Annotated in this window: 56 protein-coding genes and 4 tRNA genes (2 of these 60 cut by a window edge); 46 read left to right on the top strand and 14 right to left on the bottom strand. The window is 74.1% G+C overall.

Annotated features, from left to right (window positions below; translation table 11 throughout):
• The 4 genes from CRP29_RS16540 to CRP29_RS16525 all read right to left on the bottom strand — a co-directional run.
• Positions 1 to 42 (bottom strand) — tRNA-Val (locus CRP29_RS16540); it reaches 30 nt to the left of the window's first position.
• Between the two features lie 55 nt (positions 43 to 97).
• Positions 98 to 168, bottom strand: a tRNA-Cys gene (locus CRP29_RS16535).
• A 41-nt stretch (positions 169 to 209) separates the two neighbouring features.
• A tRNA-Gly gene (locus CRP29_RS16530) sits at positions 210 to 281 on the bottom strand.
• A gap of 95 nt (positions 282 to 376) precedes the next feature.
• The gene (locus tag CRP29_RS16525) at positions 377 to 841 is read right to left on the bottom strand and encodes an SsgA family sporulation/cell division regulator (protein ID WP_097196169.1); all 465 of its coding nucleotides are present in this window, start codon (positions 839 to 841) and stop codon (positions 377 to 379) included.
• 264 nt (positions 842 to 1,105) lie between these two features.
• Between CRP29_RS16525 and CRP29_RS16520 the strand changes: the two genes are divergently transcribed.
• A complete protein-coding gene (locus CRP29_RS16520; RefSeq protein WP_245852902.1) occupies positions 1,106 to 1,576 on the top strand; it encodes a TIGR02611 family protein in 471 nt (156 codons plus the stop codon).
• A 41-nt stretch (positions 1,577 to 1,617) separates the two neighbouring features.
• Positions 1,618 to 1,689: transfer RNA gene (locus CRP29_RS16515), tRNA-Val, on the top strand.
• A gap of 70 nt (positions 1,690 to 1,759) precedes the next feature.
• Here the strand turns inward: CRP29_RS16515 and CRP29_RS16510 are convergent.
• From CRP29_RS16510 to CRP29_RS16500, 3 genes are all read right to left on the bottom strand, one after another.
• Positions 1,760 to 2,317 carry a dihydrofolate reductase family protein gene (locus CRP29_RS16510; protein WP_097196168.1) on the bottom strand — a complete coding sequence of 186 codons (558 nt, stop codon included), beginning with the start codon at positions 2,315 to 2,317 and terminating at the stop codon, positions 1,760 to 1,762.
• 82 nt (positions 2,318 to 2,399) lie between these two features.
• Positions 2,400 to 3,806 (bottom strand): multicopper oxidase family protein, encoded by a 1,407-nt coding sequence (locus tag CRP29_RS16505; RefSeq protein WP_097196167.1) that lies wholly within the window; start codon positions 3,804 to 3,806, stop codon positions 2,400 to 2,402.
• A complete protein-coding gene (locus CRP29_RS16500) occupies positions 3,803 to 4,636 on the bottom strand; it encodes a hypothetical protein (protein WP_141437155.1) in 834 nt (277 codons plus the stop codon). Before CRP29_RS16500 ends, CRP29_RS16505 begins: the two co-directional genes overlap by 4 nt.
• Before the next feature lie 212 nt (positions 4,637 to 4,848).
• Between CRP29_RS16500 and CRP29_RS16490 the strand changes: the two genes are divergently transcribed.
• The 19 genes from CRP29_RS16490 (at position 4,849) to CRP29_RS16400 (ending at position 24,186) form a co-directional block, all read left to right on the top strand.
• Positions 4,849 to 5,403, top strand: a complete 555-nt coding sequence (locus CRP29_RS16490; RefSeq protein WP_097196164.1) for an MOSC N-terminal beta barrel domain-containing protein — start codon at positions 4,849 to 4,851, stop codon at positions 5,401 to 5,403.
• 10 nt (positions 5,404 to 5,413) lie between these two features.
• A complete protein-coding gene (locus CRP29_RS16485) occupies positions 5,414 to 6,547 on the top strand; it encodes a CapA family protein (RefSeq protein WP_245852900.1) in 1,134 nt (377 codons plus the stop codon).
• 85 nt (positions 6,548 to 6,632) lie between these two features.
• Positions 6,633 to 8,714: a threonine--tRNA ligase gene (gene thrS, locus CRP29_RS16480; RefSeq protein ID WP_097196162.1), complete on the top strand. Its 2,082-nt coding sequence runs from the start codon at positions 6,633 to 6,635 to the stop codon at positions 8,712 to 8,714.
• The gene (locus CRP29_RS16475) at positions 8,711 to 9,259 is read left to right on the top strand and encodes an HIT family protein (protein WP_097196161.1); all 549 of its coding nucleotides are present in this window, start codon (positions 8,711 to 8,713) and stop codon (positions 9,257 to 9,259) included. Before thrS ends, CRP29_RS16475 begins: the two co-directional genes overlap by 4 nt.
• On the top strand, positions 9,259 to 9,891 hold the full coding sequence (gene pgsA, locus CRP29_RS16470; RefSeq protein ID WP_097196450.1) for a phosphatidylinositol phosphate synthase: 633 nt from the start codon (positions 9,259 to 9,261) through the stop codon (positions 9,889 to 9,891). The genes CRP29_RS16475 and pgsA overlap by 1 nt, the downstream gene beginning before the upstream one ends.
• Complete coding sequence (locus tag CRP29_RS16465; RefSeq protein ID WP_217991628.1) at positions 9,888 to 10,856, top strand: phosphatidylinositol mannoside acyltransferase; 969 nt, start codon at positions 9,888 to 9,890, stop codon at positions 10,854 to 10,856. The genes pgsA and CRP29_RS16465 overlap by 4 nt, the downstream gene beginning before the upstream one ends.
• Positions 10,856 to 12,076: a glycosyltransferase family 4 protein gene (locus tag CRP29_RS16460; RefSeq protein ID WP_097196160.1), complete on the top strand. Its 1,221-nt coding sequence runs from the start codon at positions 10,856 to 10,858 to the stop codon at positions 12,074 to 12,076. The genes CRP29_RS16465 and CRP29_RS16460 overlap by 1 nt, the downstream gene beginning before the upstream one ends.
• 10 nt (positions 12,077 to 12,086) lie before the next feature.
• Complete coding sequence (locus CRP29_RS16455) at positions 12,087 to 12,641, top strand: LemA family protein (protein ID WP_097196159.1); 555 nt, start codon at positions 12,087 to 12,089, stop codon at positions 12,639 to 12,641.
• A gap of 43 nt (positions 12,642 to 12,684) precedes the next feature.
• The gene (gene pdxS, locus CRP29_RS16450; protein ID WP_281256814.1) at positions 12,685 to 13,581 is read left to right on the top strand and encodes a pyridoxal 5'-phosphate synthase lyase subunit PdxS; all 897 of its coding nucleotides are present in this window, start codon (positions 12,685 to 12,687) and stop codon (positions 13,579 to 13,581) included.
• On the top strand, positions 13,578 to 14,240 hold the full coding sequence (gene pdxT, locus CRP29_RS16445) for a pyridoxal 5'-phosphate synthase glutaminase subunit PdxT (RefSeq protein ID WP_097196157.1): 663 nt from the start codon (positions 13,578 to 13,580) through the stop codon (positions 14,238 to 14,240). Before pdxS ends, pdxT begins: the two co-directional genes overlap by 4 nt.
• Positions 14,237 to 14,992, top strand: a complete 756-nt coding sequence (locus CRP29_RS16440; protein ID WP_097196156.1) for a YebC/PmpR family DNA-binding transcriptional regulator — start codon at positions 14,237 to 14,239, stop codon at positions 14,990 to 14,992. The genes pdxT and CRP29_RS16440 overlap by 4 nt, the downstream gene beginning before the upstream one ends.
• A gap of 172 nt (positions 14,993 to 15,164) precedes the next feature.
• Positions 15,165 to 15,734, top strand: coding sequence for a crossover junction endodeoxyribonuclease RuvC (gene ruvC, locus CRP29_RS16435; protein WP_097196155.1), 570 nt, complete (start codon positions 15,165 to 15,167; stop codon positions 15,732 to 15,734).
• A complete protein-coding gene (ruvA, locus tag CRP29_RS16430; RefSeq protein ID WP_097196154.1) occupies positions 15,731 to 16,369 on the top strand; it encodes a Holliday junction branch migration protein RuvA in 639 nt (212 codons plus the stop codon). Before ruvC ends, ruvA begins: the two co-directional genes overlap by 4 nt.
• A complete protein-coding gene (gene ruvB, locus CRP29_RS16425; RefSeq protein WP_097196153.1) occupies positions 16,366 to 17,490 on the top strand; it encodes a Holliday junction branch migration DNA helicase RuvB in 1,125 nt (374 codons plus the stop codon). Before ruvA ends, ruvB begins: the two co-directional genes overlap by 4 nt.
• Before the next feature lie 164 nt (positions 17,491 to 17,654).
• Complete coding sequence (gene yajC, locus CRP29_RS16420) at positions 17,655 to 17,978, top strand: preprotein translocase subunit YajC (RefSeq protein ID WP_097196152.1); 324 nt, start codon at positions 17,655 to 17,657, stop codon at positions 17,976 to 17,978.
• A gap of 13 nt (positions 17,979 to 17,991) precedes the next feature.
• Positions 17,992 to 19,668, top strand: coding sequence for a protein translocase subunit SecD (secD, locus tag CRP29_RS16415; RefSeq protein WP_097196151.1), 1,677 nt, complete (start codon positions 17,992 to 17,994; stop codon positions 19,666 to 19,668).
• Positions 19,665 to 21,032, top strand: a complete 1,368-nt coding sequence (gene secF / locus CRP29_RS16410; protein ID WP_245852897.1) for a protein translocase subunit SecF — start codon at positions 19,665 to 19,667, stop codon at positions 21,030 to 21,032. The genes secD and secF overlap by 4 nt, the downstream gene beginning before the upstream one ends.
• Positions 21,029 to 21,628 (top strand): adenine phosphoribosyltransferase, encoded by a 600-nt coding sequence (locus tag CRP29_RS16405; protein WP_097196150.1) that lies wholly within the window; start codon positions 21,029 to 21,031, stop codon positions 21,626 to 21,628. Before secF ends, CRP29_RS16405 begins: the two co-directional genes overlap by 4 nt.
• A 230-nt stretch (positions 21,629 to 21,858) precedes the next feature.
• Positions 21,859 to 24,186 carry a RelA/SpoT family protein gene (locus tag CRP29_RS16400; protein WP_281256813.1) on the top strand — a complete coding sequence of 776 codons (2,328 nt, stop codon included), beginning with the start codon at positions 21,859 to 21,861 and terminating at the stop codon, positions 24,184 to 24,186.
• 118 nt (positions 24,187 to 24,304) lie between these two features.
• Here CRP29_RS16400 and CRP29_RS16395 read toward each other — a convergent pair whose 3' ends face one another.
• A complete protein-coding gene (locus CRP29_RS16395) occupies positions 24,305 to 25,081 on the bottom strand; it encodes a peptidylprolyl isomerase (RefSeq protein ID WP_097196148.1) in 777 nt (258 codons plus the stop codon).
• Between the two features lie 168 nt (positions 25,082 to 25,249).
• On the opposite strand from CRP29_RS16395, the gene CRP29_RS16390 reads away from it, so the two are divergent.
• From CRP29_RS16390 to CRP29_RS16355, 8 genes are all read left to right on the top strand, one after another.
• Positions 25,250 to 25,933, top strand: a complete 684-nt coding sequence (locus CRP29_RS16390; protein ID WP_097196147.1) for an MBL fold metallo-hydrolase — start codon at positions 25,250 to 25,252, stop codon at positions 25,931 to 25,933.
• On the top strand, positions 25,933 to 27,198 hold the full coding sequence (gene hisS, locus CRP29_RS16385; RefSeq protein ID WP_097196146.1) for a histidine--tRNA ligase: 1,266 nt from the start codon (positions 25,933 to 25,935) through the stop codon (positions 27,196 to 27,198). Before CRP29_RS16390 ends, hisS begins: the two co-directional genes overlap by 1 nt.
• Before the next feature lie 2 nt (positions 27,199 to 27,200).
• Positions 27,201 to 28,181 carry an aldo/keto reductase gene (locus CRP29_RS16380; RefSeq protein ID WP_097196145.1) on the top strand — a complete coding sequence of 327 codons (981 nt, stop codon included), beginning with the start codon at positions 27,201 to 27,203 and terminating at the stop codon, positions 28,179 to 28,181.
• A gap of 56 nt (positions 28,182 to 28,237) precedes the next feature.
• A complete protein-coding gene (aspS, locus tag CRP29_RS16375; RefSeq protein WP_097196144.1) occupies positions 28,238 to 29,983 on the top strand; it encodes an aspartate--tRNA ligase in 1,746 nt (581 codons plus the stop codon).
• Complete coding sequence (locus CRP29_RS16370; protein WP_097196143.1) at positions 29,980 to 31,068, top strand: pyridoxal-phosphate-dependent aminotransferase family protein; 1,089 nt, start codon at positions 29,980 to 29,982, stop codon at positions 31,066 to 31,068. The genes aspS and CRP29_RS16370 overlap by 4 nt, the downstream gene beginning before the upstream one ends.
• A 69-nt stretch (positions 31,069 to 31,137) precedes the next feature.
• Positions 31,138 to 32,466: an adenylate/guanylate cyclase domain-containing protein gene (locus CRP29_RS16365; protein WP_245852896.1), complete on the top strand. Its 1,329-nt coding sequence runs from the start codon at positions 31,138 to 31,140 to the stop codon at positions 32,464 to 32,466.
• A gap of 116 nt (positions 32,467 to 32,582) precedes the next feature.
• Entirely contained in the window at positions 32,583 to 34,223 is a 1,641-nt protein-coding gene (locus CRP29_RS16360) for an FAD-dependent oxidoreductase (protein ID WP_097196141.1), read from the top strand.
• A complete protein-coding gene (locus CRP29_RS16355; protein WP_097196140.1) occupies positions 34,220 to 35,629 on the top strand; it encodes an ATP-binding protein in 1,410 nt (469 codons plus the stop codon). The genes CRP29_RS16360 and CRP29_RS16355 overlap by 4 nt, the downstream gene beginning before the upstream one ends.
• Here the strand turns inward: CRP29_RS16355 and CRP29_RS16350 are convergent.
• From CRP29_RS16350 to CRP29_RS16340, 3 genes are read right to left on the bottom strand one after another with little or no spacing between them, the layout of a single operon-like run.
• Positions 35,586 to 36,026 (bottom strand): CBS domain-containing protein, encoded by a 441-nt coding sequence (locus CRP29_RS16350; RefSeq protein WP_097196139.1) that lies wholly within the window; start codon positions 36,024 to 36,026, stop codon positions 35,586 to 35,588. The genes CRP29_RS16355 and CRP29_RS16350 overlap by 44 nt on opposite strands.
• 22 nt (positions 36,027 to 36,048) lie before the next feature.
• Positions 36,049 to 37,533, bottom strand: a complete 1,485-nt coding sequence (locus tag CRP29_RS16345; RefSeq protein WP_097196138.1) for an adenylate/guanylate cyclase domain-containing protein — start codon at positions 37,531 to 37,533, stop codon at positions 36,049 to 36,051.
• Between the two features lie 59 nt (positions 37,534 to 37,592).
• Positions 37,593 to 38,450 (bottom strand): aldo/keto reductase, encoded by an 858-nt coding sequence (locus CRP29_RS16340; protein ID WP_097196447.1) that lies wholly within the window; start codon positions 38,448 to 38,450, stop codon positions 37,593 to 37,595.
• A gap of 36 nt (positions 38,451 to 38,486) precedes the next feature.
• Here CRP29_RS16340 and CRP29_RS16335 point away from each other — a divergent pair, with 36 nt between their 5' ends.
• The 15 genes from CRP29_RS16335 (at position 38,487) to nusB (ending at position 52,615) form a co-directional block, all read left to right on the top strand.
• The gene (locus tag CRP29_RS16335) at positions 38,487 to 39,824 is read left to right on the top strand and encodes a replication-associated recombination protein A (protein WP_097196137.1); all 1,338 of its coding nucleotides are present in this window, start codon (positions 38,487 to 38,489) and stop codon (positions 39,822 to 39,824) included.
• Between the two features lie 140 nt (positions 39,825 to 39,964).
• Entirely contained in the window at positions 39,965 to 40,390 is a 426-nt protein-coding gene (locus tag CRP29_RS16330; protein ID WP_097196136.1) for a DUF948 domain-containing protein, read from the top strand.
• The gene (locus CRP29_RS16325) at positions 40,390 to 40,671 is read left to right on the top strand and encodes a hypothetical protein (RefSeq protein ID WP_091986104.1); all 282 of its coding nucleotides are present in this window, start codon (positions 40,390 to 40,392) and stop codon (positions 40,669 to 40,671) included. Before CRP29_RS16330 ends, CRP29_RS16325 begins: the two co-directional genes overlap by 1 nt.
• A gap of 60 nt (positions 40,672 to 40,731) precedes the next feature.
• A complete protein-coding gene (alaS, locus tag CRP29_RS16320) occupies positions 40,732 to 43,416 on the top strand; it encodes an alanine--tRNA ligase (protein WP_097196135.1) in 2,685 nt (894 codons plus the stop codon).
• Between the two features lie 5 nt (positions 43,417 to 43,421).
• Positions 43,422 to 44,105, top strand: a complete 684-nt coding sequence (gene ruvX / locus CRP29_RS16315) for a Holliday junction resolvase RuvX (protein WP_097196446.1) — start codon at positions 43,422 to 43,424, stop codon at positions 44,103 to 44,105.
• Positions 44,102 to 45,760: an endolytic transglycosylase MltG gene (mltG, locus tag CRP29_RS16310; RefSeq protein ID WP_097196134.1), complete on the top strand. Its 1,659-nt coding sequence runs from the start codon at positions 44,102 to 44,104 to the stop codon at positions 45,758 to 45,760. The genes ruvX and mltG overlap by 4 nt, the downstream gene beginning before the upstream one ends.
• Entirely contained in the window at positions 45,753 to 46,571 is an 819-nt protein-coding gene (locus CRP29_RS16305; RefSeq protein WP_097196133.1) for a shikimate dehydrogenase, read from the top strand. Before mltG ends, CRP29_RS16305 begins: the two co-directional genes overlap by 8 nt.
• Before the next feature lie 10 nt (positions 46,572 to 46,581).
• Positions 46,582 to 47,244: a prepilin peptidase gene (locus tag CRP29_RS16300; protein WP_097196132.1), complete on the top strand. Its 663-nt coding sequence runs from the start codon at positions 46,582 to 46,584 to the stop codon at positions 47,242 to 47,244.
• 49 nt (positions 47,245 to 47,293) lie between these two features.
• Positions 47,294 to 48,487, top strand: a complete 1,194-nt coding sequence (gene aroC, locus CRP29_RS16295) for a chorismate synthase (RefSeq protein ID WP_097196131.1) — start codon at positions 47,294 to 47,296, stop codon at positions 48,485 to 48,487.
• A complete protein-coding gene (locus CRP29_RS16290; protein ID WP_097196130.1) occupies positions 48,484 to 49,014 on the top strand; it encodes a shikimate kinase in 531 nt (176 codons plus the stop codon). Before aroC ends, CRP29_RS16290 begins: the two co-directional genes overlap by 4 nt.
• A complete protein-coding gene (gene aroB / locus CRP29_RS16285; protein ID WP_097196129.1) occupies positions 49,011 to 50,069 on the top strand; it encodes a 3-dehydroquinate synthase in 1,059 nt (352 codons plus the stop codon). Before CRP29_RS16290 ends, aroB begins: the two co-directional genes overlap by 4 nt.
• On the top strand, positions 50,066 to 50,500 hold the full coding sequence (gene aroQ, locus CRP29_RS16280) for a type II 3-dehydroquinate dehydratase (protein ID WP_097196128.1): 435 nt from the start codon (positions 50,066 to 50,068) through the stop codon (positions 50,498 to 50,500). The genes aroB and aroQ overlap by 4 nt, the downstream gene beginning before the upstream one ends.
• Positions 50,497 to 51,627 carry a M24 family metallopeptidase gene (locus tag CRP29_RS16275; protein ID WP_245852894.1) on the top strand — a complete coding sequence of 377 codons (1,131 nt, stop codon included), beginning with the start codon at positions 50,497 to 50,499 and terminating at the stop codon, positions 51,625 to 51,627. Before aroQ ends, CRP29_RS16275 begins: the two co-directional genes overlap by 4 nt.
• Positions 51,628 to 52,188 (top strand): elongation factor P, encoded by a 561-nt coding sequence (efp, locus tag CRP29_RS16270; RefSeq protein ID WP_097196127.1) that lies wholly within the window; start codon positions 51,628 to 51,630, stop codon positions 52,186 to 52,188.
• Positions 52,189 to 52,204: 16 nt separating this feature from the next.
• Positions 52,205 to 52,615: a transcription antitermination factor NusB gene (gene nusB / locus CRP29_RS16265; RefSeq protein WP_097196126.1), complete on the top strand. Its 411-nt coding sequence runs from the start codon at positions 52,205 to 52,207 to the stop codon at positions 52,613 to 52,615.
• A 111-nt stretch (positions 52,616 to 52,726) separates the two neighbouring features.
• Here the strand turns inward: nusB and CRP29_RS16260 are convergent, their stop codons facing one another.
• Together CRP29_RS16260 and CRP29_RS16255 are read right to left on the bottom strand one after the other, a co-directional pair.
• Positions 52,727 to 53,773, bottom strand: a complete 1,047-nt coding sequence (locus CRP29_RS16260; RefSeq protein ID WP_097196125.1) for an ABC transporter permease subunit — start codon at positions 53,771 to 53,773, stop codon at positions 52,727 to 52,729.
• The gene (locus tag CRP29_RS16255) at positions 53,770 to 54,705 is read right to left on the bottom strand and encodes an ABC transporter ATP-binding protein (protein ID WP_097196124.1); all 936 of its coding nucleotides are present in this window, start codon (positions 54,703 to 54,705) and stop codon (positions 53,770 to 53,772) included. Before CRP29_RS16255 ends, CRP29_RS16260 begins: the two co-directional genes overlap by 4 nt.
• A 122-nt stretch (positions 54,706 to 54,827) precedes the next feature.
• On the opposite strand from CRP29_RS16255, the gene CRP29_RS16250 reads away from it, so the two are divergent.
• The gene (locus CRP29_RS16250; protein ID WP_097196123.1) at positions 54,828 to 55,364 is read left to right on the top strand and encodes a GNAT family N-acetyltransferase; all 537 of its coding nucleotides are present in this window, start codon (positions 54,828 to 54,830) and stop codon (positions 55,362 to 55,364) included.
• A 79-nt stretch (positions 55,365 to 55,443) separates the two neighbouring features.
• Here the strand turns inward: CRP29_RS16250 and bldD are convergent, their stop codons facing one another.
• The gene (gene bldD, locus CRP29_RS16245) at positions 55,444 to 55,998 is read right to left on the bottom strand and encodes a transcriptional regulator BldD (protein WP_091769645.1); all 555 of its coding nucleotides are present in this window, start codon (positions 55,996 to 55,998) and stop codon (positions 55,444 to 55,446) included.
• A gap of 225 nt (positions 55,999 to 56,223) precedes the next feature.
• Here bldD and pyrR point away from each other — a divergent pair, with 225 nt between their 5' ends.
• A protein-coding gene (pyrR, locus tag CRP29_RS16240; RefSeq protein WP_097196122.1) for a bifunctional pyr operon transcriptional regulator/uracil phosphoribosyltransferase PyrR crosses the window boundary here: on the top strand, positions 56,224 to 56,301 show its 5' portion. Its footprint extends 543 nt past the window's final position; 78 of the gene's 621 nt are visible here — the first part of the coding sequence; its start codon is at positions 56,224 to 56,226; its stop codon lies beyond the right edge, outside the window.

The following is a 56,301-nucleotide window of genomic DNA, read 5'->3' as shown; positions in this document are numbered from 1 at the left end:
CTTCCGTGTCAGGGAAGCGCGCTACCGCTGCGCCAATCGCCCGGTCCGGTCGTGCGACCGGTCCCTCCTCCGCGCTCGTGCTCCGCGGAGGAGAACGAGGTGGAGACGGGATTTGAACCCGTGTAGACGGCTTTGCAGGCCGTTGCCTCGCCTCTCGGCCACTCCACCGCACGCGGGCGCTGATCTCGCGATCAGCGCCCGAGGTTCCGAGCGGATGACGGGATTCGAACCCGCGACCCTCACCTTGGCAAGGTGATGCTCTACCACTGAGCCACATCCGCGTTGCAGGAAGAACGTTACCTGACGGATTTTCGGCGTCCAACGAGGGGGTCCCCCCGATGTGTCGCCCGACGTCCGGCGGTGACGTTTCTGCAGGTCAGTGCCCTGACGGGTCCGCTCCGCCGTTGGACAGGAGCACGTGCAGCTCGTCGTCGAGGTGGAGCAGCTCGCTCTCCGACCCCGACGGGACGAGTGCCTCGGTCTGCCGCAGGAAGCCGGCGACGACGGCTCGGGACAGCTCGAACAGCGCCTCGCCCGACGGGGCGCGCAGGTGCAGGAAGAGCACGTCGCTGGCCGAGTGCGCGGGCCAGACGCGCACGTCGCCCTCACCCGACGGGCGGTCGAGGCCGACCTGGAGCAGCTCGCGGCTGACCAGCCAGGCGATGCCCTCGTCGGTGTCGACGGCGCCGCTGTCGTCGCCGATGTCACCGAAGGCGATCCGGACGGCGAAGGGGTCCGTCGCGTCGTAGCAGAGCAGCGCCGGCACCTCGGTCCACGATTGCGGACCGATCAGCTGCAGCGTGATGGGGGACGTGTGACCGGGGTTCCAGCGGCTGGTCATGTCAGGTCAACGACGTTCCGCTGGGGGAGTGACGCAGTGAGTCACTCCTGTCACACCTGTCGCACCGGCCACGCTTGTCGGTCATGGAGGGGTGTGTGTCCGCCGAGGACCGTTCGGAAACGGGTTTGTGGCAGTCGGGGCCGATGAGGTTGCCGAGGAGCTTTCGTGCCCCGGGTCCGACGTAGGCTGCGGAGATCGCGCGCGGGACAGTGCGCGACGGCGCACCCGGATCGTGGAGGTGACCCGCTGAGCGGACAGGAGACCGTGGCTCCGCCGGACCGGCACCCGCAGCGCGAGACCGGGAGCGAGCGGCGGGCCCGGTACGACACGGACGACGTCAACAGCCTGCGCGAGCGCGTCGCGGACGCGAAGTGGCGGCGGCGGCTGGCCGCCCGCCGCAGCACCAACCATGCCTACCGGGTCGCCGTCGGCGTGGTGGGCGGGCTGATCGTCAGCGTCGGCCTGGTCACCATCCCGCTGCCCGGGCCCGGCTGGCTCGTCGTGATCGCCGGCCTGTTCGTCCTGGCGAGCGAGTTCACCTGGGCCGAGCGGCTGCTGGAGTTCACCAAGGCGCAGGTGAGCCGCTGGACCGACTGGGTCACGAGGCAGCCGGTCTGGGTGCGCGGGCTCCTGGCGCTGGCGACGGCGGCCTGCGTCTACGGCGCCCTCGTGCTTGCGCTGCACCTCACGGGGGTTCCGAGTTGGGTGCCGGGGTGGGTTCCGCTCTGGCGGTGAGCGTCTGGCAGAATGACGGAGCGGTCGCGAGCGACCGTGCCGGGCGATTGGCTCAGTGGTAGAGCGCTTCGTTCACACCGAAGAGGTCACTGGTTCGAACCCAGTATCGCCCACCGGCACGCAGGGCCAGGTTCCCCGGAGACGGGCAGCCTGGTCCTTCGTCGTGTGCGGGCCCTGGCTCTCTCAGCGCGTCCGGTAGTGCGCGTGGATCAGCCCGCCGGCGAAGGCGCGCGTTCCGACCAGGTCGAGGTCCAGGCGCACGCCGTCGGGGAAGAAGCGCGTGCCGCCGCCGACCACGCTCGTGGTGATGAACAGGTGGTACTCGTCCACCAGGCCGGCGGCGATCGCCTGCGCAGCCAGGGTCGGGCCGTCGACGGAGAGGTCCTGCTCGGATTCGTCCTTCAGCCTGCGCACCGCGCCGGGATCGAAGGTCCGCTCGATCCGGGTCCTCTCGCTCGACACGGACTCCAGCGTCGTGGAGTAGACGACCTTCTCGGCCGCCTGCCAGTCGCGCGCGTACTGCACGATGTGCGGCGGTGCCTCGGGTTCGGCGTGCGCGGTCTCCCAGAAGACCATCGTCTCGTACATGCGCCGGCCGTAGAGGTACGTGCCGAGGTCGCGGAAGAGGTCCCCGATGTAGGTGTGCACCTCCTCGTCCTCGGCTCCGGCGCCGAGGTCGCCGTCGGCCGGCACCGCGTACCCGTCCAGCGAGGTCACCATCCCGTACACGAGCTTGGCCATGCGTCTCCTCCGGATCCGGGCGGGTGCTCCGCCCCGTCCCGTGTCCTGACCGACGCGCAGGTCCGATCTCATCGCCGTCGCGTCAGCGGTAGCGCACCACCCGCACCATGCCGTCCTCCATGTGGTGGTGGTTGTGGCAGTGGAACAGCCAGTCGCCCGGGTTCGTGGCGAGGAAGTCGAAGCTCAGGACGCCGCCGCGCGCGGCCACCGTCGCGGTGTCCTTGACCGGACCGCGGCCGGTGGGCGTCAGCACCTGGAAGTGGTGGCCGTGCAGGTGCATCGGGTGCCACTTCGCGCTGGTGTTGCGCATCGTGATGCGGACCCACTCGCCCTCGGCCACGGGCAACGGATCAGCGTCGGGGTAGCTCTGCCCGCCGATCTGGGTCCCGGAGAGCTCCAGGTCGTACACCCGGTCGGGCGAGCCTGCGGGCAGCGTCAGCGGCTCCCGGGCCAGCAGGTCGGCGTAGGCCACCAGCCGGCCGTCCAGTTCACCGGGCCGCTGTGCGACGGCGGGCGGCGACGACGCCGGGCTGCCGCCGTACCGGAGGACGGCCCGGCCCCAGCCCCCGCGGCCCTCCGCCTGGACGCCGACCTGCCAGGCGCCGCCGCGCTGCGCGGACTCGACCAGGACGTCGTACCGCTCGCCCATGCCCAGCCGCAGGGCGTCGACCGGAATCGGCTCGACCGGCATCCCGTCGGTGTGCGTGACCGTCAACCGGTGCCCGGCGATCGCGAACCGGAAGCCGGTGTCGGCCGCGATGTTCATGACGCGCAGCCGCAACCGGTCGCCCGGCCGGGTCTCGAGCACCGGTGGGTCCTCCGGCGGCCGTCCGTTGACCAGCAGCAGGGGATAGGACCGCCCGCCGAAGGAGACCGCGTCGCCGCCGTCGTCCTCGGCGGCGGACCCGTGCCCGGCGTCCGCGCCGTGCCCGCCGTGGGCGTCCATGCCGTCCCGCCAGTCGTCGAGCATCAGCGTGTACTCGCGGTCGTAGGAGAGCTCCTCCGACCGCGGCTCGACGACGAGCGGTCCGTACAGCCCGCGGTCGAGCTGCATCCCGACGTGCGCGTGGTACATGAACGAGCCGGCGGTCGGCGTCTCGAACTCGTAGGTGAAGCGCTCGCCCGGAGCGACCGGGTCCTGGGTCAGCCCGGGGACGCCGTCCATCCGGTTCGGTGGCGCCAGGCCGTGCCAGTGGATCGTCGTGTCGTCCGGGAGCTCGTTGTCCAGCTCCACCCGCAGGCGGTCGCCGGCCCGGAGCCGGATCTCCGGGCCGGGCAGCGTGCCGTACCCCCACGTCGGGATCTCGGAGCCGGCCAGGTCCACCCGCATCGGCGCGGCCGTCAGCCGCAGGCCCCCCGGGGTCGAGGTCGAGGGGCCTGCGGCCGTCGGCTGCCGCGCCGAGCAGCCGGTGACGAGCGCGAAGCCGGCCGCTGCGGTGAGGCCGAGGAACTGGCGCCGGGTGGCCGGCGCGTGCGGACCTCCCGTCACTCGGCCGTGAACTCCGCGAACATGCCCATCGTGAAGTGGGGTGCGCCCATGCCCGGCATCTCCATGCTCGTCGTCCCCTCGGGGATGAAGCAGGCCGCGCCGTACCGGCCCTCGTCCATGCGCATGAAGGTGGTCTCCGACTGGCCGGGCTCCACCACGGTGACGCCCTTCAGCTCCAGCTTCGAGAAGACCTCCTCCTCGGGGAGGGTGAGCAGCTCCTCGATCGGCTCGGTGACGTCGTCGTTGATCCGGGCGATGCCGATCTCGTGCAGCTCCGTGCCCTCGTTCGTCAGGGTCACCGCCACGACGCCGGCGGGCACGGACTCGGGCAGTCCCTCGTACTCGTAGTCCACGCCGGTGGCCTCGACCTGCTCGTAGCCGCACTCGGCGAGCATGTACTCGTCGATGTTGTCGTCGGCCTCCTGGAACTCCGGGCCCTCCATCGCGGAGGGGTCGCCGCTCTCGAGGGCCTCGCGGACGATGCCTGCGGCAGTCGTGACGTCCTCGGAGATCTCCTCGGGCGCGGTCTCCTCCACGTCGGCGAGCAGGGGCTCCACCGTGGCGCCGAACTCCTCCAGCGCGGCCTGCTGCTCCTCGGGCGGTGCCGTGTCGTCCACCTGGGGGCCCATCGAGAACGCGCCCTCGAGGTCGACCGATGCCTCGCAGAACTCGGCGGGGTCGGCGCTCTCCTCGGAGGCGCTGGTCTCCGCGGCCGCAGAGCCGCCGTCGTCCCCGCCGTCGTCGTCCGAACCGCAGGCAGCCAGGGCGGCGGCCATCAGCAGGGCGGCACCCCCCGAGGACCAGCGACTCAGCCGTGTCCGTCCCGTCATGTCTGAACCTCGCCTTCGACCTGGGCGGACGACGCCCTGCCGGCCGCCATGACCGGAGAGGTTCCTGGTCGGCGCTGTCCGCAGGGTGCTGCGCGTCACTCCCGCGGACCCGCCCCGCCCGCGCGTCCGCGAGCCGGGACCGTTCGTGCAGGCCCGTGCACATCCCGTGCACGACGGTGGGACCGGACGCTCCCGGCGCCTAGATTCGGCTCGTGACGACGACGACGACGGCCGGCCGCGTGGCGCGCCTGTGGATCTACCCGGTGAAGTCGCTCGGGAGCACCGCCCGCGACCGGGTGCGCCTCGACGTCGCCGGACCCGAGGGGGACCGGGTCTGGTCGGTGGTCGACGCGGCGACCGGCGAGACGGTGCGCGGCAAGCACGCTCCCGGGCTCGCCGCGGTGCAGCCGACGGGCCATCCCGACGCCGACGCGCGCGCCGTGTCCGACGTGCTCGGCCGGGAGGTCCGGTTGCGCGCCGCTCAGGGGTCGGCGGCCGACGTCGCGGCGGTGCACCTGGTCTCGCGGCAGGCGATCGAGCGGGCCGCGGCCGGCGACGTCCCCGAGGGGTGCTCGGCGGACGACCCGCGCGCCAACGTGCTGCTCGACCTGGCCGACGGCGGCGACGAGCGCACCTGGGTGGGGCGCACGCTGCGCATCGGCGACGCGGAGCTGGCCGTCACCCGGACGCCGAAGCACTGCCTGGGTGTCTACGCCGAGGTGCGACAGCCGGGCGAGATCGCGGTGGGGGACGCCGTTCTGCTCTAGCGTCCGGTTCGTGCTCCGCCGCCGATCCGCCGCCCTCGCAGCCATGGTGCTGCTGCTCGCGGCCGGCTGCTCCGAGGCGCCGGCCGACCCGTCCTCGGCCGACGTGCCGTCGACCGCGCCGACCGCGCCGACCGAACCGTCCGCGCCCCCGGCGCCCGACAGCGTCACGCTGCTCGCCACCGGCGACGTGCTGGTCCACCAGGACGGGGCGCTCACCGACGGAGCGCGGCAACCGGACGGCAGCTACGACTTCACCGGGGTGTTCGCGCCGGTCGCCGGGCTGATCGGCGGGGCCGATCTGGCGATCTGCCACCTCGAGACGCCCGTCGCCGCCGCGGGCGGGCCGTACCGCGGCTATCCGAGCTTCGCGGTGCAGCCGGAGATCGTCGACGCCCTCGACGCAGCCGGGTACGACCTGTGCTCGACCGCGTCCAACCACTCGCTCGACGACGGGTTCGACGGCCTCACCCGCACTCTCGACGCCCTCGACGCGGCCGGGATCGCGCACGCCGGTACCCACCGCAGCGCATCGGCGAGCCGGGAGCCGACGATCGTCGACGTCGGAGGCGTGCGGATCGGGCACGTCGCCGCGACGTACGGCCTCAACGGGGTGCCGCTGCCACGAGGGCGCGAGTGGGCGGTCGACGTCGCCGCCGTGCCGGATCTCGGCGGGGTGCTGGCCGCGGCGGCCCGGGCACGCGCCGCGGGGGCCGACGTCGTCGTCGCGAGCCTGCACTGCTGCCGGGAGTACGACAACGACCCGACCGAGGCCCAGGTGGCCGCCGTCCGGACGCTGCTGGCGTCCCCGGACGTGGACCTGGTGCTCGGTCACCACGCGCACGTCGTGCAGCCCGTCGAGCGGATCGGCGGCGAGTGGGTCGCCTACGGCCTGGGCAACCATCTCGCCGAGCACTCGACCCAGGGGTACCCGACGGAGGACTCGGTGGCCGCCCGGTTCACCTTCTCCCGCGGCGCGGACGGGCGGTTCACCGTCTCGAAGGCCGAGGCGGTGCCGCTGCGGATCGAGATCGGCGACGACGGCGTGCGCATCGTGCCGGCCGACCCGGAGAGCTTCACGCGGATCGCGGGTGTCCTGGACCGCAGGGGTGCGGTGGACGCCGGACTGGAAGTCGTCCCGGGCTGAGCCCGGTCGCGCACTAGGCTCCCTCCCGGTATCCGTTGCACCCCGATCTGCCTCGTCCCACCCTTCCCACCCTTGGAGAGCTCTCGTGTCGACCCCGCCCTCGCCTCCCGCCACCGCGACCGTGCGGGTGCCGGCCGGGACGACGGCGATGCAGGCGCTCAAGGACGCCGGCGTCCCGCTCAAGGGCCCCGACGGCGCCGTCGTCGTCCGGGACGTGGCCGGCGGTGACCTCAAGGACCTGACCTGGGCCCCGGACGCCGACGCCGACGTCGAACCGGTCCCGGCCGCCAGCGCGGACGGCCGAGCGGTCATCCGGCACTCCGCGGCGCACGTGCTGGCACAGGCCGTGCAGGAGCTCTTCCCGGGCACCCGGTTGGGCATCGGCCCGCCGGTGGAGAACGGCTTCTACTACGACTTCGACCCCGAGCGGCCCTTCACCCCCGAGGACCTCACCGCCCTCGAGAAGAAGATGACCGAGATCGTGCGGGCCGGCCAGAACTTCTCCCGGCGGGAGATCAGCGACGCCGACGCGCAGGCCGAGCTCGCGCACGAGCCCTACAAGCTCGAGCTGATCGGGCTCAAGGGCGGCGCCGGGGAGGCTCCCGCCGAGGTCGACGGCGCCTCCGTCGAGGTCGGCGGCGCGCAGCTGACCATGTACGACAACCTGGACCCGCGTTCGGGCGAGCGGGTCTGGACCGACCTGTGCCGCGGGCCGCACCTGCCGCGCACCAGCACCATCCCGGCGTTCAGCCTGACCCGGAGCGCGGCGGCGTACTGGCGCGGCAGCGAGGAGAACAAGCAGCTCCAGCGGATCTACGGCACCGCGTGGGAGAGCAAGGACGCGCACAAGGCCTACCTCGAGCAGGTCGCCGAGGCCGAGCGCCGCGACCACCGCCGCCTGGGCGCCGAGCTGGACCTGTTCAGCTTCCCCGACCAGGTGGGGTCGGGGCTGGCGGTGTTCCACCCCAAGGGCGGCATCATCCGGCGGGAGCTGGAGAAGTACAGCCAGCGGCGGCACGAGGAGGCCGGCTACTCCTTCGTCAACACCCCGCACATCACCAAGGGGCACCTGTTCGAGACCTCCGGGCACCTGGACTGGTACGCCGAGGGCATGTACCCGGCGATGCACCTGGACGAGGAGCGCGACGCCGACGGCAACGTCAAGCGGCAGGGGCAGGACTACTACCTCAAGCCGATGAACTGCCCGATGCACAACCTGGTCTTCGACTCGCGCGGCCGCTCGTACCGGGAGCTGCCGCTCCGGCTGTTCGAGTTCGGCACCGTCTACCGCTACGAGAAGTCGGGCGTGGTGCACGGGCTGACCCGCGCCCGCGGATTCACCCAGGACGACGCGCACATCTACTGCACCCCCGAGCAGATGGCCGGCGAGCTGCGCGGCCTGCTCGACTTCGTGCTGGGGCTGCTGGCGGACTACGGCCTGAGCGACTTCTACCTCGAGCTCTCCACCCGGAACCCGGAGAAGTCGGTCGGGACCGACGAGAGCTGGGAGGTGGCCACCGAGGCGCTGCGGCAGGCCGCGCTCGACTCCGGCCTGGAGCTCTTCCCCGACCCGGGCGGCGCCGCGTTCTACGGGCCGAAGATCTCCGTCCAGGCCAAGGACGCGATCGGGCGCACCTGGCAGATGTCGACCATCCAGGTCGACTTCAACCTGCCCGAGCGCTTCGGTCTGGAGTACACCGCGGCCGACGGCTCCCGCCAGCGGCCGGTCATGCTGCACCGGGCGCTGTTCGGGTCCATCGAGCGCTTCTTCGGCGTCCTCACCGAGCACTACGCCGGCGCCTTCCCGGCGTGGCTGGCCCCGGTGCAGGTCGTCGCCATCCCGATCACCGACGAGCAGGTGCCCTACCTGGCCGACGTCGCCGCGTCGCTGCGGCAGCACGGCGTCCGCGTCGAGGTGGACGACTCCGACGACCGGATGCAGAAGAAGATCCGCACCGCGAGCAAGCAGAAGATCCCGTTCGTGCTGATCGCCGGGGCCACCGATGCCGAGGCGGGCGCGGTCTCCTTCCGCTACCGCGACGGCTCCCAGCGCAACGGCGTCCCGGTCGACGACGCGGTGCAGCAGGTGGTCTCGTGGATCGCCTCGCGGTCCAACGTCGACCCCTCGGCCGCCGACGAGCAGGCCGCGACCGTGGTGGCCGGATGAGCGAGGCCTTCGAGCACCTGTGGACGCCGTACCGGATGGCCTACATCCGGGGCGCGGGCAAGCCCACCGGCGCGCACGACTGCCCGTTCTGCGCCATCCCGGCGATGAGCGACGAGGACGGACTGATCGTCGCCCGGGGCACGACGGTGTACGCGGTGCTCAACCTGTACCCGTACAACGCCGGGCACCTGATGGTCGTGCCGTACCGGCACGTCCCCGACTACACCGACCTGACCGACGCCGAGGTCGCCGAACTCGGGGCGGTCACCCAGACCGCCATGCGCGTGGTCCGCGAGGTCTCCGGCGCGCACGGCTTCAACATCGGCATGAACCAGGGGTCGGTCGCCGGTGCCGGGATCGCCGACCACCTGCACCAGCACGCCGTCCCGCGGTGGGGCGGGGACACCAACTTCATGCCGGTCCTCGGGCTGACCCGCGTGCTGCCGCAGGTGCTGGGGGAGACCCGCGACCTGCTGGCCGCGGCATGGCCCGAGCCCGGCACGGGGACGCGGCCGGCTCCCGCGCAGCCGGGTGGGCAGGCCTGATGCTCGGCGTCAACGCGCGTCCCGCCGTCGCCAAGGTGGTGGCCCCGATCGTGCCCGGGCTGGTCCGCGTCGGGATCACCCCGGACATGGTGACGATCACCGGGACCCTCGGCGCGGTCGCCTCCGCGGTGTTCCTCATCGGCTCCGGGCACCTGTTCTGGGGCGCCTTCGCCGTCTGGATGTTCGTGATGCTGGACATGCTCGACGGCGCGCTGGCCCGCGCCCGCGGCGGCGGCACGGTGTTCGGCGCGGTGCTGGACTCGGTCGGGGACAGGGCCGCCGACGCCGCCATCTTCGGGGCGCTGGCCTGGTGGTTCTCCGGCGGCGGGGACAACCGGCTGTTCGTGCTGCTGTCCCTGATCTGCCTCGTGCTCGGCGTCCTCACCAGCTACATCAAGGCGCGCGCCGAGGGCGTCGGCCTGTCCTGCGACGTCGGCATCGTCGAGCGCACCGAACGGCTGATCATCGTCCTCGTGGGCACCGGCTTCACCGGACTCGGCATCCCGTACTCGCTGCACGTGGCGCTGGTGGTCCTCGTCGCCGGCAGCGCGGTGACCGTCGCCCAGCGGATGGTCGCCGTCCGCCGGGGCGCCGCCGGGGCCGCGCTGCCCTCGTCCCCGCCGCAGCCGTGACCGGGCCCGCGGGGCTGCGCAGCCGGATCACCGGACGGCTGACCGACGCGGGGTACGCGGCCGGGTGGCGGGCGGTGCGGATGCTGCCCGAGCCGGCCGCCCGGGCGGCCTTCGACCGCGGCGGCCGCTGGGCCGCGCGCCGGGACGGCACCGGGGTGCGCCAGCTGCGGGCCAACCTGCGGGTGGCCACCTCCGGGGCGCTGTCCGAGCCGGAGCTCGACGAGCTCACCGCGCGCGCCATGGCGTCCTACGCGCGCTACTGGCAGGAGGCGTTCCGCCTGCCGACGCTGGGCATCGACCGCATCCGCCGGGACACCGAGGTGCCGGGGATCGAGCACATCAGCCGGGCGCGCAGCGAGGGGCGGGGCGTCGTCCTGGCGCTGCCGCACAGCGGGAACTGGGACGCCGCGGGCGCCTGGCTGGCCGACTGGCTGGGGGAGCCCTTCCTCACCATCGCCGAGCGGCTCAAGCCCGAGTCGCTCTACCGCCGGTTCCTCGAGTACCGCGAGAGCCTGGGCATGAAGGTCACCCCGCTCACCGGCGGCCCGAAGCCGGGCTCCGAGGTGCTCCGCCAGTGGCTGCTCGAGGGCGGTGTCAGCTGCCTGCTCGTCGACCGCAACTTCGGCACCGGGGGCGTGCCGGTGGACTTCTTCGGCCGTCCGGCGGTCATGCCCAGCGGCGCCGCCCTCCTGGCCGCCCGCACCGGCGCCGCGCTGCTCCCCGCCGTCCCCCGCTTCGACGGCGCCGGCTGGCGGATCCGGGTGCACCCCGAGGTGCCGGTGACCGGGGAGGGCCGGCTGGCCACCCGGGTGACCGACGCCATGCAGGCGGTCGCCGACGTCTTCACCGCCGGGATCGCCGAGCACCCCGAGGACTGGCACATGCTGGGCCGGATCTGGGCCGACGTGCCGCCCGACCCGCCCCGACGGGTGCTCCCCGCCGCGACGACCCCGGCTGTCCGCTGATGCGCATCGGCCTCGTCTGCCCCTACAAGTGGGACGTCCCCGGCGGCGTGCAGTACCACGTGCGCGACCTGGCCGAGACCCTGCGCGGCATGGGCCACCACGTCGAGGTGCTCACCCCGGCCGACCACGAGGAGTCGCTCACCGATCCCTGGATCACCTTCGCCGGCCGCGCCGTCCCGATCCCGTACAACGGCTCGATGGCCAGCGTGCAGTTCGGGCCCGTCTCGGCGGCGCGGGTGCGCCGGTGGCTCCGGGACGGGAAGTTCGACGTCGTCCACGTGCACGAGCCGGCGCCCCCGTCGGTGGCCCTGCTGGTCTGCATGATCGCGAGCGGGCCGATCGTCGCGACCTTCCACGCGGCCACCACCCGGTCGAAGGTGCTGGCCGCCTTCGGCCCCGTGGTCCGGCCGTGGCTGGAGCGGATCAGCGGCCGGATCGCGGTGTCGGACTTCGCCCGGCGGGTGCAGGTGGAGCACCTCGGCGGGGACGCCGTGATCATCCCGAACGGGGTGCACGTCGACGCCTTCGCCGACGGGCCGCTTCTCCCCGCAGCCTCCGGTGCAGGCCCCACGATCGGCTTCCTGGGCAGGTACGACGAGCCGCGCAAGGGGCTGCCCACGCTGCTGGAGGCGATGCGCACCGTCGTGGCCCGGCACCCGGGCGCGCGGCTGCTGATCGCCGGCCGCGGAGATGCCGACCAGCTCCAGCGGATGGTGGGGGAGGACCTGCGGCCGCACGTCGAGCTGCTGGGCGAGGTCTCCGAGGCGGACAAGGCCGCGTTCCTCCGCTCGGTGGACGTCTACTGCGCGCCGAACCTGCTGGGGGAGTCCTTCGGGATCGTGCTCATCGAGGCCCTGTCCGCCGGTGCGCCGATCGTCGCCAGCGACCTGGACGCGTTCGCGCGGGTGCTCGAGGGCGGCGCCGTCGGCGTGCTGGTGCCCCGGGGCGACGCGGCCGCGCTCGGCGAGGCGCTCGCCGACCTCCTGGGCGACCCCGAGCGCCGGGCCCGGCTCTCCGAGCGCGGCGCCGAGGTCGCCCGGGCCTACGACTGGCCGGTCCTGGCCCGGCGCATCCTCGCCGTCTACGAGACCGTCGTGCTGCCGGGCGGGGGCGGGGTCACCGCACTGGACGACGACATCCCGGCCGGGCCGCCCCCGGATGCCGCGCCGCCGCCTGATGCAGCGCCGCGGGGCTCCCGCTGGCGGGGGAGCGACCGCTAGCCTCCGCCCCATGGGTGCGCAGGCGTGGATGTGGACGGCCCTCGCGGTCGTCGTCCTCGTGCTCCTGGCCTGGACCGTCTGGTCGCTCGTGCGGCTGGGCCGCCTGGAGAGCCGCGTGCACCGGGCGCGCACGGCACTGGAGACCCAGCTCGGGCGCCGCGCCGGGCTGGCCGCGGAGCTGGCCCGCGAGTACCCGGACGCGCTCGGCCCGGATCGTGCGCGCGCCCTCGCGGCGGCGGCGGGAGGGGCCCGGGTGGCCGCGCCGGAGGACCGCGAGGCGGCCGAGAACGCGCTCGGGCGCGAGCTGCGCGAGCTCCCCGCCGAGCTGCCGGGTGTCCCGGCCCCGCTGCAGGCCGACCTGGCCGGCACCGGTACCCGGGTCGTGCTGGCCCGGCGCTTCTACAACGACGCCGTCCGGGACACCCAGGCGCTGCGCAGCCGGCGGTTGCCCCGGGTGCTGCGGCTGCACGCGGGCCGCCCGCTGCCCCGGTTCTTCGACATCGACGACCGCCCCGACGTGCTCACCGGCACGAGCGCGGGAAGCCCGTCGGCCGACCGGCCGTAGGATGGAGGCCCCACACCTCCCTCCGAGCCGATAGGCCATCCCCGTGTCTGCGCAGACCCCCTCCACCGGTACCGATCGCGTCAAGCGCGGCATGGCCGAGCAGCTCAAGGGCGGCGTCATCATGGACGTCGTCACCCCCGAGCAGGCGAAGATCGCCGAGGACGCCGGGGCGGTCGCCGTCATGGCGCTGGAGCGGGTGCCGGCCGACATCCGCGCCGAGGGCGGCATCTCCCGGATGAGCGACCCCGACATGATCGACGGGATCATCCGGGCGGTCTCGATCCCGGTGATGGCCAAGGCGCGCATCGGCCACTTCGTGGAGGCCCGCGTCCTGCAGTCCCTCGGCGTCGACTACATCGACGAGTCCGAGGTGCTGACGCCGGCCGACGAGGCCCACCACATCGCCAAGTCCGAGTTCACCGTGCCGTTCGTCTGCGGCGCCACCGACCTGGGCGAGGCGCTGCGCCGGATCTCCGAGGGCGCGGCGATGATCCGCTCGAAGGGCGAGGCCGGCACCGGCAACGTCGTCGAGGCCACCCGGCACATGCGCTCGATCCGCGCAGGCATCCGGGCGCTGGGCACCATGGACGAGACCGAGCTGTTCGTCGCGGCCAAGGAGCTGCGCGCGCCGTACGACCTGGTCGTCGAGGTGGCCCGCCTGGGCAAGCTGCCGGTCGTGCTGTTCACCGCCGGCGGCATCGCCACCCCCGCGGACGCGGCGATGATGATGCAGCTGGGCGCCGAGGGCGTCTTCGTGGGCTCCGGCATCTTCAAGTCCGGCGACCCGGCGCTCCGCGCGGCCGCCATCGTGCAGGCGACGACCTTCCACGACGACCCCGACGTGATCGCCAAGGTCTCCCGCGGTCTGGGTGAGGCGATGGTGGGGCTGAACGTCTCCACGCTGCCGGCCGACCAGCGCTTCGCCACCCGCGGCTGGTGACCCGGCCCCTCATCGGGGTGCTCGCGCTGCAGGGCGACGTCCGGGAACACCTGGCCGCCCTGCGGGACCAGGGTGCCGGGGCGGTCGCCGTGCGGCGGCCCGAGGAGCTCGCCGCCGTCGACGGGCTGGTCCTCCCCGGCGGGGAGTCCACGACGATCGCCAAGCTCGCCCGCCGGTTCGGCCTGCTCGACCCGCTGCGCGCCGCAGTGCGGGCCGGGCTGCCCGTGTACGGCAGCTGCGCGGGGATGATCCTGCTCGCCGACCGGCTGCTCGACGCGCCGCAGGACCAGGAGACGATCGGCGGTCTGGACGTCACCGTCCGCCGCAACGCCTTCGGTCGGCAGGCGGACAGCTTCGAGTCCGAGATCGACCTCGCGGGCCTCGGTGGGGGCTCGCTGCACGCGGTGTTCATCAGGGCGCCGTGGGTCGAGGAGGCCGGCGACGAGGTCGTCGTCCTCGGCAGGATCGTGGGGGGAGCGGCCGACGGTAGGATCGTCGCGGTCCGCCAGGGGAACCTGGTGGCCACGAGCTTCCACCCCGAACTGACCGGGGACCGCCGGGTGCACGCGCTGTTCGTCGACATCGTCCGACGTCGGGTCGCCGCGCGCCCAGCCCAGCAGGCCGGCGTCGCCGCCGGAACCGAGGAGGAGATCTCATGAGCGGCCATTCCAAGTGGGCGACGACCAAGCACAAGAAGGCCGGCATCGATGCGAAGCGCGGCAAGCTCTTCGCCAAGCTGATCAAGAACATCGAGGTCGCGGCCCGCACTGGCGGCGGAGACCTGTCCGGCAACCCGACGCTCTACGACGCCGTCCAGAAGGCGAAGAAGAGCTCGGTGCCGAACGACAACATCGACCGCGCGGTCAAGCGCGGGTCCGGCGCCGAGGCCGGCGGCGTCGACTACCAGGGCATCACCTACGAGGGCTACGGCCCCAGCGGCGTCGCCGTGCTCATCGAGTGCCTGACGGACAACAAGAATCGCTCGGCCATGGAGGTCCGCACCGCCATGACCCGCAACGGCGGGAACATGGCCGACCCCGGCTCGGTCTCCTACCTCTTCTCCCGCAAGGGCGTCGTCGTCGTGCCGAAGTCCGACGGCGTGGATGAGGACTCGGTCCTGCTCGCCGTCCTCGACGCCGGCGCCGAGGAGGTGCGCGACCTCGGCGACAGCCTCGAGGTCGTCAGCGAGCCCGGTGACATGGTGGCCGTGCGCACCGCCCTGCAGGATGCGGGCATCGACTACGACTCCGCCGACATGGGCTTCCTGCCCAGCGTGCAGGTCGAGCTCGACGCGGACGGCGCGGGCAAGGTCTTCCGCCTCATCGACGCCCTCGAGGACCTCGACGACGTCCAGAACGTCTACGCGAACTACGACGTGTCCGACGAGGTCATGGAGACGATCGACGCCTGACGGTGGTGGGAGCATCGCAGGGAGCGCCAGCGACCGAGGAGCGGACCGGCACCGGAAGGCGTCCAGAGACATCGACGCGTGACGGCGGTCCGGCGCGTCGTGCCGGGGCTGTCGGGTGTGCGGGCTAGCGTTCGGATCGAACAGGTGTTCGTGCGAAGCTAGGAGCGTGGCCATGCGGGTGCTCGGCATCGATCCGGGGCTGACCCGGTGCGGCTGGGGCGTGGTCGACGGCCGCCCCGGCGCCCGGCCGACGGCGATCGGGGTGGGCGTGATCCGCACCCTGGCGGAGCTGGACCTGGAGCTGCGCCTGCTCGAGCTGCACACCGCGGTGACCGCGCTGCTGCGCGAGCACCGGCCCGACGTGATCGCCATCGAGCGGGTCTTCACCCAGAACAACAAGGGCACCGCCATGGGGACCGCGCAGGCCGCTGGCGTGGCCGCGCTGGCCGCCGCGCAGGCCGACCGGCCGGTCGCCTGGCACACACCCAGCGAGGTCAAGGCGGCCATCTCGGGCAACGGCCGCGCGGACAAGGAGCAGGTCACCCTCATGGTCACCCGCGTGCTCGGCCTCACCGAGGCGCCGAAGCCGGCGGATGCCGCCGACGCTCTCGCGCTGGCCGTCTGCCACGTGTGGCGCGGCCCGGCCCAGCAGCGGCTGCGCACGGCCGCCCTCGCCGGCGGCATCGGCGCGCCCGTCGTGCAGCGCACGCTGCCCCGCTGGCAGGGGGTGGCGGCCCGATGATCGCCAGCGTGAACGGCCGGGTGGCCGCGGTCTCGCCCGACGGCGCGGTGGTGGAGGTGGGCGGGATCGGCCTGGCGGTGCAGTGCACGCCGGGCACGATCGCCCGGCTGCAGGTGGGCGAGAACGCCCGGCTGTCGACCAGCCTGATCGTGCGCGAGGACTCGCTGACCCTCTACGGGTTCGCCGACGACGACGAGCGCCAGCTGTTCGAGCTGCTGCAGACGGCGAACGGCGTCGGCCCGCGCCTGGCCCAGGCGGTGCTGGCCATCCACCCGCCCCGCGAGGTGCGCCGCGCGGTCTCGCTGGCCGACGTCAAGGCGCTCATGCAGGTGCCCGGCATCGGCAAGAAGGGCGCGGAGCGGCTCATCCTGGAGCTGCGCGACCGGCTGGGCTCGATCAGCACCGACACCTCGCTGGACGGCCCGGCGCCCGCCGGCCTCCCGTCGGTGACGCCCGTCGCGCCGTGGCGTGACCAGCTCACCTCCGCCCTCGTCGGCCTGGGCTGGTCGGGCAAGGAGGCGGAGACGGCGGTCGTCGAGCTGGCGCCGGTCGCCGACGCCCAGATCGTGGAGACCGGGTCGGTGGAGGTCGCCGTGCTGCTGCGCCGCGCCCTGCAGCTGCTGGGCCGGGCATGAGCGCCCCGTTCGACCGGTCGCTGACCGGGGAGGTGAACGGCGACGTCGGCCAGGACTGGGCGGTGTCCCCGCAGGCCGGTGACGAGGAGCGGGTCGTCGAATCGGCGCTGCGCCCGCACTCGCTGCACGACTTCATCGGCCAGCCCAAGGTGGCCCGGCAGCTGGCCCTGGTGCTGGAGGGCGCGAAGCGGCGCGGTCGCCCGCCGGACCACGTGCTGCTCTCCGGCCCTCCGGGGCTCGGCAAGACCAGCCTGGCCCTGATCATCGGCTCGGAGCTGGGGACGGCGGTCAAGATCACCAGCGGCCCGGCCATCGAGCGCTCCGGCGACCTCGCGGCCATGCTGTCCAACCTCTCGCCCGGTGACGTGCTGTTCATCGACGAGATCCACCGCATCGCCCGCCCGGCCGAAGAGCTGCTGTACATGGCGATGGAGGACTTCCGGGTCGACGTCGTCGTCGGCAAGGGGCCCGGTGCAACGGCGATCCCGCTGGAGATCAACCCGTTCACCCTCGTCGGCGCCACCACCCGGGCCGGCCTGCTCACCGGACCGCTGCGCGACCGCTTCGGGTTCGTGGGGCAGATGGAGTTCTACGAGCCCGCCGAGCTGCAGCTGGTGCTCGCGCGCAGCGCCGACCTGCTGGGCGTGGAGCTCACCGACGAGGGCTCGGCGGAGATCGCCGGGCGGTCGCGCGGCACGCCGCGGATCGCCAACCGGCTGCTGCGCCGGGTCCGCGACTACGCCGAGGTGGAGGCCGACGGCCGGGTCACCCGCGCCGTCGCCGAGGCCGCGCTCGCGCTGTACGACGTCGACCACCTCGGGCTGGACCGGCTCGACCGCGAGGTGCTCGAGGCGCTGGTGACCAAGTTCGGCGGCGGCCCGGTCGGCGTCGCCACCCTGGCCGTCGCCGTGGGGGAGGAGCCGCACACCGTCGAGGAGGTCTGCGAGCCCTTCCTCGTCCGCGCGGGTCTGCTCGCGCGCACCCCCCGTGGGCGGGTCGCGACCGAGGCGGCCTGGCGGCACCTGGGGCTGGCGGTGCCCCGCGGCGGGATTCCGCTCGGCCGGGTCACAGCAGACCCACCGGGCGCAGGCTCGTCGTCAGAGCCGCTCTTCGACGCCTAGACTCCGGGACGCTGGCGCGCACACGGAGAGGCCGCGGCCGTGCGCGCCCCTACCGGGTCGCCGCGTGCCGTGGTCCGGATGCGCGCAGGCAACCGAGTACCCGAGCGGCCCCTCGGGCCGCACCCACCGCGGAGCAGCACGCGCGGTAGAGAGGCACACCTGTCGTGGAGTTCTTCCCTCTGATCATGCTGGTCCTGCTGGCCGTGCTGCTGTTCGTGCTCCCGGCACGCCAGCGCAAGACGATGCAGGCCCGGGCCCAGGCGCTCCAGGAGTCGCTGACCGTGGGTGCGCCGGTGATGACCACCAGCGGCATGCACGCCACGGTGGCCGGGCTCGGCGAGGGCACCGTGGACCTCGAGCTCGCGCCCGGCGTCGTCGTGACCTTCGCCCGGCAGGCGATCCTCGAGATCCGCCAGCCGGCCACGGGGATCCCCGGCGACGACGCTCCCGGTTCGGCCGGGGGACGCCCGGCCGACGACACCCTCTGATCGGGGAGTTCCCGTGGCCAACCGCTCGTTGCCGGCCCGCCGGTACTTCGGGGCGTTCGTCCTCATCCTGGCCGTGCTCTACGGCCTCGTCTTCTTCGCGGGCTCGGACCGGACGCCCCAGCTCGGGCTGGACCTGCGCGGCGGCACGACGGTCACGCTGACCGCCCGGACGCCCGACGGCAACGCGCCGGACCGCGAGGACCTCGAGCTGGCCCGCCAGATCATCGAGCAGCGGGTGAACGGCCTCGGCGTCGCCGAGGCCGAGGTGGTCACCGAGGGCGACTCGAACATCGTCATCTCCGTCCCCGGCGACGACGGCGACCAGGCGCGCGAGCTGGGCGAGACCGCCCAGCTGCGGTTCCGCCCGGTGCTGAACATCCAGCCGGCCGATCAGGCGCCTGCCGAGGACGCGGCTCCCAGCGACGGCGCCGAGGCGACCGAGCCGGCGGCGCCGACCGACGGCGCCGAGCCGACGGACGGCGCCGAGCCCACCGACCCGGCCGAGCCCACCGACCCGGCCGAGCCCACCGACGCCGCGGCGCCGACCGACGGTGCGGACACCGCGGCGCCGACCCGCGCCCCGGACGCCCCGGCGATCACGCAGGAGGAGGCGCAGGTCGCCTTCGACGCGCTGACCTGCGGCGGTGCGGCCACCAGCGACGTCGCGCGGCCGGACGACCACGTCGCCGCCTGCGGTGAGGACGGCGAGTTCAAGTACCTCCTCGGCCCCGCCGTCGTCGAGGGCACGTCGGTCACCGACGCCTCGGCCGGCACCCGCGCCGGCACCGGCGAGTGGGTCGTCAACCTCGACTTCAACCGCGAGGGCACCCGCGCCTGGGGCGAGTTCACCTCGGCCAACATCGGCAACTCGGTCGCGATCACCCTCGACGGCCGGGTCATCTCCGCGCCGACGATCAACTCCGCCATCCTGGGTGGCGGCACGGAGATCACCGGCAGCTTCGACCAGGAGTCGGCCACCGAGCTGGCCAACCAGCTGAAGTACGGCGCGCTGCCGTTGAGCTTCACCCAGGCCACGGCCCAGTCGATCTCCACCGAGCTCGGCGAGGAGCAGCTGCGCGCTGGCCTCATCGCGGGCGCGCTCGGCATCGCCCTGGTCTTCGTGTACTCGCTGCTCTACTACCGGGCTCTGGGCCTGGTGATGATCGCCAGCCTGGTGCTGTCGGGCGTCGTCGTCTACGGGGTCCTGGTGGTCCTCGGCCGCGAGATCGGCTTCACGCTGAGCCTCGCCGGCATCGCGGGCTTCATCGTGTCGCTCGGCATCACCGCCGACTCGTTCGTCGTCTACTTCGAACGGTTGAAGGACGAGATCCGGGAGGGGCGCAGCGTCCGCTCCGCGGTGCCGCGTGCCTGGGTCCGGGCCCGGCGCACCATCCTCTCGGCCGACGCGGTGAGCTTCCTCGCCGCGGCGATCCTCTACGTGCTCGCCATCGGCGACGTGAAGGGCTTCGCGTTCACCCTCGGCATGTCCACGGTCCTCGACCTCGTCGTCGTCTTCCTCTTCACCCACCCGCTGATGTCGGTGCTGTCGCGGTACCGGTGGTTCGGCAGCGGCCGGATCTCCGGCCTGGGGCAGGTCGACAAGTCGGGCTGGACGTCGTCGTCCCGCATGGACCGCGAGCCGGTCGGTGCCGCAGCCGGCGCCCCGGCACAGAACAGGAGCAGCTCATGACCCGCGACGCGCTGGGCGAGGCCCGGGAGCCCGGGGACGAGCCGGTCCCGATCGGGACCGAGGCCGACGAGGCCCGCGACGCCAGCGATGCCGGCAGCGAGGCCGCCGCCGCCATGGGGGACGACGACCTGGCCGAGGCCGGTCTGCCGCGCGAGGGCGCCGGCGACCGGTACCGGATGCCGCGTGCCTCACTGGCGCACCGGCTCTACAACGGTGAGGCCGGGCTGAACGTCGTCGGCCGCAGCCGGCTGGTCTACAAGATCACCGCGGCGGTCGTGCTGCTGTGCCTGGCCGCCATGCTGTTCCGCGGCTTCAACTTCGGCATCGACTTCGAGGGCGGCAACAGCTTCCGGCTGCCCGGCGAGCAGTCGCAGCTCACCGAGGTGCGCGAGGCGGCCGAGGAGGCCGGGGCCGACGTCGCCTCGGCGCAGATCGTCGGTGGCGACACCGTGCTGCTGCGCACCGGGGCCCTGGAGGGCGACGCCGAGCGTGCCGTGGTCGAGGCGGTCGCCGAGGCGGCCGGTGTGGAGCCGTCCCAGGTCAGCCCGGAGTCGGTGAGCGCCGACTGGGGCCGGGACATCACCCAGCAGGCGCTGGTCGCGCTCGTCGTCTTCCTCGTGGCGGTGGTCGCCTTCCTGGCGGTGCGCTTCCAGCTCAAGATGGCGATCGGCGCGATGGCCGCGCTGCTGCACGACATCATCGTGACCGCCGGCGTCTACGCGCTGATCGGCTTCGAGGTGACGCCGTCCACGGTCATCGGCTTCCTCACCATCCTCGGCTTCTCGCTGTACGACACCGTCGTCGTGTTCGACAAGGTGGACGAGAACGTCAAGGACCTGGACAAGTCGGCCCGCATGACGTGGAGCGAGGCGGCCAACCTCGCGGTCAACCAGACGCTGATGCGCTCGATCAACACCTCGATCATCGCGCTGCTGCCGGTGGCCGGTCTGCTGTTCGTCGGCGCCGGGCTGCTCGGGGTCGGCACGCTCAAGGACCTGGCGCTGGTGCTGTTCGTCGGGCTCGCGGCGGGCACCTACTCGTCGATCGTCCTCGCGACGCCGATCGTGGCCGACCTCAAGGAGCGCGAGCCCGAGGTCCAGGCGCTGCGCCGCCGGGTGCTCGCCCGTCGCTCCTCGGCCGCCCGCCAGGGCGGCTCGGGTGCTCCGGCCGGTCCGGTGGCCAGCGCGCGTCGCGGCCGTCGGCCGGCTGCCGGTGGTGGCACCGCCGTCGCCGAGCTCCCCGCCGAGGTGCAGGCCGACGTGGTCGTCGAGTCGCCCGCGTCGGTGCGCCGCGAGTCGGGTGCCACGTCCGCGCCGCGGCCGGGTGCCCGTCCGCAGCGGCCGTCCGGGAAGAAGCGCCGGTGACGGCGGCCGCGGCCGGGGAGCAGGTGCAGCAGCCGCTGGACGAGCTGATCGCCTCGCTGACCGTCGACGTCCCCGACCACCCCGAGCCCGGGGTGCTGTTCCGGGACCTGACGCCGGTGTTCGGCGACGGCCCGGCGTTCGCCCGCGTGGTGGAGGGGCTCGCCGCGCCGGCGGAGTCCGACCCCCGGGCCGCGGCGATGGCCGGCACCGACGACGCGACCCCCGCGTTCGACGTCGTCGTCGGGGTGGAGGCGCGCGGCTTCCTGCTCGCCGCCGCCGTCGCGCTGGCGGCCGGGGTCGGCGTCGTCCCGGTGCGCAAGGCCGGGAAGCTGCCGCGGGAGCGGATCTCGGCCGACTACGTGCTCGAGTACGGCACCGCGACGCTGGAGCTGCACGCCGACTCCATCCGGCCGGGGCAGCGGGTGCTGGTCGTGGACGACGTCCTGGCGACCGGTGGCACCCTCGCCGCGGCGGTCGAGCTGGTGGAGCGGGTGGGCGGCGTCGTGACCGCGGTGTCGGTCGTCGTGGAGCTGGCGGCGCTCGGCGGACGGGAGCGGATCGCGCCGCACGCCGTGCACGCGCTCTGGACCACCTGACCGGGGGAGAGAGCCCCGCCGGGTGCGGCCCCGCCACGCCCGGCGCGGCTAGCATGGACAGGGACCTCCTCTCCTCGAACCCCGCGGGAGTCGCCGTGGCCTCCGACGTAGCCGCAAATGCGGCTCCTGCACGTCCCGGGCCGCCCGGCACCCCGCCGGATTCGGCGGCGCAGGGTGCGGTCGCGACACCCGCGCCGGCCCACCGGCCGCCCCTCCCGGAGCGCCCGGCCGTGCGCCGGCCGGACGACGTCGGCGCCGAGCCCGGGGACGGCGACGCCGGCACGCCTCGTCGCCGCGTGCGCGACCGGCTGGCCCGCCGGATCGTCGCCGGGCAGCGCAGCACCGTCGTCCGCCCGGTGCTCGAGCCGCTGGCCGCGCTGCACCGCCAGAGCCACCCCAAGGCCGACCTCGTCCTGCTGCAGCGGGCCTACGACGTCGCCGAGTCCGCGCACGCCGCGCAGAAGCGCAAGAGCGGCGATCCCTACATCACCCACCCGCTCGCCGTCGCGACGATCCTCGCCGGCCTCGGCATGGACACCACGACGCTGGTGGCGGCGCTGCTGCACGACACCGTCGAGGACACCGGCGTCACGCTGGACTCGATCACCGCCGACTTCGGCTCCGAGGTCGCCCACCTGGTCGACGGCGTCACCAAGATCGACAAGGTGAAGCTGGGCGACGCAGCCCAGGCCGAGACGATCCGCAAGATGATCGTCGCGATGGCCCGCGACCCGCGGGTGCTGGTCATCAAGCTCGCCGACCGGCTGCACAACATGCGCACGCTGCGCTTCCTCCCGCCCGAGAAGCAGGAGAAGAAGGCGCGCGAGACGCTGGAGATCCTCGCCCCGCTGGCCCACCGGCTGGGCATGAACACGATCAAGTGGGAGCTCGAGGACCTCGCGTTCGCGACGCTGTACCCCAAGCGCTACGACGAGATCGTCCGGCTGGTCGCCGAGCGGGCGCCGTCCCGCGACACCTACCTGGCCGAGGTGACCACCACCGTCCAGGAGCAGCTCAAGGCGGCGAAGATCGAGGCGGTCGTCACCGGCCGGCCCAAGCACTACTACTCGATCTACCAGAAGATGATCGTCCGCGGCCGCGACTTCACCGACATCTGGGACCTCGTCGGCATCCGGATCCTGGTCGACTCGGTGCGCGACTGCTACGCCGCGCTGGGCATCATGCACGCGCACTGGCAGCCGCTGCCCGGCCGCTTCAAGGACTTCGTGGCGATGCCGAAGTTCAACATGTACCAGTCGCTGCACACCACGGTGATCGGGCCGCACGGCAAGCCCGTGGAGCTGCAGATCCGCACGCACGACATGCACCGCACGGCCGACTACGGCATCGCGGCGCACTGGAAGTACAAGGAGAGCGCCCGGGCCGGGGGCCGGCCGAGCGCCGGCGAGTTCGGTGCGCCGCCCAAGGTCGGCTCGCCCGACGACATGCTGTGGCTGCGGCAGCTGCTGGACTGGCAGCGCGAGGCGCAGGAGCCCGGCGAGTTCCTCGAGACCCTGCGCTACGACCTCGGTCCGCAGGAGGTCTTCGTCTTCACGCCCAAGGGCGACGTGGTCAGCCTGCCGGGGGAGTCGACGCCGGTCGACTTCGCCTACGCCGTGCACACCGAGGTCGGGCACCGCACGATCGGCGCCCGGGTCAACGGCTCGCTCGTGTCGTTGGACAGCAAGCTCTCCAACGGCGACGTCGTCGAGATCTTCACCTCCAAGTCGCCGACCGCCGGGCCCTCGCAGGACTGGCTGTCCTTCGTCGGGTCGTCGCGGGCGCGCACCAAGATCCGCCAGTGGTTCACCAAGGAGCGCCGCGAGGACGCGGTCGAGGCGGGCAAGGAGGCGCTCACCCGCGCCATGCGCAAGGCCGGGCTGCCGCTGCAGCGGCTCCTGGGCGGCGAGGCGCTGAGCACCCTGGCGAAGGACCTCCGCTACGCCGACGTCACCGCCCTGTACGCGGCGGTGGGGGAGAACCAGATCTCCGCGGCCTCGGTCGTCGAGAAGCTGATGATCGCGCTCGGCGGCACCGAGGGCGCGGTCGAGGACATCGCCGAGACGGCGATCCCGACCAACCGGCCGACGCCCCGCCGCTCGTCCAGTAGCGACCCGGGCATCGTCGTGCACGGCATGACCGACGTCTGGGCCAAGCTGGCGAAGTGCTGCACGCCGGTGCCCGGCGACAAGATCCTGGGCTTCGTCACCCGCGGCGGCGGGGTGAGCGTGCACCGCACCGACTGCACGAACGCCGGCGACCTGCAGCGCAAGCCCGAGCGGCTGGTCGAGGTGGAGTGGGCCAGCGCGCCGGGCTCGGTCTTCCTCGTCGCGATCCAGGTCGAGGCGCTGGACCGGCACCGGCTGCTCTCCGACGTCACCAAGGCGCTGGCCGACGAGCGGGTCAACATCCTGTCCGCGTCGGTGCAGACCAGCCGCGACCGCGTCGCGATCAGCCGGTTCACCTTCGAGCTGGCCGACCCCGCCCACCTGGGTGCGGTGCTGCAGACGGTGCGCAACGTCGACGGCGTCTTCGACGTGGAGCGCGTCACCGCCTGATCGGCCCCCCCTGCGCTGGGATCAGGTGACCTGATCATCGAGCGTCCTCCCTCACCGCACACCGTGAGGGAGGACGCAGCGCGGTGAGGGAGGACGGGGCCGAGGCCGTCGAGCTGAGCTATCCGGCGAGCGTCATGGCCGTGATGGTGACCGGCTCGGCCGGGGCGCCGTCCTGGCCGCCGTCGGCGACGCCCTTCGCGGCGATGGCGTCGAGGACGCCGAGGCCGGCCTCGTCGATCGTGCCGACGACGGTGTAGTTCGGGTTGCCCTCGAGGCTGTCGCCGTAGACCAGGAAGAACTGGCTGCCGTCGAAGCCCTGGCCGGAGTTGGCCATGGCGATCGTGCCGCGGGGGTAGGTCTCGTCGCCGGTCGCCGCGGTCGGGTAGTCGAACGCCGCGCCGCCGCGGCCGGTGCCGCTCGGGTCACCGCACTGGAGCACCTGCAGGCCGGGGCTGGTGGTGAGCCGGTGGCAGCCCGTGCCGTCGAAGAAGCCCTGCTCGGCGAGGTAGCTGATCGCGCCGGCCGCGCAGGGGGCGGCGGCCCGGTCGAGCGTGAGTCCGATGTCCCCGGCGTCGGTGGACATGGTGAGCGCCTGCGTGCCGTCGGTCGGCGGGTTCCCGTCCGGCAGCCCGACGTCGGTCAGGTTCGGGTTCACCCCGGGGTCGGTGGCGACGTAGTCGCAGGTGCTCTCCGGCGCGGCGGCCTCGGGGTCCTCGTCGTCGCCGGAGAACACGCCGCTGATCAGCAGGACGGCGGCGACCACCACGACGGCGGCGAGGGCGGCGAGAGCGATGCCCAGAGTGCGGCGGCGCTTCTGGGCCTGCTCGGCGCGGCGCTCCAACTGGCGCTGGAGGTGGCGCTGGGCGGCCTCGCGGCGCTGCTTGTTCGTGGACACAGTGGGACTCCTCGGACGGACGGCTGCTCGGCGGGGCGGCGGCCCGGAAGAAGGGGCGCCGCTCGACGCGGTCGACGACGGAGTCTAGGTGGGCGGGCTGTCATGTCCCTGAATGCACGCTGCCCTGGCACGCCCGCTCACGAGCGGGCGCCCGCGTAACCTGCACGGGTGCTCATCCGCTCGTTCCCCGCCGGTGCCTTCGGGACCAACTGCTATGCCGTCGCGTCCGGCCCCGGGCAGGAGTGCGTCGTCGTCGACCCGGGCATGGACGCCGTCGAGCCGCTGGCCCGCATGCTGGCCGACGACGGGCTCAAGCCGGTCGCCGTTGTGCTCACCCACGGCCACCTCGACCACACCTTCTCCGTGCTCCCGGTGTGCGAGGGCTACGACATCCCCGCCTACCTGCACCCGGACGACTTCGGGATGCTGTCGGACCCGATGCGCTGGCACGGCCCTCAACTGGCGCCGTTGCTCGGCGGGCTGAAGCTGCCGGATCCGAGCGACGTGAAGCGACTGGACGACGGCGCGGTGCTCTCGCTGGCCGGCGTCGACCTGACCGTGCGGCACGCGCCGGGGCACACCCAGGGCTCGGTGATGTTCTCCCTGGACCTGGGCGAGGCGCCGGGGCTGCTGGCCGGGGACGTGCTGTTCGCCGGGTCGGTGGGCCGCGTCGACCTGCCCGGCGGGTCGTGGGACGCGATGCTCACCTCGCTGCGTGACGTCGTCCTCCCGCTGGACGACGAGACGATCGTGCTGCCCGGCCACGGCCCGGCGACGACGATCGGCCGCGAGCGGGCCACCAACCCGTATCTGGCCGAGGCCGCTGCGGAGCCCAAGGGGCGCGGGCTCTGATGGCGGACCTGACCGCACCCAAGGGCACGTTCGACACGCTGCCGCCGGACTCGGCCCGCTTCCTGGCCGTCCGCGACACCCTCACCGCGCCGCTGCGGCGGGCGGGCTACGGCTACGTCGAGACGCCGGTGTTCGAGGAGACGGCCGTCTTCTCCCGCGGGGTCGGTGAGTCCACCGACGTGGTCACGAAGGAGATGTACACCTTCGACGACCGCGGCGGCCGCTCGCTGACGCTGCGCCCCGAGCTCACCGCCGGGCTCATGCGCGCCTTCATCGAGCACCGCCTGCACATGGGCGCGCTGCCGGTGAAGCTGTGGACCGTCGGTTCGGCGTTCCGCTACGAGCGGCCGCAGGCCGGGCGCTACCGGCACTTCACCCAGGTGGACATGGAGGCGCTCGGCGTCGACGACCCGGCGCTGGACGCCGAGGTCGTGGCGCTGGGCGTGCAGGGCTTCCGCGACCTGGGGCTGACCGACTTCGAGCTGCTGCTGACCTCGCTGGGCGACGCCACCTGCCGCCCGCAGTACCGCGAGCTGCTGGTGGACTTCCTGGCGAAGCTCGACCTGGACGAGGAGACGCGGCGGCGCGCGGAGATCAACCCGCTGCGCGTGCTCGACGACAAGCGCCCCGAGGTGCAGGCGCAGCTCGGTGACGCCCCCCTGATGGTCGACCACCTCTCGGACTCCACGAAGGCGCACTACGACGCCGTCCGCCAGCACCTGACCGACCTCGGCGTGACCTGGACCGAGGCACCCCGGCTGGTCCGCGGACTGGACTACTACACGAAGACGACGTTCGAGTTCGTGCACGCAGGTCTCGGCGCGCAGTCGGCGATCGGCGGCGGTGGCCGCTACGACGGGCTCTCCGCGGCGCTCGGCGGTCCGGACCTGTCGGGCATCGGCTACGCGGTGGGCGTCGACCGCACCCTGCTCGCGGTGCAGGCCGAGGGCCTCGACCTCGGCGCCACCGCCGGCGTGCAGGCCTTCGTCGTGCCGCTGGGCGCGGAGGCGAAGCGGCTGGCCGTGCGGCTGGTCGGGCAGCTGCGCTCGGCCGGGGTCGCCGCCGACACCGTCTACGGCGACCGCGGGCTCAAGGGCGCGATGAAGGCGGCCGACCGGTCGGGTGCCTCGCACGTCCTCGTCATCGGGGAGCGCGACCTGGCCGAGGGCGTCGGGCAGCTCAAGGACATGCGCACCGGCGAGCAGACCACCGTCCCCGTTGCCGAGCTGTTCGACGCGCTGAAGCGTGCGACGGTGGGGGAGTGACGATGGAGCAGCGGCCGCTCGGGCGGACCGGCGCCGAGGTCGGCGTCGTCGGCCTGGGCACCTGGCAGCTGGGCGGCGACTGGGGCGACGTCCCCGAGGACGCCGCCGCCGAGGTGCTGGACGCCGCCCTGGACGCCGGGGTCACCCTGCTGGACACCGCGGACGTGTACGGCGACGGGCGCTCGGAGGTCCGTATCCGGAAGGCGCTCGCCGCGCGGTCGGACCGGCCGTTCGTCGCGACCAAGGCCGGCCGCCGCGCCGACCCGTTCGAGGCGGAGCAGTACACGCCCGAGAACCTGCGCGCGTGGATCGACCGGTCCCGCCGGAACCTCGGCGTCGAGACCCTCGACCTCGTGCAGCTGCACTGCCCGCCGACCGCCGTCTACTCCGATCAGCGGGTGTACGACGCACTCGACTCGTTCGTCGACGACGGCTCGATCGCCGCGTACGGCGTCTCGGTCGAGACCGTCGCCGAGGGGCTGACCGCGCTGCAGCACCCCGGCGTCGTCTCGATCCAGCTCGTGCTGAACATCTTCCGGCGCAAGCCGCTGGAGGAACTGCTGCCGGCAGCGGCCCGCGCCGGCGTCGGCGTCCTGGCCCGGGTGCCGCTGGCCAGCGGGCTGCTGACCGGGAAGTACGACGAGTCGACGACGTTCGCCGCCGACGACCACCGGAACTTCAACCGTGGCGGCGAGGCCTTCGACGTCGGCGAGACGTTCGCTGGAGTGCCCTTCGAGGTCGGCGTGGCCGCCGCCCGCGAGGTCGCCGCGATCGCCCGCGACGTCGACACGGGCGCCTTCGCGCTGCGCTGGGTGATCGACCAGCCCGGCGTGACCGCCGTCATCCCCGGCGCGCGCAACGTCGAGCAGGTCCGCGGCAACGTCGCCGCGGCCGCCCTGCCGCCCCTCACCGACACCGAGCTCGCCGATCTCGAGCGGCTGTACGACGAGCGCATCCGCGCCCACGTGCACGACCGCTGGTAACCGCCCTCCCTCTCTGCTCGATTCCTCCCACCCACCACCCCGAGAGGCCACATCCCTTGCTCCGCACCCACGACGCCGGCGCCCTCCGCGCCGCCGACGCCGGCACCACCGTCACCCTCGCCGGCTGGGTCGCCCGTCGCCGCGACCACGGTGGCGTGGTCTTCCTCGACCTGCGCGACGCGTCCGGCTACGTGCAGGTCGTCGTCCGCGAGGAGGAGGCGCACCACCTGCGCAACGAGTACTGCGTGCTCGTCACCGGTGAGGTGCGCCGCCGTCCCGAGGGCAACGAGAACCCGGAGCTGCCCACCGGCCAGATCGAGGTGGCGACGACGGAGCTGCGGGTGCTCTCCTCGGCCGCGCCGCTGCCGTTCCCCATCGAGACCGACCAGGCCGCGTCCGACGACGTCCGCTACAAGTACCGCTACCTCGACCTCCGCCGGCAGGGCCCCGCGCGGGCCATGCGGCTGCGCTCGGAGGTCAGCCGGGTCGCCCGCGCCGTCATGCACGAGCACGGCTTCGCCGAGGTGGAGACGCCGTCGCTGACCCGCTCGACGCCCGAGGGCGCGCGCGACTTCGTCGTCCCCGTGCGGCTGCAGCCGGGCAAGTGGTACGCGCTGCCGCAGTCGCCCCAGCTGTTCAAGCAGCTGCTGATGATCGGCGGTCTGGAGCGGTACTACCAGATCGCCCGCTGCTTCCGGGACGAGGACTTCCGCGCCGACCGGCAGCCGGAGTTCACCCAGCTGGACTTCGAGATGAGCTTCGTCGACCGCGACGACGTCCTGGCGATCGCCGAGGACGTCGTCCGGGCGCTGTGGCGCGAGCTCGCGTCCTACGAGGTGCCCGAGATCCCGCGGATGACCTACCGCGAGGCGATGGACCGGTTCGGGTCCGACAAGCCCGACCTCCGCTTCGGCATCGAGCTCACCGAGCTCACCTCGTACTTCGCCGACACCCCGTTCCGGGTGTTCCAGGCGCCCTACGTCGGCGCCGTGGTCATGCCCGGCGGCGGCTCGCAGCCCCGGCGGGCCTTCGACGCCTGGCAGGACTGGGCGAAGTCCCGCGGCGCCCGCGGGCTGGCCTACGTGACGATCGCCGAGGACGGAACGCTCGGTGGCCCGGTCTCGAAGAACATCTCCGAGGCCGAGCGCGACGGGCTGCTGGAGGCCGTGGGCGCGAAGCCCGGCGACTGCGTGTTCTTCGCCGCGGGCCAGCGCCGCTCCTCGCAGGAGCTGCTCGGCGCGGCCCGCAACGAGATCGCCAAGCGGCTGGAGCTCATCGAGCCCGGCTCCTGGTCCTTCCTGTTCGTCGTCGACTTCCCGATGTTCGAGGAGACCGAGGACGGCGACTGGACGTTCATGCACCACCCGTTCACCTCGCCCACGCCCGAGTGGCGCGACCGGTTCGCCGAGGACAAGGGCGCGGCCCTGTCCGACGCCTACGACATGGTGATCAACGGCAACGAGGTCATGAGCGGCTCGGTGCGTATCCACGACGCCGACCTGCAGGAGCGGGTGTTCGAGACCCTGGGCATGTCACGCGAGGAGGCCCGGGAGCGGTTCGGCTTCTTCCTCGAGGCCTTCGCCTACGGCCCGCCGCCGCACGCCGGCGCCGCCCTGGGCTGGGACCGGCTCACCGCGCTGCTGACCGGCGTGGACTCGATCCGCGAGGTCATCGCCTTCCCGAAGACCGGTGCCGGCTTCGACCCGCTCACCGGCGCGCCGACGCCGATCAGCGACGCCCAGCGCCGCGAGGCCGGTATCGACGCCCAGCCCGAGGAGCCCACGGAGGCCGACCCGTCATGAGCCTGCGCGCCCGCACCCTGCTCGGTCCCGGCCCGTCGAACCCGTACCCGGAGGCGCAGGTCGCGCTCGGCTTCCCGCTGCTCGGCCACCTGGACCCGCTGTTCCTGCAGGTCCTGGACGAGACGTCCGAGCGGCTGCGGCAGGTCTTCGGCACGGCGAACCGGCGCACGCTGCCGCTGTCGGCGACCGGGTCCGCAGGCATGGAGGCGGCGTTCGTCAACACCGTGGGGCCGGGCGACGTCGTCGTCGTCGCGGTGAACGGGCTGTTCGGGCAGCGCATGGTGGAGGTGGCGTCGCGCTGCGGCGCCGAGGTCGTGGCCGTGGAGCACGAGTGGGGGCAGCCGATCGACGCCGACCGCGTGCTGGCCGCGCACCCGGCGCCGAAGCTGATCGCCGCGGTGCACGCGGAGACCTCGACCGGCGTGCTCTCGGACCTCGAGCCGCTCGCCGCCGGCAAGGGTGACGCGCTGCTGCTCGCCGACTGCGTCACCTCGCTCGGCGGCATCCCGGTGCGGCTGGACGAGTGGGGCGTGGACCTCGCCTACTCCGGGTCGCAGAAGTGCCTCGGCGTGCCTCCGGGGCTGGCGCCGTTCACGATCAACGACCGGGCGTGGGCGCGCCGGATCGAGCGGCCGCAGAGCTGGTACCTCGACCTGGGGCTGCTGGGCGGGTACGCGGGCGAGGCGGCAGGGTCGGGGCGGACGTACCACCACACCGCCCCGACCGGGATGGTCGTCTCGCTGCACGCGGGCCTGGGCCGGATCCTCGAGGAGGGGCTGGACGCCGTCCACGCCCGGCACGCCGAGGCCGGCCGGCTGCTGCACGCCGGGCTGGCCGAGCTCGGGCTGGAGCTCTTCGCCGACGAGGGCTCGCGGCTGCCGGAGCTGACCACCGTGAAGGTCCCCGACGGCGTGGACTCCGCGGCCGTCCGGGCCGAGCTGCTCGAGCGCTACGACCTGGAGATCGGCGCGGGTGCGGGAGCCTTCGCGTCGTCGGTGTGGCGGATCGGGCTCATGGGCCCCAACGCCGCCCCCGACCGCGTCGCCCTCGTCCTCGCCGCGCTGAAGGACGTCCTGTCCCGCTGACCCCGCCAACTCCACATGGGCGTGGGCGGGAGGGGCCCGCTGGGGCGGCCCCGGTGCCAGACTCGCGGCGTGGTGCCGACGCGCTACGCCCGCAGCGGGAGCCTGTCCATCGCCTACCAGGTGGTCGGGCAGGGGCCGCTCGACCTGGTGGCCGCCCCGGGGTTCATCTCGCACCTCGACTGGAACTGGCAGGAGCCCGAGCTGCGGGCGTTCATGGAGCGCCTCACCGAGTTCACCCGGCTGATCCTGTTCGACAAGCGGGGCACCGGGCTGTCCGACCCCGTACCCGGCCCCGCGACGCTCGAGGAGCGCACCGCCGACCTCGCGGCCGTGATGGACGCCGCCGGCTCGGAGCGCGCGGCCATCCTCGGCATCTCGGAGGGCGGGGCGATGGCGATGCTGTTCGCCGCGCAGCGCCCCGAGCGGGTCTCCTCGCTCGTGCTCTACGGCGCCTTTCCACGGATCACCGAGGCGCCCGGGTTCCCCTCGGGGGTCGACGCCGGGGTCATGGCCGGGATGCTGGACCGGCTCATCGAGCACTGGGGCGAGGGTGCGGGGCTCAGCGCCTGGGCGCCGAGCCGCCGGCGGGACCCCGCGCTCCGGGCGTGGTGGGGGACCCTACAGCGACTGGGGGCCAGCCCCGGCATGGCCCGGGGGCTGGTGGGTCACTACCAGGATCTCGACATGCGGGACGTGCTGCCGGCCGTCCGCGTACCGGCGCTCGTGCTGCACCGCCGCGGCGACCGGATGGTGCCGATCGCCGTGGCCCGCTACCTCGCGGAGCACCTCCCCGACGCGCGGCTGGTCGAGCTCGAGGGCGCCGACCACCTCTTCTTCGTCGGCGACACCGAGACCCCGCTGGCCGAGATCGAGGAGTTCCTGACCGGGTACCGCCCGGCGCCGACGCCGGTGAGCACCGTGCTGGCCACCGTCCTGTTCGTGGACGTCGCCGGATCCACCGAACTCGTCGCGGACGTCGGTGACGCCGTGTGGGCCGGCATCCGGGAGCGCTTCCTCGGCCTGGCGCGCGACGCCCTGCTCCGCTTCGGTGGCGTCGAGGTCGACGTCGCCGGTGACGGCCTGCTGGCGACCTTCGACGGCCCCATCCGGGCGATCCGCTGCGCGCTGGCACTGCGCGAGGCCACCGACGGCGCCGGGCTGCGGCTGCGGGTGGGGGTGCACGCCGGGGAGGTGCAGCGGCTCGCCGGCGGTCAGGTGGCCGGGCTCGCCGTGCACATCGGCGCACGGGTGATGGCCGAGGCCGAGCCGGGCGAGGTGCTGGTGTCCGGCACCGTCAAGGACCTCGTCATCGGCTCGGGGCTGGCCTTCGCCGACCGGGGGACGCGCCCGCTGCGGGGTGTGCCCGGCACCTGGCCGCTGTTCGCCGTCGCCGGCTGAGACGCGGGCGTCGAGTCGCTGGTCAGCGCCGACCGCCGGGCGTAGCGTCCGCGGTGCTCCGCGTGGACCTGCGGCTCCCGCGGTGCCCGACCTCGCCCCCGCGCGGAGGAGCCGTCATGGGCCGACCGGTGCTGCTGGCCGTGGACGACGACGCGCCCGTGCTCGCGGCGGTCGAGCGGGACCTGCGCGACCGCTACGCCGAGCACTACCAGGTGCTCACCGCCCCCTCGGGCGACCAGGCGCTGGACCTGCTGCGCCGGCTGCGGCTGCGCGAGGAGCCGGTCGCGCTCCTCCTGGTCGACCAGCGCATGCCCGGCATGACCGGGGTCGAGCTGCTGAGCGCCTCGCGGCGGCTCTACCCCGACGCCCGGCGGGTGCTGCTCACCGCCTACGCCGACACCGATGCCGCCATCCGGGCGATCAACGACGCCGGCGTGGAGCACTACCTCCTCAAGCCCTGGGACCCTCCCGAGGACCGGCTCTACCCCGTGCTGGACGACCTGCTGGAGACCTGGCGGCGCCCGGCGCCGGTCGCGAACCTGCGGCTGATCGGTGACCGCTGGTCGGCAGAGGCCCACGAGTTGCGCCAGTTCCTCGCCCGCAACCTCGTGCCCTACCGGTGGATGGACGTGGAGGCCGACGGACAGGCCCGCGAGCTGCTCGAGTTCGCCGGCGCCGGTGCCGGCGAGCTGCCGGTCGTCGTCCTCGACGACGGCGAGGTGCTGACGACCCCGGACCTGCACCAGCTCGCCGCCCGCATCGGACTGCACGTGCGGGCCGAGCGGGACGCCTACGACCTCGTCATCGCCGGAGCCGGCCCCGCGGGGCTGGCGGCCGCGGTCTACGGCGCCTCCGAGGGCCTGGCGACGCTGCTGCTCGAGTGCAACGCGCCCGGCGGGCAGGCGGGCACGACCAGCCGGATCGAGAACTACCTCGGCTTCCCCGTCGGGCTCTCCGGCGCCGACCTCACCCTCCGGGCCCGGGAGCAGGCGACCCGGTTCGGCGCGGAGATGCTCGTGCCCGCGGAGGCGGTGGGGTTGCTGCGGGCCGATCCCTACTCCGTGCTCAGGCTCGCCGACGGCGGGGAGGTCAGCGCCTCGGCTCTCGTCATCGCCTCCGGCGTCACCTACCGCACGCTGTCGGTCCCGGGCGCGGCCGAGCTCTCCGGCCGCGGGGTCTACTACGGCGCCGGGCGGGCCGAGGCCGCCGACCACGCCGGAGGGCGGGTGTTCGTGGTGGGCGGCGGGAACTCCGCCGGTCAGGCCGCGGTCTTCCTCTCCGCCTTCGCCGCCGAGGTGACGCTGCTCGTCCGCGGCCCGGACCTCACCAGCACCATGTCCCGCTACCTCAGCGACCGGATCGAGGCCTCCGACCGGATCACGGTCGCGCCGCGGACGGAGGTGGCCGGAGCCGTCGGGACGCAGCGGCTGGAGGCGCTGCGGCTGCGCAGCGGCACCGAGGAGCGGGAGGTGCCGGCGGACGCAGTCTTCGCCTTCATCGGGCAGGCGCCGCGCACGGGCTGGCTGGACGGTGCGGTGCGGCGGGATGCCCGCGGCTTCGTGCTCACCGGCGCGGACCTGGGGGCGTCCCCGCCGGACTGGCCGCTGCCGGTGCCGCCCCTCCCGCTGGAGACGTCGGTGCCTCGGGTGTTCGCCGCCGGTGACGTGCGCTCCGGCTCGGTGAAGCGGATCGCCACGGCGGTGGGGGAGGGCGCGATGGCGGTGAGCTTCGCCCACGAGCGCCTGGCCGGGCGGTGACCGGCCCGGTCGACGACGTCCCGGCCGACGACGTCGTGGCCGCGCTGCGCACCTCGCCGTTGTTCGCCCAGCTGCCCGACGACGACGTCGCCGCGCTGGCGGCCGGCGGGCGGACGCTCGAGGTGCCGGCGGGCGCGGTGCTCATGGCCGAGGGCGCGCCGGCCGACGCCATGCTCGTCGTGCTGGACGGGCAGCTGGAGGTCACCCGGGGCGGCGGGGGCGGGCCGGCGGTCCTGCTCAACCTCTGCTCCCGCGGCGACCTGCTGGGCGAGCTCGGCGTGCTGCAGGGGGTGCCGCGGTCGGCGACCGTGCGGGCGCGCACCGCGGCGCGGGTGCAGCGCATCGACGTCGACGCCCTCGACCGCCTGCTGGCCCATCCGCACTCGGCGCGGGCCCTGCTGCAGGCGACCGCGCGCCGCCTGGCGCGCGAGGAGGGGCTGCTCCGCCAGCGGGAGCGGATGGCCGCCCTCGGTGGGCTCGCCGCGGGCCTGCTGCACGAGATCAACAACCCGGCGGCGGCGGTGTCGCGCAGCGCCGCCCGGCTGCGCCGCCTGCTGACCGAGCAGCGGCGTACGGGGCCGCTGGACGAGCTGGCCGGCCCGGCGCCCGCGGACTCCCTCGCCCGTGCCGACGCGGCCACCGCGCTGGCCGGCGTCCTCGCCCGCCTCGCACCGGGCACCGGCCGGGCCGCGGCCGAGCAGCTGGCCGCCGCGGGGATCGCCGCGCCGGCGCTCGAGGTGGCGCTCGCCGCGCTGCCGGGCGAGCACCGGGCGGCCGAGCTGCGGCGGTTCCTCCGCGAGCACGAGGTGGGCAGGCTGCTGGAGGAGCTCCTCACCGGAGCCGAGCACCTCTCCCGGATCGTGACCGGGGTCCGCCCGCTCGCCTACGCCGCCGACCAGGGGCTGACCGAGGTGGACCTGCACGCCGGCCTGGAGCAGGCGCTGGTGCTGCTGCGGCACAAGCTCCCACCCGGCGTCCGCGTGGTGCGCGACCTCTCCCCGGACGCCCGCACCGTCCGTGGCCGGCCGGCCGACCTGGCCCTGGTCTGGATCAACCTGCTCGACAACGCGGTCGCCGCCGTGGGGACCGACGGCACGATCACCGTCCGCACCGCCGACGCCGGCGACCGGGTCCTCGTCGACGTCGAGAACACCGGCCCGCCGGTCCCGCCGGAGGTGACCGAGCGCGTCTTCGACGCCTTCTTCACCACCAAGCCCGTCGGGGAGGGCACCGGGCTCGGCCTGACCACCGCGCTGGCCGTGATCGCCCAGCAGCACCACGGCGAGCTGACCCTCACCTCGGCCGACGGGGTCACCCGCGCACGGGTCGTGCTGCCGCGGGGGGACGACGACCCGGCGGAGCTCAGGGCCGCGCGTCGGCCAGCCGGTCCTGCCGCCGCCCGATGAGCAGCCCCCGGGTCAGCGCCGCCAGGTCCACCAGCCCCACCAGCGCGCCGTCCTCCACGACGGGGGCGTAGGCGACCGCCGCCTGCAGCATCCGCTCGGCCGCCTCCGGCACGGGGGTGTCCGGCGACAGCCCCACCATCACCGGCAGGTCCAGGTCGACCAGCCGGATCTGCTCGAGATCGCGCCCGTCGGCGACGGCCTGGGTGACGTCGCCGTCGCAGACCAGGGTGACCGGAACCCGGGAGGAGCTGTCGGCGAGCACCACGAGTGCGTTGTCGTGCGACCTCTTCATCAGGTAGGCGGCCGCGGCGACGTGCGCGGTGCGCTCCACCGTGGTCACCGCCGGGCGCATGACCTCGCGGACGGTGAGGTCGGGGGCGGAGGGGGAGGGGGGCATCTCGGGCTCCTCGTCGGTCGGGTCAGCGGGATCTGCGGTGCGGCACGCCTGTGCCGGGCGCGGGCCGGGGCACGGGCAGCTGCAGCAGGTAGGCGGCCACCGGGTCGGTCTTGCCCTTGACCCGCAGCTGCGGCGTCGGTGCGAGCGGGGCGTCCTCGCCGATGAGGGCGCGGGTCCGCGCGCCGACCAGGACGCCGCCGACCGGGGCGGCCGCCTGCAGCCGGGCGGCCACGTTCACCGTGTCGCCGACGGCGGCGTAGACGACGTACCCGCGGCCCCCCATCTCGGAGACGACGACCGGGCCGCTGTTGACCCCGACCCGCAGCCCCGGCCAGTCCTCGTGCGACTGCCGGATGCGGGCCACCTCGGCCTGCAGCGCCGCCGCCGCCTCGACGGCCCGGCGGGCGTGGTCGGGCTGGTCGCCGCGCCGGTTGAAGGTGGCGAAGATGCCGTCCCCGGCGAACTTCTCCACCTCGCCCCGGAACCGGCGGGAGATCAGCGGCGCGGCGACCGCGTAGTAGGCGCGGAGCATCGCGGCCACCTCGGCGGGGTCGCGGTCCTCGGCGAAGCCGGTGTAGCCGGCCAGGTCGCCGACGAGCACGGACACCTCCTGCCGCTGCTCGCGCGTGCCCGGCAGGTAGAGCGGCCGGAAGCGCTCCTCCCGCCACTCCCGCTGGGCGGCGACGAAGACCAGCAGGAACCCCACGACGATCAGGGCGTGCCACACCCACCAGGAGGGGTGGAAGCTGCGCTCCCCGGCGACGGCCACGCCCAGCAGCGCCTCGGCCAGCAGTCCGTAGCAGGCCACCAGGCTGAGGACGAGGAAGCCGGGCTGCTCGCGGTGCACCCACCACAGGCGGACCGCGCCGGTCGCGTAGGCCAGGGCGGCCGTCGCGGCGGCGATCTCCAGCGCGTCGCCGCTGGGTCCCTCGCCGGTGATGACGTCGATCGGCGGCCAGTTGCCCAGCGACCAGATCCCCCAGAGCAGCAGCGCCGCGACGACGGCGGCGCGCAGCCACGGCCGGGCGCGCATGACGGCGGGACCGGCCCACGGCCGGATGTCCACGTAGGCCGAGGCCAGCGCGAGTGGCGCGGCCAGCAGCAGGCCCACCGAGATCGCCACGGTGAACCCGGGCAGCGCCCGGTGGGTGAGGACGTGCTGGGTGCCGGCCGCGTGCAGGGCCATGAAGCCGCTGGTGGTCAGGAAGGCCAGCGAGAGCAGGAACACCCGGGCGTCACCCCGGAGCTTGGCCGCCTCCCCGGCGACCACCGAGAGGCTGGCCGCGAGGCCGCCCACCACGAGGAAGACGGCGAAGTGCAGGTCGGGTCCGCGCCACTGCACGGCGGTGAGGTCGGGGCGCAGCAGCAGGACCAGCCCGACCAGCGGGAGGCACAGGCCCAGCACCACCAGCGCCCCGCCGGGGCCGAGCGACAGCGCAGCACCGCGGACGCGCTGGAGGCGTCCGCGGCCCGGAGCGTCGGAGGGCAACAGCCCGGCCGGGGCCACCGGCCGAGTCTGCGCCGGGCCCCGCGCCGGGCACCAGGGACTTTGGCCCGCCCCCGGGCTCAGCCGGCCAGCCGGGCCAGCTGCTCCGGGCTCAGGCGCAGTTCGGCAGCGGCGGCCGAGTCCTGGATCGACGCGGCCCGCGAGGCGCCGGGGATGAGGACGACGACGTCGGCCTGCGCGAGGTGCCACGCCAGGGTCACGCGGTACACCGAGACGTCGAGCTCGGCGGCCACCTCGGCGAACGCCGGTGCCGTCGTGTCGAGCGAACCGGCGGCACCGACGCCGCCGAAGGGGCTCCACGGGAGGAACGCCAGCCCGTGCGCCGCGCAGTGCGCCAGCTCGTCGGCCGAGTGCCGCCAGCCGGGGGAGAACTGGTTCTGCACGCTCACGAAGGCCTCGCCCACGATCGCCCGGGCGGCGTCGATCTGCGCGATGTCGGCGTTGGAGACGCCGACCATCCGGACCAGCCCGTCGTCGGCGAGCTGCCGCAGGGCGCCCATCGACTCCTCCCACGGAGTTCGCGGGTCGGGCCGGTGGAACTGGTAGAGCCCGATCGCCTCGACACCCAGCCGGCGCAGGGAGTCCTCGCACGCGCGGCGGAGGTACACCGGCGACCCGTCCAGCCCCCAGTCGGTGCCCGACCGGGTGTGCCCGCCCTTGGTCGCCACCAGCACGTCGGCCGCGCCGGAGCCGTAGGCGGCCAGCGCCTCGGCCACGAGGGACTCGTTGTGCCCGAACTCCGCCTCGTCCCGGGAGTAGGCGTCGGCGGTGTCGATCAGCGTCACCCCCGCGTCCAGCGCGGCGTGCACGACGCCGACGGCCTCCTCCCGGGAGGGCCGGGGCTTCTTCGTGGAGAGCGGCATGGCCCCCAGCCCGATGGCGCTGACCGTCATGTCCCCGATGCGTCGCTGCTGCACGAGGGGTGTCGTGCCCCGCGGGTAGCGTCGGGAACCGTGACGACGTTGTTCGACCCGGCGCCGGACGAGAGCGGCGCCCCGGCGGTCGACCCGGGCGCGCCGCTGGCCGTCCGGATGCGCCCGAGGGCGCTGGACGAGGTCGTCGGCCAGCAGCACCTGCTCGGCCCGCGCGCGCCGCTGCGCCGGCTGGTGGAGTCCGACGAGCCGATGTCGCTGGTGCTCTACGGCCCGCCCGGCACGGGCAAGACCACCCTCGCCCACGTCATCTCCCTGGCCACCAAGCGGCAGTTCGTGCAGCTCTCGGCCCTGGACTCCGGCGTGAAGGAGGTGCGCGCGGTGATCCAGAACGCCAAGCGCGAGCTCACCTTCTCCAGCCGCCGCACCGTCCTGTTCATCGACGAGGTGCACCGCTTCTCCAAGACCCAGCAGGACAGCCTGCTGTCCGCGGTCGAGGACCGGATCGTGAGCCTGATCGCCGCGACCACCGAGAACCCCTTCTTCTCGGTCGTCAGCCCGCTGCTCTCCCGCAGCCTGGTCCTGGCGCTCCAGCCGCTGGAGGACGACGACGTCCGGACGCTGCTGCACCGGGCGCTCACCAGCGACCGGGGACTCGACGGCGCCGTCACGCTGGACGCGGAGGCGGAGGAGCACCTGGTCCGCATCGCCGGCGGGGACGGCCGCAAGGCGCTGACCGCGCTGGAGTCCGCCGCCGGGGCCGCGCAGGCGGTGGGCGCGACGGAGATCGACCTGGCCACGCTGGAGACGGCCGTCGCCCAGGCCGCGGTGCGCTACGACCGGCAGGGCGACCAGCACTACGACGTCGCCAGCGCGCTGATCAAGAGCATCCGGGGCAGCGACGTCGACGCCGCGATGCACTACCTGGCCCGCATGGTGGAGGCGGGGGAGGACCCGCGCTTCATCGCCCGCCGGCTGGTCATCTCCGCCAGCGAGGACATCGGCATGGCGGACCCGACGGCACTGCTGACCGCGGTCGCGGCCGCCGACGCCGTCGCCTTCATCGGGATGCCCGAGGGGCACTTCCCGCTCGCCCAGGCCGTCGTCCACCTGGCCACCGCGCCCAAGTCCGATGCCGTCACCAAGGCCATGGGGGAGTCGGTGGCCGACGTCCGCGCGGGCCTGGCCGGCCCGGTGCCGCCGGGCCTCCGCGACGGGCACTACGCCGGGGCGAAGAAGCTGGGGCACGCCCAGACCTACGTGTACCCGCACAGCCATCCCGACGGCGTCGTCCCGCAGCAGTACCCGCCGGACGCGCTCGTCGGCAGGGACTACTACCGGCCCACCGGCCGGGGTGCGGAGGCGAGGCTGGGAGAACGGCTGGCCAAGCTCCGGGCGATCCTCCGGCGCAGCCGCTGACGCAACTGCCGATGAGGAGCGGGGACGCAGAACGGCCGACCCGCCCCCGCGACTACTGTGACCTCTCCGGGCGATGCCGGGAGCACCCGGCATCGCCGGGCGAGCGGCCGGTCGCCGAGACCCCCAGACGAGGAGCACGTGTGTCCGCAGGAGAGATCGCCGGGCTGGTCGCAGCCGGTGCGTTGGTGCTGCTGGTGGTGCTGGTCGCCGTCCCGCTGCTCAAGCTCGGTCGCACGCTCGACGAGACCACGCTGACCATCCGGCAGGTGCGCGAGCAGAGCGCGCCGATCCTGAGCCAGGCCAGCACGACGGTGACCCACGTGAACAGCAACCTCGAGCGGGTCGACGACATCACCGGCAACGCCGCGAACGTCTCCAGCAACGTCGCCGCCCTGACCAGTGTCGTGGCCGCCACGCTCGGCAGCCCGCTGATCAAGGTCGCCGCGTTCTCCTACGGCGTGCGCAGCGCGACCCGGAAGAAGCGCGAGGGCGAGGCGCTCGCCGAGGCCGCCCGCCGCGACAAGGAGGCGCGCCGCGCCCGTCGTGCCGCGCGGCGGAGCGCCTGATGCGCCGGCTGTTCTGGCTCGCCATGGGCATCACCATCGGCGCGCTCGTCGTCCGCAAGCTGAGCCGGGCCGCCGAGAAGATGACCCCCGCGGGCATCGGCGCCTCCATCGCCGACGGGCTGCGCGACCTGGCCGACGCCATCGGTGACTTCGGCGCCGACGTGCGCGACGCGATGGCCGAGCGCGAGCAGGAGCTGCGTGCCGGCACGGGCCTGGACTCCCCGCTGCCGACCGGCGACCAGGTGCAGCTGCCCGGCCGCGGGGCGCACAGCGCCGATTGATCTCCCCGGTCCGGGGTTCCGTCCCGGCCCGGCAACCGTCCGCCGACCTGAGAAGACCTGATGCAGACCGCCGAGATCCGCCGCCGCTTCCTGGAGCACTTCGCCACGCGCGGCCACACCGTCGTCCCCAGCGCGTCGCTGGTGTCCCCGGACCCCTCGCTGCTGTTCACCGTGGCCGGCATGGTGCCGTTCATCCCGTACCTGACCGGCCGCGAGCCCGCGCCGTTCGCGCGGGCCACCAGCGTGCAGAAGTGCGTGCGCACCCTCGACATCGAGGAGGTGGGCAAGACCACCCGCCACGGCACGTTCTTCCAGATGAACGGCAACTTCTCCTTCGGCGACTACTTCAAGGAAGGCGCCATCCAGCTCGCCTGGGAGCTGCTCACCGGCTCGGTCGAGGCCGGCGGTCTGGGCTTCGACCCCGACCGGCTCTGGGTGACGGTCTACCTGGACGACGACGAGGCCGCCGAGGCCTGGCACCGCATCGCGGGCCTGCCGGTCGAGCGCATCCAGCGGCTGGGCAAGAAGGACAACTACTGGCACACCGGGGCGGCCGGCCCCGGCGGCCCGTGCTCGGAGATCTACTACGACCGCGGCCCGGAGTTCGGCCCCGAGGGCGGCCCGCTGGTGGACACCGGCGGCGACCGGTTCCTGGAGATCTGGAACCTCGTCTTCATGCAGTACGAGCTGACCGACGTGCGCAGCAAGGAGGAGTTCACCGTCGTCGGTGAGCTGCCCAACAAGAACATCGACACCGGCATGGGCCTGGAGCGGGTGGCCTTCCTGCTGCAGGGCGTCGACAACATGTACGAGATCGACGAGGTCGCGCCGGTGCTGCGGCGGGCCGCCGAGCTCGCGGGGGTCACCTACGGCAAGGACCACGAGGCCGACGTGCGCCTGCGCGTGGTCGCCGACCACGTGCGCAGCGGTCTCATGCTCATCGGCGACGGCGTCACGCCGGGCAACGAGGGCCGCGGCTACATCCTGCGCCGGCTGCTGCGCCGCGCCGTCCGCTCGATGAAGCTCCTCGGGGTCGAGGACGCCACGCTGCCGGAGCTGCTGCCGGTCTCCCGCGACGCGATGAGCGCCAGCTACCCGGAGCTGGCCACCGACTTCGCCCGCATCTCCTCGGTGGCCTACGCCGAGGAGGAGGCGTTCCGCCGCACCCTCACCTCGGGGACGGCGCTGTTCGACACCGCGGTCGCGCAGGCCAAGCAGGCGGGCACCCCGTCGCTCTCGGGCGAGCAGGCGTTCAGCCTGCACGACACCTTCGGCTTCCCGATCGACGTCACCCTCGAGATGGCCGCCGAGCAGGGCGTGACCGTCGACGAGGCGGGGTTCCGCGCGCTCATGAAGGAGCAGCGCGACCGGGCCCGCGCCGACGCCCGCGCCAAGCGCACCGGCTCGGTCGACGTCCTGGCCTACCGGCGGCTGCTCGCCGACCACGGGCCCACCGACTGGCAGGCCTACGAGACCCTGCGGACCGACTCCCGGGTGCTCGGCATCGTCTCCGACGAGGACGACGACGCCGCCGCGCGCCCGGTCGGACCCGGCGAGATCAGCCGCGTGGTCCTCGACCGCACGCCGTTCTACGCCGAGTCCGGTGGGCAGGTCGCCGACGCCGGCATCCTCACCTGGGACGGCGGCCGGGCCGAGGTCATCGACGTCCAGCGCCCGGTCAAGGGCCTGGTCGCCCACCAGGTGCGCGTCCTCGAGGGCGAGCTGACCGAGGGCGCCGAGCTCACCGCCGAGGTGGACCGGGAGTGGCGGCTGTCGGCCTGCCAGGCGCACTCGGGCACCCACGTGGTGCACGCCGCGCTGCGCCAGGTGCTCGGCCCGCAGGCGCTGCAGTCGGGGTCCTACAACCGCCCCGGCTACCTGCGGCTGGACTTCGCCTGGCAGGGCGCGCTCACCGCGCAGCAGCGCACCGACATCGAGGACGTCGCCAACGCCGCCGTCCGCGCGGACCACGCGGTGTCCGCGTCGTGGATGACGCTGCCCGAGGCGCGCGCCTTCGGCGCCCTGGCGCTGTTCGGCGAGACCTACGGCGAGCAGGTCCGCGTGGTGGAGATCGGCGGCCCGTGGTCGCGCGAGCTCTGCGGTGGCACCCACGTCCGGGGCAGCGCGCAGATCGGCACGCTGGCGCTGACCGGGGAGTCGTCGGTCGGTTCGGGCTCGCGCCGCGTCGAGGCCGTGGTGGGCCTGGAGGGCTTCCGCTACCTGGCCCGCGAGCGCGACCTGGTCCGCCAGCTCGCCGAGCTGCTCAAGACCCCGCAGGACGGGCTGGTCGAGCGGGTCGGCGGCATGCTCTCGCGGCTGCGCGACGTCGACCGGGAGCTGGCGGAGCTGCGCGGTCAGCAGAGCCTCGCCGTCGCCGGGCAGCTGGCCGGCGACGCCCGCGACGTGGGCGGGGTGGCCGTCGTCACCGGCGCGCCTGCCGGGCTCGCGGGCGGCGACCTGCGCACCCTGGCCCTCGACGTCCGGGGCCGGCTGGGCGAGCGCCCGTCGGTCGTGCTGCTGGCTTCGGAGTCCGGTGGCAAAGTGGCTCTCGTCGCGGCGCTGAACCCGGCCGCCCTGGCGCAGGGGCTGTCGGCCAACGACGTGCTGAAGGCCGCGGCGGGTCCCGTCGGCGGTCGGGGTGGCGGAAAGGCCGACGTCGCCCAGGGGGGCGGCACCGATGCTGCGGGGATCCCCGCCGCGTTGCAGGCCGGCGAGCAGGCGGTTGCGGCCGCCACGGGAAGGTGAGCACCGTGCCCACGACCGAGGACAACGGTTCCGAGTACAACCCCGACGACACCGGTCCGGTCGGGAGCCGGCGGCGCGAGCTGCCGGCGGTCCCGCCGGCCCGTCCGCGTCCGCCGGCCGGCCAGCCGGCGCACCACCCGACCACCGAGATCGACCTGAGCCAGGGCTTTCCGCCGGTCACGAACGAGACGACGGAGATCGACCTGTCCGGCGGCTGGCCGGCGCACCTCAAGGTGCCACCGAAGCCGACGGCGTCCGGTCCGTCGGGCCGCGTGCTCGGCGTCGACGTCGGCACCGTGCGGGTCGGGCTGGCGCTGTCCGACCCCACCGGCACCCTCGCCAGCCCGCTGGAGACGGTGCACCGGGCCAAGGACGGAGCCGATCTGGACCGCCTGGCGGCCCTCGTGGTGGAACACGAGGTGACCGAGGTGGTGGTGGGGGAGCCGAGGCATCTGTCGGGTGCGTCGGGCGCGTCCGCAGCGGACGCCACTGCCTACTCTCAGGCACTGGCCGACCGCATGGCGGATGTGCCTGTGTACCTGATCGACGAAAGGCTTTCGACCGTGACCGCAGCCAGTCACCTGCGTCAGGGCGGCATCGACAGCCGCAACCAGCGCTCCGTGATCGACCAGGCCGCCGCCGTGGTCATCCTGCAGCAGTACCTGGACAGCCGGCGGGCCCGGTCGTGACCACGCCCGGTGGTCCGGGCCGGCGGGGGCGACACTCCGCCGGAGACGGCACCGGCGGATTCCCGTCCCTGCCCTGGACCGCCGGCCCGACGGCTCCTCCCGGTGTCCCGCCGCTCCCCGGCGGCTCACACCGGGGCGACGACCGGACCGGGCCGCTGCCCGAGCCGGAGTGGTGGTCCTACGGCTCCACCGCTCACCCCGACCACCCCCGCGCCCGGCACGCCGGCGGGGACGACGAACCCGCCCGGCCGGCCGACGGGCCCGGCCCCCAGCACCCCTCCGCCCCCCTGCCGCCGCTCCCGACCGGCGGCTGGGGCCGGCTGCAGCCGCGTACCGACGGCCCGGCCGACGACGACGCGACGGTCGCCCAGCGGTACGACCCGCCCGCGGACCCCGACGCCGACGCCGCGCACCACGGCGGACCGGACGAGCAGCACGGGCACCCGGCCGACGGCGACACCGACTCGTGGGACCGCACCGGCGGCCTCGAGGTCATCGGCACCCACGACGACGCGCGCCACCACGACGGACACGACCACGACGACCACGACGGGAACGACCACGACGGGAACGGGCGGGGCGGCGCGACCGCCGTCGCGGCGCCGAAGCGCCGCCGCCGCAGGCCCGTGGCGGTGCTGCTCAGCCTCCTCGTGCTCGGCGGGCTGGTCGTCGGCATCGTCCTCGGCGTCCAGGCGCTGCTGGGTCTCACCGAGGCCGAGGACTACACCGGCGAGGGCACCGGCACCGTCGAGATCCGCGTCACTCAGGGCGACACGCTCAGCGACATCGCCCGCACCCTGGCCGAGGCGGACGTGATCGCCTCGACGCGGCCGTTCGTGAACGCCGCCGAGGGCCGCCCCGAGGCGACCGGGATCCAGCCGGGCGTCTACGGCCTGCGGTCGCAGATGAGCGGCCAGGCGGCGCTGGACCTGCTGCTCGGCGAGGGATCCCGGCTGGTGACCCGCGTGACCATCCCCGAGGGGCTCACCGTCGCCCGGGTGCTCGAGCGCGTCGCCACCGAGACCGGGCGCCCGATCGAGGAGCTGCAGGCCGCGGCGGCGGACGGGGCCGCACTCGGGCTGCCGGCGTACGCCAACGGCCAGCTGGAGGGCTACCTCTTCCCGGCCACCTACGACGTCGACCCCGACCAGACCCCGGCCGACGTGCTGCGGGCGATGGTGCAGCAGTTCACCAAGGTGGCGGGCAGCCTGCAGCTCGAGGCGCGGGCGGCCGCGCTGGGCCGGACGCCCGCGGAGATCGTGACCGTCGCCTCGATGATCCAGTCCGAGACGCGGCTGGACGAGGAGCGGCCGGACGTCGCGCAGGTGATCTACAACCGGCTGGGCCAGGGCATCCCGCTCGGCATCGACGCCACCCTGGCCTTCGGCCTCGGCAAGAGCGGCAACGACCTGACCGTCACCGACCTGCGGACCGACAGCCCCTTCAACACCCGCACCCGGGTCGGGCTCCCGCCCACGGCGATCAGCTCCCCGGGCGAGGCCAGCCTGGAGGCGGCGCTCGCGCCGAGTTCCGGCGACCTCCTGTACTACGTGCTCGAGAGCGACGAGGGAGCGCACTTCTTCACCTCCGACTACGCGGAGTTCCAGGCTGCCCGGCAGCGGTGCGCCGAGGCCGGTCTCGGCTGCGGTGGCTGACCGGCCGCGGCGGGCGGCGGTGCTGGGCCGGCCGGTCTCGCACTCGCTCTCGCCGCTGCTGCACCGTGCGGCCTACGCCGCCCTCGGGCTCGACGACTGGCGCTACGACGCGCTGGACGTCGGGGCCGAGGACCTGCCCGACCTGCTGGCCGGGCTGGGCGACGAGTGGTGCGGGTTCTCGGTGACGATGCCGTGCAAGCAGGCGGCGGTGGACGTCGCCGACGTGGTGGAACCGCTCCCGCGACTGCTGCACGCGGCGAACACGCTGATCCGCCAGGACGGCGGCTGGCGGGCGGAGAACACCGACGTCGCCGGCATCGGCACCGCGCTGCAGGTCGCCGGCGTCGAGTCGGTCGACCGGGTGGCCGTCCTCGGGGCCGGCGGGACCGCCGCCGCGGCCGCGGTGGCGCTCGCCTCGCTCGGGGCCCGGCACATCGACGTCGTCGTCCGCGAGCCGGCCCGGGCCGACGACCTCGTCCGCGTCCTCGACGTGCTGCAGGTCCCGGTCACCGTCTCGCGGCTCGAGGGCGCCGTCGTCGACGCTCCGGTCGTGGTCAGCACGGTGCCGGTCGCCGGGCAGCCGGCCGTGAGCGCGCTGCCGTGGCGGGCGGGGCAGACCGTCCTCGACGTGCTGTACGCGCCGTGGCCGACCCCGCTGGCCGAGCGGGTCACCGCCGCCGGCGGCACCGTGATCGGGGGTGCGGAGGTGCTGTTCTGGCAGGCCACCGTCCAGGTCGAGCTCATGACCGGCCGCCCGGCTCCCATCGCCGAGATGCGGCGCGCCCTGGACGCCGCGCTCGCGCGCGACTGAGCCCGCCGCCGTGGAGCTCTCGCGGCCGGCGCTCGCCGTCACCGTCCTGCTGACCGCCGTCGTGGTCGGGCCGTGGCTGGCCCGGATCGCGGTCCGCCTCGGGACGCGGGACGACGCCGCACTGCCCAGCCCGCTGCGGACCGGTGCCCTCACCGCGGTGTTCGCCGCGTTGCTCGCCGGCGCGGGCGAGCTGACCGGGCTGCGGCCGGTCACGGTGGCGCTGGCCTGGGCGGCCGGCGCCGCGGTCGTGCTGGGCGCCGCCGACCTGATCGGCCACCGGCTGCCCGACCGGGTCACCTATCCCGCCTATGCCGTCTGCGGCACCGCCCTGCTCGTCGACGCCGCCGTCGAGGGCACCTGGACGGCGCTGCTCCGGGCGGGAGCGGCGGCCGTCGTCGCGGGCGGGATCGCCGCGCTGGGCTGGCTGGTCTCGCCGCAGGGGCTCGGCCTTGGCGACGTGAAGCTCCTCGGGCTGGTCGGCCTGCTGCTCGGCTGGTTCGGCTGGGGAGTGCTCATGGCCGGGGTCTTCCTCGGGCTGCTCACCGGTGCGCTGGTCTCGGTGCTCCTGCTCGTCACCCGGCGGGCGACCTGGCACACCGCGGTCCCGTTCGGCCCGCCGCTGCTGGCCGGCGCGGTCCTCGCCCTGGCGACGGGAGCGATCCCGCCCGGCTGAGCGGATGGCGCGCGGGGGAGGCGGCGCTCCTACTGGCAGAATCGCCGGCATGTTGCGCTGGTTGACCGCAGGGGAATCGCACGGTCAGCAGCTCACCGCGATCCTGGAGGGGCTGCCGGCCGGCGTCGAGGTGCAGACCGCCGACCTCGACCGCGAGCTGGCCCGCCGCCGGCTGGGCCACGGCCGCGGCGCGCGGATGTCCTTCGAGCAGGACGAGGTGACGCTCACCGGCGGAGTCCGGCACGGGCGCACCCAGGGCGGGCCGATCGCGGTCCAGGTGGGCAACACCGAGTGGCCCAAGTGGTCGACGGTCATGTCCGCCGACCCGGTGGACGCCGACGTGCTGGCGGGCCAGGCCCGCAACGCCCCGCTCACCCGCCCGCGCCCCGGCCACGCCGACCTCGCCGGCATGCAGAAGTACGGCTTCGACGACGCCCGGCCGGTCCTCGAGCGGGCCAGCGCCCGCGAGACCGCGGCCCGGGTGGCGCTCGGCGCGATCGCCCAGGCGTTCCTCCGCCAGGCGGTCGGCGTCTCCGTGGTCAGCCACGTCGTCGCGATCGGCCCGGTCACCGCCCCCGACGGACTGCTCCCCGGGCCGGACGACAACCCCGCGATCGACGAGGACCCGGTGCGCTGCGCCGACCCCGCCACGAGCACCGCGATGGTGGCCGAGATCGACGACGTCCGGAAGAACGGTGACACCCTCGGCGGCGTCATCGAGGTCGTCGTGCACGGGCTCCCGCCGGGCCTGGGCAGCCACGTGCACTGGGACCGGCGGCTGGACTCGCGCCTGGCCGGCGCCCTCATGGGCGTGCAGTCGGTGAAGGCGGTCGAGGTGGGCGACGGGCTGGAGACCGCCCGGCGGCGCGGCTCGGTGGCCCACGACGAGATCGTGCTCGCCGACGGCCCGGACGGCGCCAAGCGCGTGCAGCGGCTCACCGACCGCGCCGGCGGCATCGAGGGCGGCATGACCAACGGCGAGGTGCTGCGGGTCCGCGCCGCGATGAAGCCGATCAGCACGGTGCCGCGCGCGCTGCAGACCGTCGACGTCGCCACGCAGGAGCCGGCCGTCGCCATCAACCAGCGCAGCGACGCGTGCGCGGTGCCCCGCGGCTCCGTGGTGATGGAGGCGATGGTCGCCCTCGTCCTGGCCGACGCCGTCCTGGAGAAGTTCGGGGGCGACTCGGTCGCCGAGACCCGGCGCAACGCGCAGGCCTACCTCGACTCCCTCCCGCTCCGGTGAGCGGGCCGCTGCTGGTGCTCGTCGGGCCCCCGGCGTCGGGCAAGACCACGGTGGGCACCGCCGTTGCGGCCGCGCTGGGCGTGTCCTTCCGCGACACCGACCGGGACGTCGAGATCGAGACCGGCTCGAGCGTGCCCGACCTGTTCGTCGAGCACGGGGAGCCGCACTTCCGCGACCTCGAGCGGGCCGCGGTCGCCCGCGGGCTGGCCGAGCACGACGGCGTCCTCGCGCTGGGCGGCGGGGCCGTGATGCACCCCGACACCCGCGCGCTGCTGGTCGCCCACGGCCGTGCCGGCGGCCGGGTGGTCTGGCTCGACGTCGACCTGGGCTCGGCGGCCAAGCGCGTCGGCCTGTCGCGGGACCGTCCGCTGCTCGCGGTGAACCCGCGCGCCATGCTGCGCACCATGCTCGAGGACCGCGCCCCGCTCTACCGCGAGGTCGCCACGGACACGGTGACCACCAGCGGCCGGAGCACCGACGACGTCGTCCACGACGTGCTCGCGCTGGTCCGGGGGGAGGACCGATGAGGCAGGTGCAGGTCGCCGGCGAGCGGCCCTACGAGGTCCTCATCGGAGCCGGAGCGCAGACCCGTCTCGGCCTGGTGCTCGAGGGCACCGCCAAGGCCGTCGTCGTCCACGCGCCGCCGCTGGCCGCCGCCGCCGGCGCGGCCGTGGAGACGCTGCAGACCGCCGGCATCGCCGCCGAGGCGATCGTCGTCCCCGACGGCGAGGCCGCGAAGACCGCCGAGGTCGCCGCCGGAGCCTGGGAGGAGTTCGGCCGGCTCGGGCTGACCCGCACCGACGCCGTCGTCGGGCTCGGCGGGGGAGCGGTGACCGACCTGGCCGGCTTCCTCGCCGCCACCTGGGCGCGGGGCGTGCGGGTGGTGCAGGTGCCCACCAGCCTGCTCGGCATGGTCGACGCCGCCGTCGGCGGGAAGACGGGCATCAACACCTCGGCCGGCAAGAACCTCGTCGGCGCGTTCCACCCGCCGGCCGCCGTGCTCGCCGACACCGACGCGCTGGCCGGCCTGCCCGACGCCGAGTTCCGCTCGGGCCTGGCCGAGGTCGTCAAGTGCGGCTTCATCGCCGACCCCGAGATCCTGCGGCTGCTCACCGAGGACCCGACCGGCCGCCGGGACACCGAGGAGCTCATCGCCCGCGCCGTGCAGGTGAAGGCCGACGCGGTCGGGCAGGACCTGCGCGACACGGGGGTGCGCGAGTTCCTCAACTACGGCCACACGCTCGGCCACGCGATCGAGCGGATCGAGGACTTCGGCCGGCGTCACGGCGAGGCCGTCGCCGTCGGCATGGTGTTCGCTGCAGAGCTCGCCGGGCAGGCCGGGCTGCTCACCCCCGACGAGGTGGAGCGGCACCGCACGCTGATCGACGCGATGGGCCTGCCGGTCCGCTGCGCCGGGGACTGGGCCGCGCTCCAGGCGATCATGCGCGTGGACAAGAAGGCCCGCGGCGCCACGCTGCGGTTCGTCGTCCTCGACGGCATCGGCAACCCGACGATCCTGACCGACCCGGACCAGGCCTGGCTCGACGCCGCGTGGGCGGCCGTCACTGGAGGAACCGCATGACGATCCAGGTGCTCAACGGCGCGAACCTCGGACGGCTCGGCACCCGCGAGCCGGAGATCTACGGGACGACGACCTACGCCCAGCTCGTGGACGTCATCGAGACGACGGCGCGCGAGCTGGAGATGGACGTGGTCGTCCGGCAGACCGACGACGAGGGCGAGCTGCTGCGCTGGATCCACGAGGCGACCGACGCCGGCGACCCCGTCGTCCTCAACCCCGCCGGCTGGTCGCACACCTCGGTGGTGCTGCACGACGCGCTCGCGGCGCTGACCGGACCGCTGGTCGAGGTGCACATCAGCAACATCCACCGGCGCGAGGCGTTCCGGCACCACTCCTACGTCTCCGCGGTGGCCGACGGCGTCATCGCCGGGCTCGGCGTCGAGGGCTACGTGCTCGCGCTCCAGTGGATGTCGCTGCGGGGCCATCGGTGAGCCTGGCCGGGGTGGAGGGGCGGGACACCAGCAGAGCCCAGCGGCGCGACGTCCTCCGCGCGACCGCCGCCGAGCGGGGCCTGGACGCCGTGCTGGTGACCAACCTGCTCAACGTCCGGTACCTGACCGGGTTCACCGGCTCCAACGGAGCGCTCCTCGTGCGCACCGACGGGGCCGATCTGTTCGGCACCGACGGCCGCTACACGACCCAGGCGGCGGCGCAGGTGCCCGACGTGGAGGTGCTGGTCGACCGCGGCACCGTCCCGGCGCTCGCCCGGGCCGCGGTGCGCACCGGTACCGGCCGGCTCGGCTTCGAGTCCTCCGACCTCACCGTCGACGCGTTCGAGCAGCTGCGCTCGGTGCTCGCCGACGCCGCGGCCGGCGGCACGGTGCCGGAGCTCGCGTCGGTGCGCCGGGCGGTCGAGGCGCAGCGGGCGATCAAGGACGACGGTGAGGTCGAGGCGCTGCGGCGGGCCTGCGCGGTGGCCGACCGGGCCCTGGCCGAGCTGATGGCCGAGGGCGCGCTGCGACCCGGGCGCACCGAGCTCGAGGTCGGCCGCGAGCTCGACGCCCGGATGCTGGCGCTGGGTGCCGAGGCGCCGTCGTTCGAGACGATCGTCGCCGCCGGCCCCAACTCGGCGATCCCGCACCACCGGCCCGACGCGACCGTGCTGCAGCCCGGCGACTTCCTGAAGCTGGACTTCGGCGCCACCGTCGAGGGCTACCACTCCGACATGACCCGCACGGTCGTGCTGGGGTCGGCCGCCGACTGGCAGCGCGAGATCTACGCCCTGGTGGCCGAGTCGCAGGCGGTCGGCCGGGCCGCCCTCGCCGTCGGCACGGAGGTCGTCGCGGTGGACGCCGCGTCGCGCGACGTCATCGCCGCGGCCGGCCACGGGGAGCACTTCACCCACGGCCTCGGGCACGGCGTGGGCCTGGAGATCCACGAGGCACCCGGCATCGGCCCGCTGGGCGCGGGTACTCTTGCCGCCGGCATGGCCGTCACCGTGGAGCCGGGCGTCTACCTTCCCGGCCGCGGCGGTGTCCGGATCGAGGACACCTTGATCGTCACGGACGACGCGCCCGAACTGTTGACCCTCACGAGCAAGGAACTGCTGGTTCTCTAGATGGCTACCACCAACGACCTGAAGAACGGCATCGTCCTCAAGCTGGACGGCCAGCTCTGGACCGTCACCGACTTCCAGCACGTGAAGCCCGGCAAGGGCGGCGCCTTCGTGCGCACCACCCTGAAGAACGTCCTCTCGGGCAAGGTCGTCGACAAGACGTTCAACGCCGGCCTGAAGGTCGAGACGGCCACCGTCGACAAGCGGACGATGACCTTCCTCTACAAGGACGGCCCCGACTTCGTCTTCATGGACGGCGACACCTTCGACCAGATCACCGTGCCCGCGGCGACCGTCGGCGGCGGCGCGGACTACCTGCTCGAGAACACCGAGGTCATGGTGGCGGTGCACGACGAGGTGCCGCTGTACGTGGAGCTCCCGGTGACCCTCGAGCTCGTGGTCGAGCACACCGACCCGGGCCTGCAGGGCGACCGCTCCACCGGCGGCACCAAGCCCGCCACGCTGGAGACCGGCGCGCAGATCCAGGTCCCGCTGTTCATCTCCACGGGCGAGAAGCTCAAGGTCGACACCCGGGACGGCCGCTACCTCGGCCGGGTCAACTGAGCCAGAGGTCCTCCTCATGGCTGCCCGTACCAAGGCCCGCAAGCGCGCGGTCGACGTCCTCTACGAGGCCGACGTCCGCGGCCGCGACCGCCGCGCGCTGCTCGCCGAGCGCGTCGCAGACGGCAATCCGCCGGTCCCCGAGCACTCGATCCGCCTCGTCGAGGGCGTCGACGAGCACGCCTCGCGCATCGACACCCTGATCGACACGCACGCCTCGGGCTGGTCGATCGACCGGCTGCCCGACGTCGACCGGGCGATCCTGCGCATGGCGGTCTACGAGCTGCTCTGGGCCGACGACGTGCCCGACGCCGTCGTCATCGACGAGGCGGTGGAGCTGGCCAAGACGCTGTCCACCGACGACTCGCCGGCCTACGTCAACGGCGTCCTCGGCGCCATCCTCGCGGCGGAAGTTCCTACTTCGTCCTGAGCCTGGAGTTCCGCGTCGCGGGGCCCGGAGGGTTCCCGACGCGGAACTCGGACGCGCTCGTCGCCGGTGGGGACGGCACGTGGCCGCGGTGTCGTCCGGAGGACGACGATGTCATTGCAGGTCGCGGCGGGCGAAGAGCACCGCGCCGGCGGCGAGCACGACCACGGCGACGGCGCCGAGCAGGACGCCCGCCTGCAGGTGGCCGAGGTAGTACTCGACCGGCTCCGTCGACCCGTACCTGTCCGGCTGGGCGGGGTAGAGGTAGATCGTCGAGCCGCCCTGCTGGACCAGCGCCAGCGCGTTCTCGGTGAGCAGCCAGGGCTGCCACCGCGGGCGCAGGCCGCGCACCAGGTTCTCCACGATCACCAGGTAGACGAAGGCGATGCCGAGCGCCGCGCCGGTGTTGCGCACCAGGTTGGTCAGGCCGAACGCCAGCAGCGCGGCGATCACCGTGAGCAGCACGCCGCGGGCCTGGGTCTGCAGCAGGTCGCTCCAGAAGCCGGCCGGCAGCCCGCCGTCCCGTCCGACGACGGCGCGGAGGACACCCGACATCGCCAGCCAGCCCGCCTGGGCCACGACGCCGATGACGACGGCCGCCCCGGTGAGGACGACGAGCTTCGCGCCCAGCACCTGCATCCGGCGGGGCACCCAGAACAGCAGCGCCACGATCGAGCGCGTCGACCACTCCGCGCCGATCCACGTCGCGCCGACCAGCGCCGCCACGACCGCGGCGAGGGCGGCGAAGCCCAGGGCGCCCGGGGGGCCGGCCGAGCCGAGGTCGAACGGGGCCTGGTCCAGGTACCACGAGAGCTGGTAGTCGTCGCGGGTCTGTTCCGGGCCGCAGAAGTCGTCGGGGGAGGTGCCGGCCGGGATGTCGGCCTCCGCCAGGCACTCCTGGCGGAACTCCTCGTTCATCGCGAGGTCGGCGTCGATCTGCTGCTCGGCACGTGCGATCTCGGCCGGCTCCGGGTTGCCGAACTGGGTCAGCGCGATCCCGGTGGCGACGACCCAGCCGACCACGGCGAGGACCAGCACCACCTGGATGAACCGGCGGGACCGGAACCGGTGCAGCTCGGAGCGCAGCAGGTCCCCGAAGCGCGAGCGGGGCAGATCCGGCCCGGCGGGCCGGGCGGACGGCTGCTCCACGACGGCGCTCACGGCTGCGCCTCGTCGGGCCGGTCGCCGGTGAGGGCGAGGAAGGCGCCCTCCAGGTCGGGGGTCACCCGTCTCAGCTCCTCGAGGTAGAGGCCGGCGCCGGCCAGCACGCGGGTGATCTCGCTGGGCGCCGGGACGCCGTGCACCAGCAGGGCGCCGTCGGCGGGGGAGACGGCGAAGCCCGCGCCGGTCAGCACACCGGCCGCCGCGGCCGGGTCGGCGACCTGGACGAGCACGTCCCCGGAGCCGCGGCCGGCGAGCACCTCACCCACCGGGCCCGAGGCGACGCAGCGCCCGCGCGCGAGGATCGAGACCCGGTCGCAGACCTGCTGGATCTCGGTCAGCAGGTGCGAGGACAGCAGGACGGTGGTGCGCCCGTCCCGGCCGAGGCGGCGGATGAGCTCGCGGACGTCACGGATGCCGGCGGGGTCCAGGCCGTTGCTGGGCTCGTCGAGGATCAGCAGCCGCGGCGCCTTGAGCAGCGCCGCCGCGATGCCGAGGCGCTGCTTCATGCCGAGGGAGTAGCCCTTGAACCGGTCCTCGGCGCGCCCGGTCAGGTCGACCAGCTCCAAACACTCCTCGACGCGCGTGCGGGGCAGGCCGGCTGCCTCGGCGAGCAGTTGCAGGTTGAGCCGGCCGGTGAAGCCGGGGAAGAACAGCGGGGTCTCGACCAGGGCGCCGACGCCGCCGATGACGTCGGGCAGGCCGGCCGGCACGGGGGAGTCGAGCAGCCGGATCTCACCGCCGCCGGGATCGGCCGCGACGAGTCCGAGGAGCACGCGGATCGACGTCGTCTTGCCCGATCCGTTGGGCCCGAGGAAGCCGTGCACGCCCCCGGACTCGACCAGCAGGTCCAGCCGGTCGAGCGCCTTCTGCGGCGGCCGGCCCCGCCGGCGGTAGGTCTTGGACACCGCGGTCAGCTGCACGGCCGGCATGGGTGGCTCCCTGCTCCGCGGCCCAGCGCCGCGGGTGGCAGCAGCTTGCTACAGGGAGGGGCCGTCCCGGCGCATGCGACACCCGGAGGATCACGGCGCGGGCCCGTGCGAGAGTCGCCGGCATGGCGGGTGGAGCGACGTCGGGCCGCGCGGTCGTGCTCGAGACGGAGCGCCTGCTGCTCAGACCATGGCGGGTGAGCGAGGCGGGAGTCCAGCGAGAGCTGTGGACCGAACGTGATCCGCGGGTGCCGCCGCACCGTCGGATCGACGTGGACGGACGGCCGACGGTCGCAGATCTCGAGGAATGGATCCGCAGCCACGAGCCGTCGTCCGTCGGGTTGCTGGCGGTCGAGCGCAAGGCCGCTCGCGACGTCGTCGGCTACTGCGGACTGGTCGAGAGCGGACGAGGGGCGGCGGACGAACCGGAGCTGGCGTTCGAACTGCTGCGGCGGGTCCGGCGTCAGGGATACGCGACCGAGGCTTCGCGAGCAGTTCTGGACTGGGCGAGATCATCCGGATACGAACGCCTGTGGGCCACGGTCTGGGACTGGAACACCGCGTCACGCCGGGTGCTGGCCGAGCTCGGGTTCACCGAGACCGATCGGAAGGAGGTGGACCCGGTCCACGGCACCACCCTGTTCACCACGCTACGGCTCTGACAGCGGGGAGCGCTGCACGCGAGAGGCCCAGAACGTCTGGCGTCCTGGGCCCCTCACGTCCACGTCTCGCAGCGGCGCGTCAGCGCGGGGCGCGGCGGCGCTCCCAGTCGGGGTTGAGCTCCTCGTCGTCGTCGTCCGGGCCACCGAAGCCCACGACGCTGTCCATGCCGGCGGAGATGACCCCCCACTCGATGAGCCGCGAGGTCAGCTCGTCGGGGCTCATGTCGTAGATGATCGCCAGCGACTTCAGGTCCTCGGCGCGGATGGAGAGGACCTTGCCGTTGTAGTCGTGCCGCTGCGCCTGGATGGTCGAGGCGTAGCGGGCCAGCGGGCCGGCCTCGTCGGCGGGCAGCGAGCCCAGCGACTCGAGGTTCAGCACGATCTTGCTGCTGGAGGTGACCGCGGAGCTCGGCCGCGGGTCGGGCAGCAGCTCGGACACCGGCACGCCGTAGAAGACGGCGAGCTCGGAGAGGCGCTGGACGGTGACCGCGCGGTCGCCGCGCTCGTAGGAGCCGACGACGACTGCCTTCCAGCGGCCGTGCGACTTGTCCTCCACGCCCTGGAGGGAGAGGCCCTGCTGGTTGCGGATGGCGCGGAGCCGGGCGCCGAGGGCCCGTGAGTAGTCGGTGCTCATCGCGTTCCTGCTCACTGTGCGTCGTCTGGGGGTGGTCGTGATCGTCACTGAGCGTACTGGTCGCGCGGCGCCCGCAACACCCGGTCGGGCGTCCCCCGTTGAACTCCGGGCGCCCCACCTGCGGCTCCGCACCGGCGCGGGGGCGCCCGGGCCGGTGCAGTACCGTCGGGGCAGGTCCACCCACTCCTTTAACGACCCGTCCAGTGAGGCGGGGAAGGAGGCCTGATGGCCAGCTCGACCCAGCCTGCCCGGAACGGGGCGCCGTCGGTCGGCGACCCGTCGGCAGGAGCTCTCCTCTCCGCC

It is taken from the genome of Blastococcus aggregatus, assembly GCF_900221005.1.
Taxonomy (GTDB): Bacteria; Actinomycetota; Actinomycetes; order Mycobacteriales; family Geodermatophilaceae; genus Blastococcus; species Blastococcus aggregatus.
Note: the sequence above shows the minus strand (reverse complement) of the source record. Positions and strands in the feature narration are given on the sequence as shown.

Bases quoted from the DNA above. Each gene is read 5' to 3' on its own strand.
- CRP29_RS16525 (WP_097196169.1), bottom strand. From the start codon at position 841: ATGACCAGCCGCTGGAACCCCGGTCACACGTCCCCCATCACGCTGCAG.
- CRP29_RS16510 (WP_097196168.1), bottom strand. From the start codon at position 2,317: ATGGCCAAGCTCGTGTACGGGATGGTGACCTCGCTGGACGGGTACGCG.
- CRP29_RS16500 (WP_141437155.1), bottom strand. From the start codon at position 4,636: ATGACGGGACGGACACGGCTGAGTCGCTGGTCCTCGGGGGGTGCCGCC.
- CRP29_RS16475 (WP_097196161.1), top strand. From the start codon at position 8,711: ATGAGCGAGGCCTTCGAGCACCTGTGGACGCCGTACCGGATGGCCTAC.
- pgsA (WP_097196450.1), top strand. From the start codon at position 9,259: ATGCTCGGCGTCAACGCGCGTCCCGCCGTCGCCAAGGTGGTGGCCCCG.
- CRP29_RS16460 (WP_097196160.1), top strand. From the start codon at position 10,856: ATGCGCATCGGCCTCGTCTGCCCCTACAAGTGGGACGTCCCCGGCGGC.
- CRP29_RS16455 (WP_097196159.1), top strand. From the start codon at position 12,087: ATGGGTGCGCAGGCGTGGATGTGGACGGCCCTCGCGGTCGTCGTCCTC.
- CRP29_RS16440 (WP_097196156.1), top strand. From the start codon at position 14,237: ATGAGCGGCCATTCCAAGTGGGCGACGACCAAGCACAAGAAGGCCGGC.
- ruvC (WP_097196155.1), top strand. From the start codon at position 15,165: ATGCGGGTGCTCGGCATCGATCCGGGGCTGACCCGGTGCGGCTGGGGC.
- ruvA (WP_097196154.1), top strand. From the start codon at position 15,731: ATGATCGCCAGCGTGAACGGCCGGGTGGCCGCGGTCTCGCCCGACGGC.
- ruvB (WP_097196153.1), top strand. From the start codon at position 16,366: ATGAGCGCCCCGTTCGACCGGTCGCTGACCGGGGAGGTGAACGGCGAC.
- secF (WP_245852897.1), top strand. From the start codon at position 19,665: ATGACCCGCGACGCGCTGGGCGAGGCCCGGGAGCCCGGGGACGAGCCG.
- hisS (WP_097196146.1), top strand. From the start codon at position 25,933: ATGGCGGACCTGACCGCACCCAAGGGCACGTTCGACACGCTGCCGCCG.
- CRP29_RS16380 (WP_097196145.1), top strand. From the start codon at position 27,201: ATGGAGCAGCGGCCGCTCGGGCGGACCGGCGCCGAGGTCGGCGTCGTC.
- CRP29_RS16370 (WP_097196143.1), top strand. From the start codon at position 29,980: ATGAGCCTGCGCGCCCGCACCCTGCTCGGTCCCGGCCCGTCGAACCCG.
- CRP29_RS16360 (WP_097196141.1), top strand. From the start codon at position 32,583: ATGGGCCGACCGGTGCTGCTGGCCGTGGACGACGACGCGCCCGTGCTC.
- CRP29_RS16350 (WP_097196139.1), bottom strand. From the start codon at position 36,026: ATGCCCCCCTCCCCCTCCGCCCCCGACCTCACCGTCCGCGAGGTCATG.
- CRP29_RS16325 (WP_091986104.1), top strand. From the start codon at position 40,390: ATGCGCCGGCTGTTCTGGCTCGCCATGGGCATCACCATCGGCGCGCTC.
- alaS (WP_097196135.1), top strand. From the start codon at position 40,732: ATGCAGACCGCCGAGATCCGCCGCCGCTTCCTGGAGCACTTCGCCACG.
- aroC (WP_097196131.1), top strand. From the start codon at position 47,294: ATGTTGCGCTGGTTGACCGCAGGGGAATCGCACGGTCAGCAGCTCACC.
- aroB (WP_097196129.1), top strand. From the start codon at position 49,011: ATGAGGCAGGTGCAGGTCGCCGGCGAGCGGCCCTACGAGGTCCTCATC.
- aroQ (WP_097196128.1), top strand. From the start codon at position 50,066: ATGACGATCCAGGTGCTCAACGGCGCGAACCTCGGACGGCTCGGCACC.
- efp (WP_097196127.1), top strand. From the start codon at position 51,628: ATGGCTACCACCAACGACCTGAAGAACGGCATCGTCCTCAAGCTGGAC.
- nusB (WP_097196126.1), top strand. From the start codon at position 52,205: ATGGCTGCCCGTACCAAGGCCCGCAAGCGCGCGGTCGACGTCCTCTAC.
- CRP29_RS16255 (WP_097196124.1), bottom strand. From the start codon at position 54,705: ATGCCGGCCGTGCAGCTGACCGCGGTGTCCAAGACCTACCGCCGGCGG.
- CRP29_RS16250 (WP_097196123.1), top strand. From the start codon at position 54,828: ATGGCGGGTGGAGCGACGTCGGGCCGCGCGGTCGTGCTCGAGACGGAG.
- bldD (WP_091769645.1), bottom strand. From the start codon at position 55,998: ATGAGCACCGACTACTCACGGGCCCTCGGCGCCCGGCTCCGCGCCATC.